The sequence below is a fragment of the Salinivibrio proteolyticus genome (assembly GCF_027286365.1).
Lineage (GTDB): Bacteria > Pseudomonadota > Gammaproteobacteria > Enterobacterales > Vibrionaceae > Salinivibrio > Salinivibrio proteolyticus.
Genome location: NZ_CP114585.1, coordinates 230,686 through 288,174, shown reverse-complemented (window position 1 = coordinate 288,174; position 57,489 = coordinate 230,686). Strand labels below are relative to the sequence as shown.

Here is a 57,489-nt window from a genome sequence, read left to right as displayed (position 1 = left end):
CTTTGATATTAACCGTGCGGGTATGCGTGTTCGCCTACTCGAAAATGGCGCACCGGCGTTTATTCCATCGTCGCTGATCATCGATAACAAAACCCGCATTGCCTGTGATAAAGAAACAGGCACAGTGACGATTGATGGCAACGTTGAGTTTAAGCTTGGCGACAATCTGGAAGTGGTGATTGCGGATATCAAAGAGTCTACGCGCTCTATTGTGGCAAAACCAACCCAAGTGTTTGCGCTGCCTGAGCAAGCGAGAGAAGAATAATCTCGCCCTCTTTCTTGTGGCTCTCTACGGCGAGTCCACTCCCCTTCAAAGCCAAGCCTTACCGCTTGGCTTTTTTATTGGGCGTCTTGCGCCGAAAGTGATAAGTTAGTCATTAGTTTCGCGCTATCTAACGGCAAGACGCCAAGGTCATCGAGCCACCATCCCATCGATAACAAGCTTTGACGGCGCATCGGCAGGAAAAAGCACAAGGCTGGTCACAGTCTGTTTGTTTAAGGCACTGAATTTGGCACCCTTTCACCATGCGCAAACTATGATAGCTAAAACACAAGCATTGATTTTTCACACTTGCCACGCAGCATATAAGGTGTCATGGGGCTGTTACATTCACCGTTAGCACGTTTGGGCGTGCCGCTACTTATCTTCCTTGTTTTTGCTGCCGGTTATCACCCGTTGCTGGCCTCGCTTTCGCCATACCTAAACTTACTCTATGCCGCGCCCTTCTATTTATTATTTACTGCCCTGCTATTAAGTCACTTGTTCAAGAGTGCGCGTGTTGGCATGACTGTGGTGATATTGCTTATTAGCTACACCGTCATTTTAACCCGGCTGCAATCACCACTGACTGACGGCACAACCTATTTGGAATATGTCCTTCTGGTCGTATTGTTGCCGATTAATTTGCTCTATATTCGCATCACCCGCGATAGAAAGCTGACCTCGCTGTATGGCTTGTTATTTTTTGCCGCTATGGCACTCGAGATTGGCTGGGGCGCGCTGTTAGTGATGCAATATGGTGAATTGGCGACCTGGCTGTACCAACATCCAGTGTTTGTGCGCATCCCCGCCTTTAGCCCATTGCCCCTGCTTTTGATTGTAATGCTACTGATTGCGCTGTGTATGGCCGCGATACGTGTTTTACATAAAAACAGTATCGATGATCATGCCACCTTTATCGCGCTCACCTGTACATCAGTCACGGTGATCTTTTTTGATATGGCCTATGTGTCATCATTTAGTTTTGCCATTGCCGGCTTACTCCTTATTGCCAACCAAGTCGCGTTTAGTCATCAATTGGCCTTCTTAGATGGTTTAACCGCCATTCCAAGTCGTCGGGCATTGCAAGATGAGTTAAAGCACCTCGGTCGCCGTTATACCATCGCCATGCTCGATGTGGATCACTTCAAGCGCTTTAATGACACCTATGGCCATGAAACCGGTGACGATGTGTTAAAACTGGTGGCGAGTTTGCTGTCACAATGCGAAGGTGGCGCAAGCGCTTTCCGCTACGGCGGGGAAGAATTTACCCTTTTATTCAAAGGAAAAACCACCGATCAATGCCTGCCTTTTCTTGACGCATTGCGAGAGGATATTGCCCAGTACCCGTTGGTACTTCGTGAAGAAAACCGTCCCACCAACCCGAGTGAAGGCAAGCAAAAACGAGGACAGAAAAAAGATAGCGCAACCGTTCATGTGACTGTCAGTATCGGCTTCGCCGATGCCTCGCAAGCCAGCCAACCGGATGAAGTGTTGCAACTGGCCGATCAAGCGCTGTATAAAGCTAAACAGGCGGGAAGAAACTGTATTCGAGGAAGCGAATGATAAAGCTAGGGTTAGTGTTTACCTTCATCCTGTTGCTAAGCGCATGTAGCAGCTCACCATCGGATCCGGACTCAAGCACAACGCCCGTCTCCTCGGCTCACTCACATTCCGCAAGCAGCCAAGCGTTGCACTACGCACTGACCCAGCACTACCAGCAATGGCAAGGCACGCCTTATCGTTGGGGAGGCACCTCACGCCAAGGCATCGACTGCTCAGCTTATACCCAGCGCGTTTATCGTGATGCGCTATCCACGCCCTTACCGCGCACAACTCATGGCCAAGCAAAGGGCGGCTATCCGGTTGATTATCAGGATGCTCAATTGGGCGATTTGGTTTTCTTCCACATTCGCCCCGGCTTGCGCCATGTTGGTATCTATCTCGGCAACCAGCAATTTATGCATGCGTCCACGTCACAGGGAGTGACAGTGTCACGCCTCGATAACCCTTATTGGCAAGCGCGCTTCTGGCAATTCCGTCGTTATTTCTGAGGAGAGGCTTTTGACTAAGTGGCAAGATGGCCTTTTAACCTCTCTTATATCCCGAATTCGTTTTGAATCGACATATATGTTCACAAACCGATCTTTTCTGTAGAAAGCTATTCAATTTCTCAATCCATGCGATCCATTTAACGAAATGTGCAGGCTAAAGTGTGACTTATGTCTCATTCCTATTTATTTTGATCATGGTTTAATATTTGAAAACCAAATAACACCAAAAATAATAATTTTGTTCAGAGAAGAGTACCTAGAAAACAAAAGAAACCAGTTAAGTGCTCTGTATGGAAGTCCATTAACGGTTGGCAATAAGAATATCAGATTCGGTATTTTTATAAGCTTAGTTATCTTTATTATTCTCGCGATCTCGTTATTTATTATTGAATTACCCAGAGTAATCAACGCTGACGGTGAACTTACCTATAGCAATGGCATTATCACTATTACCAGCAATGAGAGTGGCAGTATTAGTGGCTTTAATTTTGACAATGGTGATCTGGTAGATAAAGGGCAGTCGTTACTGTTTATAACCAATGATGAGTACGACCAATATGGCAACTCGAAATACACTAAGCTGTTGTCATTACTCAATGACACAAAAGAAAAAATACAAATGGATAAAGTGGCACTGAAAGAGAAATACGCTCTGTCTAACGACAATATTCGCCAAGAATTAGCCTTAATTGAACAAAGCCGTCATAAAACCGCGCGGGTCTTAGCCGACTTGTCGCAAGTCGAACGTAACTATCAGCAAGAGCAAGCGGTGCTCAAGACACAAAAGGAGCAAGGTCTTGTGACGCGCAGCGAACTAAGAAGCTTCAACTACGAGTATGCGTCGTTGCTCAAAGACATCGCCTATGAACGTTCAAAGTCGGTTGAGTTGGACACAAGGTGGCAGAACTTAAATAACCAGAATGCGATGCTGGATCTCAACCACTCGCTGCAGGTCAACGAGCTGACTCGTCAGTTCAACGAGATCCAGCAACGTATTGATGAGCTGAGCAGCGCGTTTAAGACCCAAGTGGTTTCGCCGATCTCGGGCACGATTTATAACATTCACTATAAGAACAATCAGGCCATTAATAAGGGAGAACCCCTGTTTGATATTTTGCCTAATAATGGTGAGTTAGTGGTCAAGCTGAGCCTACCGTCAAAAGACATAGGATTTATCGAAGTGGGTCAGCGCGTTGAAATAAACTATGACTCTTATCCGTCAATTAATTACGGAAAACATTACGGAACCATCAAAGCTATTTCTGGGGTATCGAGTGAAAGCGACTTAAATACAGGCTCAACGCTGAACAAACAGTTTTCGGTCAGTGTTGCATTACACTCGAATACTATTTATGCCGATCAAAAAATAAGAGAGTTAAAAGTCGGCATGAAAGTCGCCGGCAGGATCATATTAGGAAAACGCAGTTTGATTGACTGGGTGTTGAGCCCGCTAAAAATCACCGCGCGTGACCTCAACAACAGCTCGGATTAATCGATTAACGCTCTCAAGCATCTATATACATCATGGCTAAGGATAGTGATGATCAATTTACGTTAAGGATATCAATCAAAATAGGAAAATGACTATGAAACCAATCAACACGAAAGATCTTAAAAAAGTCGCCGGTGGCAGACGGCCTCATAGCAATAACTGGGGAGGTGGTTCACACCGAACTTAATCCCATCGCATAACGTTAAGAGAGTGCTCCGCACTCTCTTTTTCTGAGGAACCCTCACAGTGAATATTCCCAGCCATCTCTTAATCCCCTTCACGGCTCAAAGAGTCGTCGATGCACACGTTTTCTGGTGCGCGGACCATGACGAACAAGCCCTGCTTGACTCGTACGCGTATGTGATCCCAAATGGAGAAACCTTTACCGACCTGATCCTCGATCCGAGTCAACCCAAAACCTTCCATGCCGAACGCTACGGTGGGATCGGTACCGCTCTGAATGGTGGAGGAGCACGTGTCGGATTGAGTGGCGCCTACCAAGTCAAAGGCATTGGTCGTACTCCCGTTGCAGGTGCCACGGCCGAACAGTGGTACTCCTATGGGGCACTGACACTGACAGACGCCATCCATGAAACCATTAATTATCATCTCGTCAATGCCCTACTACCGCATGGTGCGGTGCCCATCGCCGGCATCATAGCGACTGGGCAAGACAGTGCGCTAGCCGAAACTGACACTCCGGATGATCTCAGCACACGATTTGGTCAGGGGGCATTGTTGATACGACGCAGTTCGATTCGCCCTGCGCACTTTCTGCCTTGTGAAGATTACCAGCCACTCAGCGCGCTGCCCTACAGTGAGCTGTCACGTGTCAAAAGTCTCGTGCGACATTGGTGTGCTCAATTCCAAAACGAGGAAGATGTGATTGCCTGGATGTCTAAATGTGTACTCCGGTTTGCGCGTCAGATGACGAAAGCACGCGTGTGCCGTCTCTATCACGGCGCGCCGTCTTCGTCGAATTTTACGATTGACGGCACTTGGCTGGATTTGACTAACACCTCCTTCAGTCTGAGCGGGCACAATCAAGGGTACCCGTATAAGTGGCTCGATGATGTGAATCTCGAATCGCTCACCTTTGAGCCTTGGTTCTACTTTGTGTGCAAATATCACCATCTGGCGCTCAACGTCAGGACATTTACTCAGTACTATCGCGACGCCATCACTCACTATGAGCCCATCTATGCCCTATCGGTGATCGGGATCGATATTGCCGAATGGCCAAACGAAGTCATTCAGTCTCTTGCTATGCCCTTGGCGCAGCGCATCACAGACACCTTATATACCCCGATCCACTCTGCTGCCAACGGCGTATGGGATCGTCGACTAGCCGAGTTCATTCTGACGCTGTTTAACCAAACGTCATACCCGGGACACCACGCGCTGATACTGCTGCTCCAAGAGCTCAACTTGGACACGCACGCCTGCCTGTACACCGCGTTACGCCGTTGCCTGATGAGCAGCGTGTTTGAGAAGCAACAGGTTAAGCGTACACTGGCGCGCCACAGCGTAAACCTGACGGACCATCAGCAGACGGTCCAAGACTACATCGACTGCAGCGCTTGGGCTTTCGAGCACAGCGACGTGGTTTTACGCCACGGTGATCTTGAGATCACCGTGTCCGCCGAGAGCCAAGGATACTGTGTCAATCAATCCGGCCATACCAAATCTGGGCTCTCACTGGAGCGCCTATTGGCCATCACTGAGTTGCCAAGTTTTCTTGCTCCCTATCTCACCGAGTTTCATTATTACAGAGAACGTTTTTCATGCTGATCGACAACGTCACCCATAAACTGGAGAGTGCTCTGCTACTCCGAGTGCAATTACAGTTAGGCCTTGAAGCGCATGCACTGTCGCTGCTTTATGCCGCCAACAAGGCCGCCACGTTAGAACTGCTCGCCAACGAAAAAGGAGAAATGGTTGGTTACGTGGTCATGCACCCCATTGATGTGCACGCCTTTCATGCGCTAGTTCGTTGGAACGAATGGCCACTGACGCTGAGTGAGTACCAATCCGGCCCGGTTCATCTCGTGACTGAGGTGTGTGCCCTACCGAACTCCGGTTTCCAGAAACCGTTGCGTCGGCTAATCAAACAATACCGCTACCTGGCTTTTGCCCGCAAAGGCGCTTGGCAGTTACTCGCACCCCATAAACGCCAGCACTGGCAGTGGGCCCAGCAATGACCGCCTTACTGGAACACCTTCAGTTCAACCCGGCGTTCTCTGTCACCCCGGTGTTGCAAAACGAGCTCGCTGAGTGTGGGCTCGCTTGCCTCACCATGTTGCTCAATGCTCACGGGAAAGAAACGCAACTGACCACACTGCGCACCCGCTATGCATTGTCTGCCTATGGCATGGATTTATCGGAATTGATGGACATAGCCGCGCATGAAGGGCTGATCACTCGCGCCATGCAGTTGGAGCTGGATGAAATCGATCAACTCTCTCTCCCCTGCATTCTGCACTGGGACATGGCGCATTTTGTCGTGCTAACGAAAGTCGGGCCAAACAGCGTCACCATTTGCGACCCCGCCAAAGGGATGGAAAAGCTGTCCTTCGAGCAACTGAACACCCATTTCACCGGGATCGCCTTGGAAGCTGAACCTTGTTCTGAGTTTCGTAAAGAGCCAAACACGGTCTCCTTTCGGCTGCGAGACTTGTTACTCGGTTGCCGCGGCATCACCAAGAACCTCACCATCATCAGCCTGTTGAGCCTATTGTTGCAGTTTTTGCTGATGACCACGCCGATCTTCACCCAGATCATGCTTGATAACCTGGCACTCAGTCTCGATGAAACCTTGTTGTTTGTCTTTACTGGCGTGTTTGCCCTCACGCTCGTGTTGCGCCTCGCACTCAATTATCTCCGCGATCAGGTGGTCGTCCATTTCACCAGTAAGCTCAACATCATTTTTGCTGCCAAGCTGATCCATCATTTGCTTGGCCTGCCGCTGACCTATTTTCACAACCGCCATATTGGCGACATTATCTCGCGCTTTACTTCGATCGAGAAAGTAAAGGAAGCTTTTGGTCATACCATGGTGGCCTCATTAGTCGATGTCTCACTGTTGCTGATGTCACTGGTGATCATGTCGCTCTACAATCTGGCCATGTCACTGATGGTCTTGGCCATATTTGCCCTCTATTTGGTGTACCGTTTCGTCACTTATGACCGATATAAACAAGCGACCAATAGCTTGATTGGCGCATGCGCCGCTCAGGAGTCCAGCTTTATCGAAACCGTGCGTGGAATGGGCACAGTAAAGGCGATGGGGTTTACCCCTGCTCGCACCGAAGCCTGGCTCAACAAGTACGTGAATTTCATCAATCAGGACATTGTCATCACGCAAGCGGAAATTCGGTTTCGCCTAGCACGCCAGTTGGCCACCGGCTTAGCCATGTTAGTGGTCATCGTCCTGTCGGCGCTTGAACTTAATCAAGGTCACATCACGGTTGGGATGTTTGTCGCCTACCTGTCCTACCTCGCCCTGTTTACAGAACGCGCGGAGTCGGTGGTCGAGTCCATCATTGAACTGAAAATGATCCGATTACACCTCGAACTACTGGCGGATATTTTTTCGGTCGAGGCAGAGCCAATCCGACCGATCAGCGCCACGATACGGGCACAACTCACCTTCGATACCCTGTCGGTCAAAGGCTTGTCTTATCAGCCCGATCCGCGCAGTCCGATGATTTTTCACGACGTCTCCTTTGATGTCAAACGCGGAGAATCGCTCGTGATTGTTGGCGCCAGTGGGCAAGGAAAAACAAGTCTACTGCGGTGTCTCCTCGGTTTGCTCAACGCTTCTGAGGGCGAAGTCTTGATTGATAACAAAAGCGTCAACTTACGTCAGTTGAAAGGTGAAGTAGCCTGTGTGATGCAGGACGACCAATTATTTTCAGGCACCGTGGCAGATAACATCTGCTCTTTCCAATCGATCAGAGATCATGCTCTGATGGTGGAAGCAGCACAGCGCGCCGATCTCGATATCGAGATCGACAACTTACCCCTTGGATATGATACCTTGATCGGCGATATGGGTTCCTTACTCAGTGGGGGGCAGAGGCAACGCTTACTGCTCGCGCGTGCTCTGTATCGTCAGCCAAAAATTCTGCTGTTAGATGAAGCGACCAGCCATCTTGACACACTTAGCGAACAAAAGATCAACGCCAATATCGCTGAGCTGAACATCATAAAAGTCATGATCGCCCATCGACAAGAAACCATTGCTTCTGCGGATAAGGTTTATCCATTATGATTCTACGTTATTTGTACCACGTCATCCTCGTGCTATTCGCTCTTGTGAGTACAGTCACTGACGCGAAAACGCAACTTTCTTACCCGACTCAAGATGACTGGATGCACCACACGCAAGTGATTAGTCAATATTGGATGCAGCCCGATGCCTATGGCACACCACGAGGACGATTCCCAACCTTTCGCTGTGACAACGGCCGCCTGCCCTCACCAGAGGCTCTGTGTCAGGAGTTGGTGGATGTGAGAGCTAAAGACAAGTTAGGCCGGCGTTACACTCGAATGCAGTCTCGTCAGATCTACACCTATCTGGCTTTGTTCCATATTACTGGGGAGCCCGACGCCCTCTCTATCGCTTCGGCGGGTGTTCAAGAACTGTTAAAGATGAGACTACCACAAGGAGGATTTGCGCTTTACGTAGACATTAATAATAAGGTCAGCGAAGAACCTGCCTCAGCGCAAGATGCGGCTTATGCTCTATTAGGCCTAGCCATGTATGATTACCTCACTCGCGATGCGGCCGTGCACCACATCCTACTTCAAGAAATCGATACCCTGTTTAAGCGCTACTATGATCCAGAGAACAAGGCTTTGAACTGGTGGCCACGCTCGACGTCTAGCACTCCACAACGCGAGCTGGTCGCACAACTCGATCAACTCACGGCCTATTTGAACCTAGTCAGCTTGGTTAGTACGCCACAAGAGAACATCCAGTTAAGCCAGTACCGCCAATGGGTGGTTGATGCGCTCATCGATCAGTATGTAGATCTCGAGCAATGTCGCGTCTTCGGCGCATTACATGACAATGGCACGATGTTATCCGAACATGAGCATAGTGACTTTGGCCATGCTGTCAAAACTTGGTGGAACCTGCTCCTCAATCGTGACTTACTGACTCACGAGCATCAACAAAAGGTACAAAACTGCCTAGCACAAACTCTTAACCAAGCGGCTCGTGAGCTGCCCGTCACCGAGCTGATGTCATACCTCCCCAACACCAAGCGCGACAAATGGGCTAGCGCAGGTACCCAAATCACTTGGAAAGGCTATCACGATGAAAACTACATCAACTCTTGGCAATGGGTCGAGCTGGATCAGGGGCTCATCATCGCCAAATTAGTCGGGGAAGATTCATTGCAGGCAAGCTTGGCCAGTACCACTTGGCAGTTTCTTGATGCGTGGGTGGATATGGTCCACGGTGGCGTAGGCCTAAACCCACACACTAATAAGCAGTTCGACTGGCTAAATGGCTATCATCACACCGAACATGCACTGTTTGGGCTACTCGCCACTCAACGTATCTACGCTCACCCAGTCACACTGTATTTCGCCTTTACTTCTGAGCAATCGGACGCGTTTTTTCCCTACCTGCTCGGCGGTCGGGTAGTCAACACCACCCCACTCACCCTGCCCAACCGTCGCGGTAGTAACGTAGTATTTGATCGTATCCACGTCCCAAAAAAATTAGCCCATGATTAAGTATGAGAAAAAAGACAATCGCTCCCAAGAGAGCGCATACCTAGTCGGTTCAGATAATTGGTTTACTGTCCGAGCCGCGCAGGAGATTGCCAAGTCGCCCCGCCGCATTATTGTTCTCGTGGTCTTGGCCGTGCTCTGTTTATTCGCGCCAGCGATCGGCGCTATCAGCCAGTTCATTCAGGCATGGCTGAATTAACTCGAGCATCTCCGCTTGGTATTTTCTCCACGCAAATTGGCAAGGGCGCTTCTGGCAATTCCGTCGTTATTTCTGAGGCGAGGCTTTTACCGAGTCAGCCAGTTCGCAACAGGGTTGATAGCGCGGACACGTGACGACATGATCATTGACCATGCCAAGCGCTTGCATCAGCGAATAACAAATGGTCTCGCCCACAAACTTAAAGCCACGTTTTTTCAAAAAGCGACTCATGGAGCGGGACTCGTCGGTCGCGGTGGCGACATCGGCATCCGATCGGTGGTGGTTAACAATCGGTACACCGTCAGTAAACTGCCAAAGTGCTTTCGCCAAGGATCCATACTCTTCCACCAGCGTCACTGCCGCTTTCGCATTGGTAAACACAGACGCCACTTTCAAGCGATTGCGGACAATCTCGTGATTGGCCATGATCTCAGCAATATTCGGCTCAGCCACGTTTGCCAGTTGATAGAAATCGAAATCAGAAAAAGCGGCGCGATACGCGGAACGCTTTTCTAAAATCAGCCGCCAACTTAATCCTGCTTGCGCACCCTCTAAGCAAATGAACTCAAAGATCGCTTGATCATCAAATGTCGGCACGCCCCACTCGGTATCGTGATAATGCCGCTCCGACTCACTCTGCTGTGCCCATTGGCAAGGTTCCATGACAATTTCCCTTAAAGTTGGTTGCATGATGGTAATGCATTTGTTCCGATTGTCCGCGATTTTGTTGTTCATGCCACGAAATCAGCGAGTTAACTCCGTATAAATCTGTCGATTTCGTTAACATGTCGCTATCTTTGATCGCTACAAGTCTATGAAACGTAACATACTCGTTGTTGTCAGAGTGCATTCACTCTCAGTGGTAACCATAAAGGAAAACACGTGACAAAAAAGCATATTCTTATCACAGGGGCAGGACAACGGATCGGCTACGCGCTTGCTTGTCACTTTCTTGCCCAAGGGCATCAAGTCACTGTGTCGTATCGGACACCGCGCCCCCAAGTGAGTGAGCTTATCGAGCGAGGCGCCCACTGTATTCAGGCGGACTTTTCTACCGATGCCGGCATCCACGCATTTATCCAAGCCATTGACGCGCACAATCCGGTGTTTGATTGCTTAATCCATAATGCCTCATCGTGGAACAGTGAAAAGCAAAGCCAAGATTTCGCGGCTTTGTTTGACAGCATGATGCAAATCCACGCCAAAACGCCTTATCTGATCAACATGGCGGCAACCCGATGGATGAATAGCGGCGACATTATTCACCTGACCGATTATGTGGCACATAAAGGTAGCGCAAAACACCTTGCCTATGCCGCGAGTAAAGCCGCGCTTGAAAACCTCACGCTATCGTTTGCCCAACAACTCGCCCCCGACATCAAGGTAAACAGTATTTCCCCCGCGCTTATCATGTTCAACGACGGCGATGACGATGCCTACCGTGAAAAAGCGCGCAAAAAATCGATTTTGGGCACCGTGCCCGGCGAGCAGGAAGTGATCAACGCCTGCGACTTTATTCTTGCCAGTCAGCATATGACGGGCCAATCCCTTAAACTCGATGGCGGACGCCATTTAGCGTAATTGCCTAACTGGAAAGCACAATGATGAATGACGCTGTGATCAAAATTACCAACCTACGTTTGCGTACTTATATCGGCTTTAACCCCGAAGAGCAGGAGAAAAAGCAAGACGTGGTGATTAACGTAGAAATTCACTATCCCGGCCACAAAGCCAGCCAAGAGGATAATGTTGACGACGCACTGAACTATAAAGTGATCACCAAAGCGATTATCGACTATGTTGAGAATGGCCGCTTTTTGTTGTTGGAAAAACTGGTCGCCGGCGTGCTCGACATTGCACGCGATCACCACTGGGTGCGCTATGCACAAGTGACTATTGATAAGCCGCATGCACTCAGATTTGCCGACTCTGTCTCATTAAGCCTAAGTTATACCGCTAACGAGTCGTAAGACCACACAGAGTTCGTTAGAATTATTCGAACATCTTGTTCAAGGTGAACGGCTTCTCTATTACCTTTCACCTTATATACTGTGTTGGATAAGTAATTGGGAGCGGGAACAAATGACACCGAAAAATAGCTACGATCGCGTTATGCGTACGCTACATTGGCTATCGAGTCTCGTTATCGTTGGCCTTTTCGCTGTCGGATTATGGATGGTCGATTTGAGCTATTACAGTAGTTGGTATCAAACTGCGCCACACTGGCACAAATCGATAGGCATATTACTGGCGATAACGACAGTCGGTCGACTTGTGTGGAAAGCAACACACACTATGCCCACCGTTGAAGGTAAGGCTTGGGAACGCAAAGCAGCGACCGCGGCACATCACACGATTTACTTGCTCCTCGCAGTACTGTTTGTGTCTGGGTACTTAATTTCTACCTCAGATGGCCGAGGTATCGACGTGTTTACTTGGTTTACCGTGCCGAGTGCTGGGGAGCTTTTCCCTAATCAGTCGGATATCGCAGGTGACGTACACTATTATGTTGCCATTACCCTGATTGCCTTAGCCGCTGTTCACGCATTGGCTGCGTTAAAGCACCATTTTATCGACAAAGACAATACGTTACGGAAGATGATCGGAGGAAACCCGAAATGAAAAAACTCATGTTAGCCATGGGAATTAGCGCCGCGACACTCTTATCTGGGCCTGCATTGGCAGACACTTATATGATTGACACCAAAGGCGCACATGCCTCTGTCAACTTCAAAGTGCCTCACTTAGGCTACAGCTTTATCAAGGGTCGCTTTAACAAATTTGATGGTCAGTTTGAATTTGATCCCAACAACATTGGCGCGTCTAGCGTGACAGTGACCGTTGATACCACCAGCTTGGACTCCAACCAAGCCGAGCGTGACAAGCATATTCGTAGTGCGGATTTTCTTAACGCGAGCAAGTTTGGCCAAGCCACTTTCAAGAGCACCAAGGTCACAGATAACGGCGATGGCTCAATGACTATTGCAGGCGATCTCACCTTGCATGGGCAAACCAAGCCGATTGAAATTGACGCTGAACTCGTCGGTCATGGTGAAGATCCTTGGGGCAACTACCGCGCTGGCTTTATGGGCAACACTCGCCTCGAGCTTGCTGATTTCGGCATTGCCACTATGGGTCCAGCCACGTATGTCGATATGGAGCTGCACGTAGAGGGTATCCGCCAATAGTAGAGGGCATCCGTCAATAAGGGATAACGCTTTCCCTCCCAACTAATCCACACGCCCCGGCACCTGCTGGGGCGTTTATTATCGATCCCTAAAACATTCACTATACTCATCAAAGCGGCGCCTTGGTCTGGCGATGATATCCATTGTTCGATAAGGATACCTATTTATGAGACTCACCTCTTTTAAGCGTCTTTCCTTCGTTTTGGCTTTCTGTCTCGCCACAATTCCAGCACAAGGGGCGATGAAAATTGTTACCGCAGTCAACGACGCTTGGCCTCCTTACGTCACTCGAGATACAGCTAAACCGGGCTTTTCTGTTGAAGTAGTGACCGCTGCCCTTTCTACCCAAGGCTATGACACCAAGTTCTTACTTTTCCCTTGGGCGCGCGGCTTGTACGAAGTCAGAAATGGGCGAATCGATTTAATCACCACCACTTGGTACACAGACGCACGCAGTGAATTCCTGCTCTACAGCGAACCCTATTTCGCAACCAATATCGATATCATGATGCGAAAAGACACCTTTTTTGACTTTACTGGACCAGAAAGCCTTGCTGATAAGCGGGTCGCTAGCGTGCGTGACTATGGTTATGATTCGTGGTTTTTAGACGCGGATTATTTTCAACGGGTGGAAACCACCTCGTTAAGATCAAGCTTACAAATGCTCGCTGCCAAACGGGTCGATCTGGTCGTGGGCAATCGCTTTGTGATGCAACACGAGCTCGAACCCTTAAACCTAGATGCTGATGATTTTCACTTTTCCCCCACTCCGATGATCAAACAACATATCCATGTCACCGCCGGCAAAGCCAACCCTAAGGCGCAAGAATATATTCAAGCCTTTAACCGCGGGTTAGAAATAATCAAACGGAATGGCACCTTTGACGATTTGAAGCAAAAATACGGGCTGCTCTTACCAGATGATACCACTGCAGAGTAAAACCCAATGCAGAGTGAAACCCTATCGTCATAGTTGCGGGTTAGTATAGCCATATACGTCTCATTACATCAGTTTGGCTATGACTTCTCCGATTAACATTGCATTCTTCGACTTAGACGAAACACTGATTGCCACCGACACCAAGCAAGCGTGGCTGGAATACCTTTGCCAGTGCGATCTCGCCCCGCAAAACGTGGTCGACCAAGAAAAACAAGCGTATCTGGATTTTAAAAAAGGCCGCATCAACCTTGAGCAATATATGCAAGTGCAGTTGAGCCCAATTAAAGGAAAATCCACTCAAACTGTGGCTGCATGGGCGACCGACTTTATCGATCAGCGCGTCGCTCCCGTGGTAGTGCCACAAGCGTTAGAGCGCATCGAGTGGCACCGAACACGAGGCGATCACTGTGTGCTGGTATCGAATACCGCCGCACACTTGGCAAGGCCGATTGCCGAACTACTCAAACTCGATACCGTGATTGCGATTGAGCTTGAAACATTAAATGGCGTGTATACAGGCAGCATATCCCATTGCGTGCGTGATTTTCGTGGCAAGCATGACTACATGCAGGCATGGCTATCTGACCGTCATGACACGGTCGGCCACACATACGGTTACAGTGATTCGCACTGGGATGTCCCCTTGCTTGAGCAAGTTGACAGCGCTTTTGCGGTTAACCCGGACCCGCACTTAAGCCTGCATGCCCAAGAAAAAGATTGGACCATTATGGAATGGGCTCGCTACGACACCATTCGTGATTAGTAAAAGATCACAGGAAACGTGACGACAGGGCGCCTCGTGTGCCCTTTTTAATAACACCTACTTGAGAATGATTATCATAACCGTTATCTTTAACGTATGATCGGCTGGCGACCTCACGCCGTAGTCACACGCATAATGAACGAGATTAACGCTTATGAGAAAACACCTGCTAATTATTGCGGCGCTCTTGCTCTCTCCGATGGCGCACGCCGACCAATTAAAACACGCGGACAAGCTAAAAGTGGTAACCAGCTTTACCATTTTGGCTGATATGGCCGCCAACGTAGCGGGCGAGCATGCCGAGGTAGTGTCCCTTACGAAACCCGGCGCGGAGATCCACAATTACCAACCCACTCCGGGAGATATTCTGCGTGCGCAAGGTGCGGATGTGGTGATGTGGAACGGATTAGGCTTAGAGCGCTGGTTCGAACGTTTTTTCCAGCACATTGATAAGGTGCCGAATGTGATCTTATCTGACGGGGTGGAGCCGATTGTGATTGCCTCGGGCCCGTATCGTGGTAAGCCCAACCCACACGCGTGGATGTCGCCCTCTGATGCGATGCGATACGTTGATAACATCGAGCAAGCCCTGATTAAGTACGATCCCGCCAACCAAACGCACTACCAAGCCAATGCCAAAGCCTACAAGGCACAAATTCAAGCCGTGTTCGCGCGTGCGCAAGATGCCTTATCCGCTGTCCCCGATGCCCAGCGTTGGTTGGTAAGCAGTGAGGGTGCGTTTTCTTATCTCGCGCGTGATATAAACCTCAACGAAGCCTATTTATGGCCGATTAACGCTGAGCGTCAGGGCACCCCCCAACAAGTGCGCGCGCTGATTGATACCGTGCGAGAACACCAAGTGCGTGCTGTCTTCTCCGAAAGTACCGTGTCTGATGCGCCCGCCAAACAAGTCGCCGCGGAAACCGACGCACACTATGGCGGCATTTTATATGTCGATTCGCTCAGCACCGCTGACGGACCCGTGCCTGACTATCTATCCTTACTGACAGTTACCACAGAAACCGTGTTAGCGGGGTTACGCCATGACGCACTATGATTTAACCGACGGCACGCCCAGTGTGTTAGATGTCAACGAGGTGCGTGTCGTCTATCGAAACGGCCTGTGTGCCCTTGAACACGCCAGCTTCTCGCTGCCCGCGCAAACTATCACTGCCCTTGTCGGTGCCAATGGCAGCGGCAAATCCACCTTGTTTAAAGCGATCATGGGGTTTGTGAACCCCGGCAGTGGCAGCATTGCGGTGAACGGCACCCCCATTAAGCAAGCGCAAAAAGCAGGCTTGGTCGCTTATGTGCCTCAATCGGAAGAAATCGATTGGTCGTTCCCGGTGTTAGTGGAAGACGTGGTGATGATGGGCCGCTACGGCAAGATGTCATTTATGCGTCGCCCCAAAGCGGCGGATCATCAAGCGGTGGATGAGGCCTTAGCCCGCGTTGGTATGACAGCCTTTCGCCAGCGGCAAATTGGCGAACTGTCCGGCGGACAGAAAAAGCGCGTTTTTCTTGCCCGCGCTCTGGCTCAGCACAGCCCGCTGATTTTACTGGATGAGCCTTTTACTGGCGTAGATGTCACCAGTGAAGAGTCGATTATGCGTTTGCTGCTCGAGCTCAAAGACGAAGGCAAAACCATTTTAATTGCCACCCATAACCTTGGCACCGTGCCCGACTTTTGCGATCGCACCGTGCTGGTCAATCGCGCGGTGGTGGCAGGCGGGCATACCGAACATGTGTTTACCACCGAGAACCTGAGTGCCATTTTTGGTGGCAAACTGCGCCAGTATGTGATGCCCAGTGAGAAACTCCACCAAGACGCCGATCCGCGCGAGCTGTCGGTCATTTCCGACGATGAACGACCCCTGGTGGTGTATGGCAAGCGCGAACAAAGCGCGCAGGAGCGGCGCGAATGAGCTTACTCGATCCTCTCGCCTATCAATACATGCAAAAAGCATTGCTGGTCACTACCTTGATTGGCGGCGTGTGCGGCTTGCTCTCGGCCTTTTTGATGCTCAAAGGCTGGTCGCTGATGGGCGATGCCCTCTCTCATGCGATTGTACCGGGCGTTGCCGGCGCTTATATGCTGGGCTTGCCCTTTTCACTCGGCGCTTTTGTTGCTGGCGGCATGGCCGCGAGCGTGATGCTGTTTTTGCACCAACGCAGTCACATCAAACAAGATGCGATCATCGGTTTGATCTTCTCAAGCTTTTTCGCCTTCGGGCTCTTTTTAGTCTCCATTTCGCCCGTCGCGGTCGATATTCAACAAATTATGCTGGGCAACTTGCTCGCCATTGCCCCGCTCGATGCGGTGCAAATGCTGATCATTGCCTTGGTGAGTCTCACCGTACTGGCGCTGAAATGGCGTGATTTTATGCTGACCTTTTTTGATGAAAGTCACGCCCGCTGTATTGGTTTACCGGTGGTGGGGCTCAAAGTGCTATTTTTTGCGCTGCTCAGCGCTTGCACCATGGCGGCACTTAAAAGTGTCGGTGCCTTTTTGGTGATTTGCTTAGTGATTGCCCCCGGCGCCACCGCCTATTTATTGAGTGATCGCTTTGGGCCCGTGTTGGTGCTAAGCGGTGTCATCGGCACAGTCACCTCACTGTTTGGGGTGTATATCAGCTATTTCGCCAACCTTAACGCCGGCGCACTGATTGTGCTGGCCCAAGTGGGACTCTTCTTAGCCGCCTTTGTGTTTGGCCCCAAACACGGTTTGCTCGCGCGGCGCGCCAAACGTCAGGAGGCACTGCAATGAATCCGTATCAACTGACTTTTATGCAAGATGCCTTGCTGATGGCCGTCTTAGTGGCGCTGCCCTGTGCGCTGCTTTCTTGCTATTTGGTGTTAAAAGGCTGGTCATTAATTGGCGATGCAGTGGCACACGCGGTGCTGTCGGGGTTGGTGCTGGCAAACTTGTTTGGCCTGCCGCTGATTGTCGGCGCCTTTGCCGCCGGCTCCGCATGCGCCACCAGTGTGCATTGGCTCAAACAAAATAGCCGTGTGAAAGAAGACACCTTACTGGGGATTGTGTTTTCCGGCTTTTTCGCCCTGGGGCTGATTTTGCAAGGCCAGTTCCCGTCTGATTTGCACCTTGATCATATTCTATTTGGCAACCTGTTGGGGATTAACCACCAACAGTTGCTCACCGCCGCCATCACTGGCTTAGTCGTGCTGGCGCTAGTGCTGCTTAAAGGGCGAGATTTAATGCTGCTATCGTTCGACCCCGCACAAGCCAGCGTGCTCGGGCTCCCCGTACAAAAGCTTCACTGGCTCCTGCTCTCGGTGATGATTGCCACCATTGTGGCGGGCTTACATGCCGTGGGGATCATCTTAGTGGTGGCGATGTTGATTGCACCGGGTGTCACCGCCTTTATGCTCAGCAAACAATTTAGCCGCATGTTATGGATTGCCTGTGCAATTGCCTTAGTCACCGCCGTTGGCGGCGTGACCTTATCGTTTTACCTCGACAGCGCCCCCGGCCCGACTATTGTATTGCTGCTCACCGGCTGTTTTGTGGTGACCTTTGCATGGCAGCAATATCAAATCCACCGCAACCAACAGCGCCCAAAGCCGACGCACCAAACCACAAAAGCAACGCGCTCTACCACCACCCATTCAGCGCAATCGCACTAATCGGCTTCGCGACGGATACAGCAACACCCCATCCTCAGCAGTGCGCGAGAAGAGCTCGCGCACATTGCTCGTCGCATAGGTTTTATCGCCCATGGCCGTCATCTTGCCTTCACGCACGCCAAATACCATAATCAGGTATATATTGGTATCAACGAGCTTTAACCATGGCAAAGAATACAAGTATTACCCTAGGTGAACACTTCGATGGCTTTATCGCTAGCCAAATCGAAACGGGGCGTTACAGCTCGACAAGTGAAGTCGTTCGCGCCGCACTGCGTTTACTCGAAAACCAAGAGACAAAACTGGATACACTGCGTCAACTTCTCGTAGAAGGCGAACAGAGTGGCGATGCTGAGTACGACCTCGATAACTTTATCCAAGAAATCGATGCCGAAGATACACAATGAAGCCATTTACGCTGACTATCGCCGCCAAAACGGACATACTAAAGTCGTTCTAATCGCGCACTTCACCCCACCAACCCAATTCGCTCCTTGTGTTCTAACCAACTTCTTGCACCCACCTCACAAAACATGGTTTATCTAACACTTTGGACAATAGCGCACGAAAACCAAAACAGCCCTTGATAAACTAATTTCAAATCTACCAACTCAATGGCGTGTTAGGTGCCGACAACTAGCTGGCGGTAGCATGGCAAAACACAGGATGGTTAACCTGTTTATCGGCTAGATAAACGCAAAAGCGTGCGCGTTTATCCATGACAGATGCGCACTCTCCCAGAATGGATGATTAAAAGAGCTTATTAGTCATATAGTTAAAGATTTGTGTTTGGGGATAGTGTGAACGCTTGAACAGAGATAGGCGGCTGCACACTGTCGCGGAAGAGCAGTATCCATTAGAAATTCTATTGGTAACAGCCAGTTAGGTATAAGAGAGTGCGGATAACGGTTTTGGGAAATCGTACATGCGCACTAATGCAATGTTATGTGTAAGACATCGGGAAATATTATTTGAATGAGAATTGAATATCAGGTGCTCGTTAAGAGTGATATTAACGCTTCGGTTCGAGACACTTTCGCTAAAGCCCCAGGGAAAACGCATGAAGATCCGCGGCATGCCTGGGCTAGCGATTTAATGACTTAATTGTCAATTAAGGATGAAAATCGTGCGTTGAACCATGTTTATTAATTAAAATGAGTGAAAATAAAGGATCAATTTGTTGATCATTTTCAGTGCGATTTAATGGTCTCCTAACGTTTAGGAGATTAAAAATGACAGAAGATAAAAGTCCATTTATGCATTTCGTTTCCATTAGAGACATTCGTCAAGAAGGTAAAGTTGAACATACGTTATCAGATATTATTTTGATAACGATTTGTGCGGTGTTGTCTGGTCATGATACCTGGAAAGGTATGAGTGATTATGGACGTAAGCAGCGTGATTTTTTATTACGCTTTGGCTTCTCAGGTAAAACATCACCCTCGGCAGATACGATTGCAAGAGTGATGGGAACCATCAGTACAAAAGCATTACAAAAAGCCTTCATAGAATGGATGAAATCGTGTCATGAATTAACGGATGGTGAAGTGGTTGCCATTGATGGAAAAACACTGAGGGGTTCATATAACCGAGCAACAGACCAAGCTGCGATTCATATGGTTAATGCGTTCGCAACCGCAAATGGTGTATGCCTCGGACAGTCAAAAGTAAATAGTAAAACCAATGAGATCACTGAAATACCTAAGCTGCTGGAATTACTCGACATTTATGGGTGTTTAATTACTATAGATGCCATGGGTTGTCAGCGAAAAATCGCACAAAAAATCATTAATAAAAATGCCGACTATTTGCTTGCTGTTAAAGGAAACCAAGGCAAGTTAGACAAAGCGTTTGATAATTATTACCGTCCTTCAATGCTTCAAAACTTTGATGGTGATAGCTACGCATCACAAGAGAAATCGCATGGACGTTTAGAAACACGATGTGCACTGATTAATACGGATTTAAGTGTATTAGGTGATTTGGCTTACGATTGGCCTGAATTAAAAACGATGGGCATCATGGTGAGTGTTCGACAAGAGGGAAAACACGCCGAAGAGTCAGATATTTCAGTGCGCTATTATATAAGCTCAAAAGCACTGACAGCGAAAGAGCTTCATGATGCCACGCGCTCACACTGGTTAATTGAATCAATGCACTGGCAACTTGATGTTGGATTAAAAGAAGATGCTTGCCGAATAAGAGTCGATGACCGAGCGGAAGTTTTTGCACGAATAAGGCAAATGGTTCTGAATTTATTAAAGCAAGAGAAGAGTTTCAAAGCCGGTATTCAACGCAAGCGAATGATGTGCGCGATGGACCAAGAGTACCTGGCGACCGTGCTGGGAAGCCTTTCGTGACGCGGATGTTCATGCGTTTTCCGTGGCTAAAGCCCTGAAACGGCAGGGTAAGGTCCAAGGCGACGTGAGCGAAAAGGCCGATAGGTGCAAACTCCTTTGCATCGCTAGAATCGATGACGAAGTAGTTGGCATAGGGGCAATAAAGGTCAGAACAAAATCGGATTTTTCTGAACAAAAAGCTGATCTCTCAAAGTTGAGTGATGATTTTGATTGGGAACTGGGTTATCTGTTTACTGACCCTGCGCATACCGGAAAAGGTATCGGTAGGAATATTGCGCGGCTGCTGGTTGATGCGTACGGCCAAGAAAACCTAATGGCTTCAACGGAAGTTTCTGCTAATCCTAGAATGGTGAAGATCTTAGAAGCATTGGGCTTTAGACATTATGGCAAGCCTTGGAAGAGCGCGATCCATGATAATTATCTCGGTTTGTTTTTGAGGTTTCAGTGATCAAACTCACGACGAATAATCACATAACAATGGGCTCCAAGGGACGCTGCGCGCCCCTGAGCCCCTGCGTTATGGATAAATGATAATGGATTGGAAGACTTTCATAGCACAAGTAATCGACTCTCTGGCTTGGCCAGGGGTGGTGATTATTCTTGTCATTTTACTGCGTGAAAAGGTCGCTGAACTAATTCCGCGACTCAAACGATTCAAGCATAAAGACACCGAAATCGAATTTACGGAAGGTATTACTGAATTAGTCCAGGAGCGGGAAGCTGCCGGGATCGAAGATCAAGAAATACCGAGATCAGACGAATACCAAGACCAGTTCAGTTTCCTGGTGAGGCTGGCAGATATATCGCCTCGTTCAGCCGTCCTTGAGTCCTTCCGTGCTGTCGAGTCTGCCGCAGCGAAGAAGGCAGCTCGAATATACCCAGAGATTGAGAGCCGCCACGCGCGAAGCCCTTTGCAGCTACAAAAAATGCTCAAGGGCGAAGTCTTGAGCAAGCAGGAATACTATCAGTTTAACCAGCTACGAAAGTTGCGAAACGAAGCGGCGCATGCTGAGGAATTCGACATTCGAGGAATGCCAATTGAAGCGTATATTGACGTTGCTCTGTCCTTGGCGGCTCGCTTGGAGGCAGAGTATCCATAACAATCGCAGGCACAGCGGCGGCTTTTCCATTGCGGCTTCGCCTCCATTCCAAAGCCGCGCGTGCTGCCGGCGTTATATTTTTATTCGATTTTGGAGATCGTATGAGCAATAATGGTAGAGATTATGAAGAGTTTGTTGCCTCACTACAACAAGCACTTTTTGAGTCGGAAAAATGGACAGAGTTGCACAATATAACGATAGAGCGTAATAAGAAAATCACAGATAATTGTGGAATAGATAGAGAGTTTGATCTCTATTGGGAATATGAATTAGCAGGAATTACTTATAAAACTATTATTGAGTGTAAAGACTACGCATCAAAAGTAACAATTGAAAAAATAGATGCTTTATTAGGTAAGTTGCGAGATATACCAGATATAAAACCTATATTTGCAACAAAAACAGGTTATCAATCTGGTGCGAAAACGAAGGCTGAACGTAATAAAGTTGAGTTGTTAATCGTTCGAGAAGAAAATGATACAGACTGGAACGCTGAAGATGGTACGCCTTTAATAAAATATGTGAATGTTAATATTCATATTATGTCCGAAGCGACAATTACATTTTTTAGACCTTATATTGATGCCGAATGGGCAAAAGCAAATACTAATATTGATTTAGATAAATTGAAAATAGAAGTTCGTAGTGATTTAGCTTTTGTTGAAGATATAGATAGATCAGACAAGTACACATTGAAAGAATTGCAAGAAAGGTTTACAAAAGAAAATGAAGATGATTTTGGTGAGCATCATGTTACTTATAAATATAAAGATGCTTACTTGTGTTTTGATGGAATTAAATTAAAAATCATGGCTATCGAATTAAAATATGTAATTCCAAAGCCAATCATTAGCCCTGTTCGTATTGATTTTTCTAAGGAATTAGTCGGAGTTGTCGAGTATTTAGGAAGAAAATCAAAAACAATGATATTCAAAGATCATGTTGTAAAAAATTGGGGACAAAAAATATAACAAGTCGCTTCAATTGACAAAATAATTGTCACGCATTTTGCAGAGAAAAATGACGCGCCAATCATTTTGCAACTGAGCTCAGCGTTAAGCTACTAATAAGAGTCATCAAGTAAATGTTAGAAATTATACAAAAATTAAATTTAGGTGAATGGACGACATTTGTCGTTATTGTCTTTATTTTGTGGAAACTTATTGTTAAGTCTTTAGTTGATGGCTGGTTTAAAAATCGATTAGATCTTCAAAAACAAGAAGTCGGTAATGCATTGCAAATTCAGAAAGAACTTGTATTAAAACAAGCTGAGTTTGAAAAGATAAAAATGGAACGTGTATTGCCTCTTTTTGAAGAAATTAATGCAGCCGTCTCTGAGCATAAAATGGTCTTTAACACATATATACATTATGTCGTTAATAAATGTGGAAGTGCTGATAAATTAGAGAAAGAACGTTTAAAATGTGATGAAAGAATAATCAAGGCAAATTCATCCTTAACTATCTATTTACCCGATGAGTTTCGAAAAGTTATTGATCGATTAAGGAAAGTGGTTAGTTGTTCTATTAAAGAACCAGAGATCACCTCAAGAGTACTGAGAAACTTTGGTGCAGGGACAAGAGTGCCGCCCAAAGCTGTAGATTTATATGAAGATCTGATTAATTGCTTTTATTCTATGAGTGCTAAATATCTAGGTATATCCAATCAGGATAAATCATATAATGACTTACTTGCGGAGAATAGCCTAGATAGTAATGCTCTAACAACACGTTGTGACGAAGAAAGCATCCTTGCTTATAAATTTTTGCTGTTACATGAATACTTTGGTTCCAATGAAAAAGTGGAAGCTCAATATGACGTTGAACAATTGTATAAAAATGCAGAGCAAGCGTAGCTTAACAAGGCTACATGGATTCCCCCGTTCGTCAAGCATCCGCGAAGCGTATTGAGTTTGGTTTGGACTGCTGCTCTACATTCGGCCTTTTACTGACTCACGTCATGGCCCTGATGACATTGCGCGGTTGCAGTGCCTAATTCGTTAGAAGGCATCAAGGTGTCCGCCGCATTAACAGGCTCTCTGCAAATGGTCTTCACCGATATTTATGAGCTCATCAACTATACGCAGAAGCGTACGCGTTTATCCGTGATAGATGCACACTCCCCCAGCCATAACGGATGATTTAAAGCGTCGATTAGGCATATAGCTTGCGTGGGGATAGTGTTAATGCTGAAAAAGAGATAAGCGGCGTGAACACATTCGCGGACAATCAGCATTTATTATGAGTAATAAATAGAATTTTAAACAGCCAGTTAGGCAGAGAATCGCGCATATAAGGACTTTGGAAAACCGGATATGTGCACTAATTTAATATTACGTTCTAGGAGGATAAATTGAGTAAGTTGGAAATAGTTGATCCTGAGACTGGTGTGACTAAAGAGATTCCAGTTTCTGAGTTTATTATGCAAAGTTATAAAGAAGCGCTTATTCAAGGTCGTGAAAGAGAGATTAACGTTACATCCATTATTCGCGAGATTCACTTAAAAAGTAGATTGAAGAAGACGGCATTTGTGAAGTTACGAGTTGATGGAAAAGAGGCTGGCATTGAAATACCAGCTTTAGCTCTTTCAACTTTGTCTATGTACTCTCAGGATGAAATTAATGATTTAGTTACAGATTCATTTTTGTCTAGTGACTTCGAAAAAGCCTACAGTAGTGCTATACCAGATGATTTACAACCATCAACTTCAAAACAACGAACTCTAGCGTTAAGAATTTCTGAGTTACTAGGTATCGATTTAGGTTATGAGATTCTTGCTTCTAAAAGGAAACTGGGTGCTTTTATCAGTGATAGTCAAAAAGAGCTTGAACGTTATGAGCGGGATATCGAAGGTGTAGATTTTATATCAGAAAGGCTTGAAGATGCTCTAATAAAATACTTTTCAAATGATAACTGTTGGCGTGAGTTATTCAATAGTGCCTATGAGCTTTATTTACAAGTCCCGCAACGAGCTCGTGAAGTTATTCACAAAAATGTACGTGATGGTATTTCTGATAGCTACTGGAATGAAGCTCGCGATGTACCTGAGGGTAATGTTGTTTCAGAAATTATATCTGAAATATCATTTAAACTGGCAGAGATGGGGACACATGCAGAGAAGTTTGAGAACCTCCACACAGACCAACAGTAGTCGCACTTAATAAGTGTCGCGAGGCCTACATTTTATTTGAATGTTGCACAATTCCATTTTTCAGCACTAGCTTAGCTAAGGGGGACGGTTATTTCTCCATCACCTCTGTCGACTGACACAACTGCATCCAAGCCTCGGCGGTGCGTGAGACATAACGCTCGCCGTGCCAGACTAACCCAAGTTGCCATTCAATCGCTGGGCTTATCGGTTTCACCAGCAATAACTCACTGTCTTCCAAGCTGGCACTAAGGCGCTGGCATAAGGGCGCGGGTAAAAATGCCACGCCTGCACCACTTTTCACCAAGGCGGCTAAAAAATCCCACTGACTGCTACGCGCGGCAATGGTGGGCTGATAACCATGCTCTTCACAGCGGGCAATAATCCGATCGCTTTTTTTCGTTCCCACGCTCCCGCGTGGGAATGCATATCTAGTTATCATTCAGACACTGAATGTTCCATAACCTGAGTAAAATCACGCCGCCTAGAGTATTGAACCGGCTTGTTCGCTAAAGATATTGACGCTGTCCGCGAGTGTTAGAACAGAGATCAAGTGCAGTTCGGTGATCTTTTGGCGAATCCTGCCCATGATTCAAAATCCATATACATTCCCACGCAGGAGCGTGGGAGCGAGTTAAAAGCGTCGATGAATCATGCAGTTACAGTTTAAGACTTGGGGATAGTGTGAATACACGATTAGGGATGGGTGTAATGAACATTTTCGCGGAAGAGCAGTATCCATTAGAGGTGATAAGTTCTATTGGTAACATATAGTTAGGTAAAAAAACAGTGCGTATAACGGTTTTGGGAAATCGCGCATGCGCACTAATACAATGTCAATGGGGAGGAGCAAGTAAGTGGCTGCAGAAGATAAAGAAAGCTTCATTCGGTGGCAAAGTGTTACGCGAGACTACTTTTCGTCCGCATCAAACCTTGTGCTTGGGTTATCTACAGGTCTTCTTGGATTTTTAGTTTCTGGTTTGATTGGCGCACAGCCTGCTAGTCGTTGCTTGCTAATTATCGCAACATGCGCAATGAACTTATTGGCTGTTTCAATTGGTCTGGCTGTTTGGTGTGCCATCAATCGCCTCCGGGATTTTCGTGATACCACGCAAATTGCACGTTGCCGCTACAAAAATGAGCCAGTAAGTTCCTGTGACCGTCAAGAAACCAAAGCGCTGGGAAACTTATCGTGGCGTTTGTTTTGGTGGCAGCTGTTTTTATTTGGTATTGGTGCAGGTGGGGTAGCCATTACGATTATCGTACAAATGTGGTCATAGCCAATGCCCATTAACACAGAATCAACCCCAACTCCTTGCTCAAAACGGTTAATTGAACTATAGTTCGTACGTTACTTTGTACAACTTGAGGTTCAATATGAGTCGTATTCATTTCGATCAAGATATTCAGCCGTTATCTGAATTTCGTGCAGGTGTGGCTTCTTACATCAAACAAATCAATGAGACTCGCCGTCCATTGGTCATCACACAGCATGGCAAAGGCGTAGCTGTTGTTCTCGATGTTGCAGAGTATGAAGCAATGCAAGAGAAGATCGAGTTACTGGAAGAAATGCGTACAGCTGAAGCTCAATTAGCTTCAGGCCTTGGTGTTTCAAATGATGATGCTCGTGCTCAAGTACTGGGGCGCATTAAGAAATGAAAGTAGTTTGGTCTCCATTAGCGCTTCAGAAATTAGGCGATGCAGCGGAATTTATTTCTTTAGATAATCCACCTGCGGCGGAAAAGTGGGTAAACGAAGTTTTTGACAAAACTGAACTACTTGGAAGTATGCCTGAAATGGGGCGCTTTGTTCCTGAAATGCCCAATACTAACTATCGTGAAATAATTTTTGGTCACTATCGTATTATCTATAGCTTAAGCCATGAGATCCGCGTACTAACAGTTCGTAATTGTCGTCAAATGTTGTCGGAAGATGACGTGTAAAACTGTGTTATAACGAGTATGTCGTCAATCACTAAATTTTAGCGAGTTTCTTCGTCCCACATCACGCTGTCTCTATGCATCGAATTTAAGATCCCCACCATATTGCGTACTAAAAGGCGTTGTAGATCAAAGCACTGAGTCTATCGATTCACCTCCGTCGACTGACACAACTGCATCCAGGCCTCGGCGGTGCGTGAGACATAGCGCTCGCCGTGCCAAACTAACCCCAGTTGCCATTCAATCGCCGGGCTTATCGGTTTCACTAGTAATAACTCACTGTCTTCCAAGCTGGCGCTGAGGCGCTGGCATAAAGGCGCGGGTAAAAACGCTACCCCAGCACCACTTTTTACCAAGGCGGCTAAAAAATCCCACTGACTGCTACGCGCGGCAATGGTGGGCTGATAACCATGCTCTTCACAGCGGGCAATAATCCGATCGCTTAAGGTAAATTCAGCGCTATACAGATAAAACGGCTCGTCTTTGACGGCCTGCCATGTCAGGCTTTTTTGCGCACGCCACGCGGCTTGGTTAGGTAGCACTGCATAAATGGGGTGAGTTTGTAAGGGTAAGCTTTGCAAGCACTCAGGCTGGGTGTCAGTGAGCATGGTGATTGCCACATCAATCTCACCATTGATCAGCGCTTGTTCGGTGCGCCGCCCCCCGTATTCAACAATACTGAGCGCGACATTTGGGTAGCGTTGTCGGTACTCACGCAACACGTTGGCATACAGCGGCCCTATCATCGGCGGCATCCCCAACCTAAGTTGCCCGCGCGCCAGTTGATTGAGATCGTCGAGCTCAGTATTTAGCTGCTCGAACTCAGCAATAATGCTCTGCGCACGCTGATACACCACCTCTCCAGCATCGGTTAACCAAAACCGCCTTCCCTCTCGGTGCAACAACGGCTGACCCACATCTTGCTCAAGGTTACGCACCATTTTACTGATTGTCGGTTGCGTCACATGCAACGACGCCGAGGCGGCAGTAAAGCTCTGCTGTTCCACTAAGGCAATAAAATAGCGCAACGCACGAATATCCATAAACGGCCCTTAAAAGCTAATCGTTAATCATGCCATTTTGGCATAGTTTAAATAAAAAAAAGTCACTTTATTCACTCTATGCCAAGACGTAAACTATGAGCCATCTCACAGATTCTTGGCACGCCTTCGATGCAATTGATTAAAAACGCCTTACTTACCTTACTGCAAGTCTTTGTCTTAGCAGGCATTTGGTTTTTGTCTGATTGGTTGGTCACAACCTTTGCTATTCCACTACCGGCCAACCTCACCGGTATGTTGCTGTTGTTAGGCGCATTGATGTTGAAAATTGTCCGTGCCGATTGGTTGCGCCGCGGGGCGGCGTGGCTGTTAGCCGAGATGTTGCTGTTTTTTGTGCCGGCGGTGGTGGCGGTGGTCAACTACCAAGATTTATTGCTGCAAGAAGGCGCTAAGATCATGGTTGTTCTAATTCTCAGTACCGCGATGGTGATTGCGTCAACCGCTTGGGTGGTCGATAAAGTGTATCGTTTTGAGGTTAAAATGGCGCGCCGCCGCAGTAACCATCACCACACGCATCATCCTGATCTAAAACCGGAGTGCTAAGCCATGATGTCTGCTTTACCTACTTGGCTTCACGCCTCGTTATTAAGCGTGACCTGCTTTTTAATGACTCTTGGCTTTTATTACATGAGTAAATGGCTGTATCGCCGTCATCCCTCCATTCTGGTGATGCCATTGTTGCTCGCGCCCTTGCTGATTGTCGCGGTGGTAGTCGGGTTTAATATTCCGTATCAAGACTACATGGCGCAATCATACTGGCTGCTGTGGCTGCTGGGTCCGGCGACTGTAGCGTTTGCGATCCCTGTGTATGATAACCGCGCGCTCATCCGCCGCCATTGGTTATCCCTGTCAATCGGTGTCACTGTGTCGGTGCTGGTCGCGATTACCAGTACTGTGGTGCTAGCGCGGGTGTTTGAGCTGTCTGAACTGCTGCAACGCAGTTTGGCGATGCGCTCAATCACCACCCCTTTTGCCGTAGAAGCCACCAAAGCGATTGGCGGGCAAAGCGATCTCACCGCGCTGTTTGTGGTTCTCACTGGGGTGATTGGCATGGCAATTGGTGAAAGTATTCTGACCGTGATTGCAATTCGCTCACGCTTAGGACGCGGCGCAAGTTTGGGCGCATCAGCGCACGGAGCAGGCACCGCTAAAGCTTATCAAATAGGCCATGCCGAAGGGGTGGTGTCGAGTGTGGTGATGATGATTGCTGGCATGGTCACTGTGTTGCTTGCCCCTGTGTTGGGTCAGCTGCTTTGGTAGGTGATCGCTAAGGGCTTTTCTGCGCTACGTTATCTGTAACAACAGAAAAGTGGGAGAGGATGAAAGTTTCTGCTTAGCGCGCAGGTCTTTATCCTCACCAACCCCAATAACGAGGCGATCATGAAACAGCACAAATCAATGTGGCGCGTTATCGCGTTTACAGCGTTCAGTTTGCTATCGATAGCAAGTTATGCGGCGGTGAAAGATACCGCCACCACAGACCAAGGTTACCAAAAAGCGACCCTTGCGGGCGGCTGCTTTTGGTGTACAGAATCTGATCTTGAAAAGCTCAACGGTGTGATTGATGTGGTGTCTGGCTACTCAGGCGGTGAGCTTGAAAATCCCACCTATAGAGAGGTTTCGTCCGGCACCAGTGGGCATATTGAGGTGATTGATGTCACCTATGACCCTAACGTCGTGAATTATGAACAGGTGCTGGATCAGTTTTTCCGTCATATCGACCCCACCGATGACCAAGGCTCGTTCGTTGACCGTGGCCCACAATATCGTCCCGCGATCTTTTATCGCTCTGAAACACAAAAGCAAATTGCCGCGGATTTTATGGCGGAAATTGAAGCGTTAGGCGTGTTTAAAAAGCCGCTGAAAACCGAGTTAATCCCGTTTGAGAAATTCTGGCCAGCAGAAAGTTATCATCAGGATTACTACAAAAACCACAGCATTCGCTATAGCTACTATCGCTATGCATCAGGGCGTGACCAGTATCTGGACGAGATTTTTGGTGATGATCGCAAAGACAGCCCGGTCACCTTGCGAGAAATGATTGATGCGCAAAAAGCGGAAGAGATGACAGCAACTAACACCCGCTACTCGCGCCCCTCGGACGAAAAAATTCGCGCGATGTTGTCAGACATTGAGTACGAAGTCACTCAAGAAGACGGCACTGAACCCGCATTCCGCAATCGATATTGGGACAACAAGCAAGCGGGGATTTATGTGGATATCGTTTCGGGCGAGCCGCTGTTCTCATCCACTCATAAATACAAATCCGGTACCGGCTGGCCGAGCTTCACACAGCCCATTAATGAGCAGTATGTGGTTACCAAGCCGGATAACTCCCTGTTCTACACGCGCACCGAGGTCCGCAGCAAAGTCGCCGATTCGCACCTTGGCCATGTGTTTGAGGATGGTCCCGCACCCACCGGCTTGCGTTATTGCATGAACTCAGCCGCAATGCGCTTTGTGTCCGTCGATAAAATGGCCGAGGCAGGTTATGAGAATTACCTCTACCTGTTTGAATAAATCTTCCTTTGCGTGATTGGCTTGTAAACCTGCGGTAGAGTATAGCTCTACCGCTTTTTTACGCGAGGCATTGGATGCACACGATATTGATAACCGGATTTGAACCGTTCGGCGGCGAGAGTGACAACCCGTCTTGGCAAGTGGCAAAAGCATTAGAAGGCTGGCAGCCTAATGAGGAGTGCATTGTTAAAGCCGTGCGCCTGCCCTGCACCTTTGCAGACAGCTTACCGACGTTACACAGTGCGCTAGAATCGCTCAGTCCGGTAATGGTGATCGCCCTTGGCCAAGCCGGTGGTCGCGCAGAGATAAGCTTAGAGAAGGTCGCGATCAATTATCAGGACGCACCCATTCCCGACAACGCCGGTAAGCAGCCGCATGGTACGCCGGTGGTGCCATCTGGGCCCACTGCGTATTTCTCTACCTTGCCCCTCAACCGTTTAGTGAACGCATTAAACGAAGCGCATCATCCTGCCAGTGTTTCTTACACCGCGGGCACCTTTGTGTGTAACCACGTGTTTTATGGCTTGATGCATGCGCTGGCTCATCACACCGAGGTACGCGCCGGCTTTATTCACATTCCCTACAGCCCAGCACAAGCGTGCAAACACCGCGCCCCGAGCATGCCGGTAAGTGATGTGGTGGCAGCGATGAAGATAGCCATCGAGTTGAGTTTATTGGATGATGATGTCACCGCCGTGTGTGAAGGCATGTTGCACTAAGACGCGGTAGATGGCGCTCAGACGATGACGCTCAAACAATGGCGCTTAGTAGGTGGAGCACAGTGGCGGTTACCGTGCTCCTAACCTAGTCGCTTAAAACAACCACTCAGTGACGAGATCGTTGTCAGTCAGCACGCTATCGAGAAAGGCAAATAAGTGCGCATTCATCGGTGCCGTGTCAAAGGCGCGAATGGAGGCAGGGTCTTGAATAAAGCGCTTGTTAGCGGCCTCGCCCTCTGGATAGGCGGCGTGCAATAATCCTTCAACGGCCAGAGGCGTCAACTCAAGGTGGCATTGAAAGCCATATACCCGTGGTCCGTACTTCACGATCTGGCGCGGACAGCCTTCGCTGCTAGCCAGTACACGACTATTGGGTGTCAGCCCCGGCATATCATGGTGCCAATGGCCCACAATTTCTTGCGGCGCGAAGTGCGGAATGTGCTCGTCGATATGGCCATCTTCGCTTAACTGGATGGGGAAGTAGCCAATCTCGGGTTCAGGACTTGCCTGATACGGTGCGCCCAAGGCTTCACCAATCAGTTGCGCACCGAGGCAAATCCCCAATACCGCACTACCTTGTTCTATACACTGCCTAATCAGCGCTTGCTCGCGTTGGCTATCGAAATGCGGACACTCTGACTGTGGCGTATCTGGACTTTGCGGCCCGCCGAGTACCACCAGCAGATCAATGCCTTCACTGCTTTCTAGCAACGGCTCGCCCCGATACAAATGGCTGGTGGTCACATGATAGGCACGCTCGTCACACCAATCTAAAATGGCTCCTGGGCCTTCAAACGCCTCGTGAATAACAAGATGGACGCGCATTCCTCTCTCCTTGGGATTTGTTTTAGGCACGATTGTGCTAAAGCATACTATATTGAGCCGCGGCCTCAAGCCTTGCCCACCACCAGTGGCGGACGCGCCACAAACGCTTGAGTCAGCAACTGAAATAGCTGTTCAATTGCCATCATGCTCTCGCTGTCGTCACGTTCACTGATTGCGCGATTAACCGAATAAACGCTGCCAAATGCTTGGGTTGCGTTTGTCGTGATACTCTTCACGCAAGGCATCGATTTGGCGCATGCCTTGTTTTGCTTGGTCGAGGTCGCCTTGGCTCAGCGCGGCATCAATTTCCTCTACTGTCACCGCCAGTTTATCGAACCCTTCCATGAAGATCTCTGCTTTTTCCGGTGGATAGCTACCCGCTTTAGCTTGCGCGATCAGGGTTTCTAATTTCGCAACCGGGGCTTGCATGGCTTCGATACTTTGTGCGCTCGCCGCCTCTTTAAAGGTCATTTTCATTTCTTTCATGATCGGCTTGAGCTCAGAGGCCGAGACGTTCAACGACAGCAGCACCGCCATCGCGCCCGTGAGTATGACTTTCTTCATTTTTGCTCCATGTGATTGTTTTTTAGTAATAATAATGCGTCTGTATCTTACTCACTTCTCAGGGTATTGCCTAGTAGAGAAGCGTAAAACAATGTAAAGCACTTACACATCCCGCATCCGAATGGTATGATTAATTGTAAATGATAATGATTTTAAGTTAGATAATATGAAACAGCCGAACTATCACCTCACTCACGTTATTGATACCCAAACCGTCACACCCAATATGCAACGCTTGACCTTACAAAGCGACGCTTTCGCGGCGTTCCCTGCAGAGTGTGAAGGCGGCTATATCAAGTTACTGTTTGATAAAGCGGGAAGCACCGATCTGAGCGGATTAGCAGAAGGCGAGCGCCCCGTAATGCGTACCTACACCATTCGCCGCTTTATGCCTAGCCAGCAGCAAATTGAAGTGGATATGGTTCGCCACCAAATCGAGCAAGCCGACTGTGGTTTTGCCGCGCGCTGGGCTCTGAATGCCCAAGTGGGCGATACCATTAATATTGCCGGCCCTGGGACGATTGCGCCGATTAATCGCGATGCGGATTGGTTCTTTATGGCGGCCGATATGACCGCGTTGCCGGCACTATCGGCCAAGATCAAGATCTTACCTCGCGATGCCAAAGGTTATGCAGTGATCCAGCTCGATACTGCAGAGGATGCTCAACCACTCGACGCCCCCGCGGGGATGGAGATTATTTGGCTGACCACCCCGACGTTGGCCGAGACGGTAAAAGCACAGCCTTGGTTAGCCGGGCAAGTGTCCGTGTGGTGTGCCTGTGAGTTTGAAAGCATGCGCGCAATGCGCCAATATTTCCGTAACGATCGTGATGTTGAGCGCGAGTTTATCTACATCAGCAGCTATTGGAAAAATGGCGTGACCGAAGAAGGCCACAAAGTGATCAAGCGTGAAGATGCGGAGAACAATCAGTAAGCCTGAGCACCTCGTTTTTATCGACATTGAGCGTGCTTATCGCGTCTCTACCCGCATAAAAAAGCGCCGATAGCGGCGCTTTTTTCGATCTTCAACGTTTAGTCGTCGACTTAGTTACCCTGCTTGTCGAGCAAATCAAAGAAGAAGGCATATTCCAATGCATCTTCTTTAATGCGCTTAAAGCGTCCCGACGCGCCGCCGTGGCCGGCTTCCATATCGGTTTTAAACACCAATGTATGGTTATCGGTTTTGAGTTCACGCAGTTTTGCGACCCATTTCATTGGCTCAAAGTACTGCACTTGTGAGTCATGCAAGCCTGTGGTGACCAGCAAGTTGGGGTAATCTTGCGCACTGACATTGTCGTACGGTGAATAGCTAAGCATGTACTCGTAGTAAGTTTTGTCATTCGGGTTGCCCCACTCGTCATACTCGTTGGTGGTCAGTGGAATCGACTCATCCAACATGGTGGTGACAGTATCCACAAACGGCACATGCGCCGCCACGCCTAAATACAACTCTGGCGCTTGGTTGATGATCGCTCCCATTAACAAGCCACCGGCTGAACCACCAACGGCAAACACCTTGTCTTTATCACCATAGCCCTGCGCGGTCAGCGCTTTAGTCACATCAATAAAGTCGTTAAAGGTATTCTTTTTGTTGAGTTTTTTGCCATCGTCATACCAAGGGCGTCCCAGCATTTCAGAGCCGCGAATATGAGCAATAGCAAAGACAAAGCCACGATCTAACAGGCTTAAACGCGTGGTAGAGAACATGGGATCCATGGTCGCGCCGTAGGAGCCATAGCCGTATTGATAGAGCGGGTTGGTGCCATCTTTTTTGAAGCGATCTTTACGGTACACTAAAGACACAGGCACTTGCGCGCCATCACGTGCGGTGATCATCACCCGCTCGGATTGGTAGTTGTCCGGGTTGAAATCACCCAGCACTTGGTTTTGTTTGAGCATTTCACGCTCGCCCGATGCCAAGTCAAACTCGTAATAGGTTCCCGGTGTGGTCAAGCTGGTGTAATACACGCGCACCGCGGTGTTATCCATTTCAGCATTGCCGGTCAGGTAGGACGCATAAGCCGAGTCGTTAAACGTGAGCTGATATTCCTCCCCAGTGGTGAGGTTACGCACTGTGGTACGCGGCAAGCCATTCTCGCGCTGATCGTACACCAAGTGGTTATCAAATAGCGTAAAATCAACCAACTGCACCTTATCGTTTGGCGCGATCACATCTTGCCATTGGCTGCGATCGTCACGCTCACTTTGGTGTACCTTCATCAAGCGGAAGTTGACTGCTTGATAGTTGGTATAGATGTAATACCACTCGCCACGTTTCGCCACTTCATATTCAATGCCAGTTTCTCGCGGATAAAACACTTGGGCGGTGGCATTCGGATCATTGGCATCCACGAGCGATACGCCGCTGGTTTCAGTGCTGGAGTGCCAAATAAAGATCTGCTCACCGTCTTTGCTTTTACTCAAGCCGGTGTAGTAGCTGGTATCCGTTTCTTCGTAAATTAACGTATCAGCGGATTGTGGGGTGCCCAAACGGTGGCGATATACCTGATATCCCAGCAAGGTTTGCGGATCTTTTTTGATGTAGTAGAAGGCTTGGTTGTCGTTCTGCCACACAATACTGCTCGAGGCGCCTTCAATTTTATCATCGAGATACTCACCGGTGGTGAGGTCTTTAACTTGAATGGTATAAACGCGGCGGCTAAGGGTATCTTCCCCATAGGCTAATAGGTTTTCGTTTGGGCTGACACTGAGTTGGCCAATGCTGTAAAACTCATGCCCTTTCGCGAGCGCGTTGACATCCAAAATTACCGTTTTGTCGGTGCCGGCAAAGTCTTTCGCACGCACGTAAGTGCGATATTCATTATCGCCTTCCACCTCACTGGAATAGAAATAACTGCCTTTTTTGACGGGAACCGAGGCGTCGTCTTTGACGATACGCCCTTTGATTTCATCGAATAGTTTGGCCTGCATTGGCTCAGTGTGCGCGAGCACCTGATCGGCATAGGCGTTTTCTTGATTAAGATGGGCGATCACATCGGGATCTTGGCGTGCATCGTCACGCATCCAATAGTAGTTATCCACGCGCGTGTCGCCGTGAATGGTCATTTCATGAGGGATTTTTTTCGCGACAGGCGCACTCAGTTCGCCTGGGCTGGAAGCTTTCACGTGTGACTCTCCTTGAAAACTGCACCCTGAGAGCAAAGACACCGCCAGTGCTCCGGTGAGTAAAATGTGTCGGGACATACTTTTCCTTCAGGTTTATTTAGCCATAACAGTAATTTAACAAGCAAGCATCCTTTTACTGACCTGAGGGCATCAAGCAAGTTCCAATAAATAGTGTCCTTTTTATCGTTCGCCAAACGACTGACTGACGCATCGTTTCTTAATACCAGTCCGTCATTTAAGCTTAAAACGGCTAATTCTTACTTTTTAGCCATAAAAGGGTAATTAAAGCAAAGTAAGGCTTTGCGTGATCACAACGCCCACTAATGTCGTGATCACTACCGACAATAACGAACCAATTAAAACGTATTCGGTCAGGCTGCGATCCGCAGACCGCGTCAGCTCACCAAAACGAAAAATCGACTTAGCTGCCAGCACAAAACCGACAGCGGTATAGCTGCCAAGTAAGGTAAAGGTCAGGATCAAGATACGCTCTAAATAGCCAATCAACGCCCCCGCAGCTACGAGGCCATGATAATCATGTTGATGATCAGAGGGTGAGTCTAACGTGACCGTAAAGCGCTGTAAAACATGACCAATCAATACTGATGTCGGCTTTAAGATCAATAAATAGCCCGTGCCAATCACGACGATCTCGCTAAACAGAGGCATCTCGGTCAGCCCAACCCAAGGTGGCTGCGCCACAAAACTCAGGGCAATGAGCCCTAGTACCAAAAGGTGTATGCCTTGGCTCACCGTAAAACGGGCCAGTGATGACTGAGCGACAAGTTGACCATCAAGCACAGCCACTACGCGCTTGGTGATTATGCCAACCGCCAATACGCCCAATAGCGGCGAGACGGTTTGAGTCCAAAACACCGCAGGTACCAGTAAACATAAACCGTAGAGGAGCGGTCCCACCGCCCAATCCACTATTCGCGCGCGTGGTGTCGATTTCGTCCACCAATTCGTAGGCTGTAGATAGAAATCATAAATAAGATGAGTCAGTAACAAGGGAACCAGCAAAGAAAGGAAGGCCATCATACGTGTGCCCCCACGGCTTGCTGAAACTCGGCCAACAATGCCTCGATAAGCCCCCAGCCCGCCGCTTTAAGGGACTTACTCACGGTTGCATTCGCGACCCCAAGTGCGGCCGCTAACTCGCCATACGGGAGTGGTTGATCGCGCTGTAATAAAGGCAACATCATTTCGCATTGACGAGACGTCGCATCGCTGAGTTGCCGGTCAAGATAACGGATCAGCAACGCAAATCTGTCTTCAATATCGGTATTGGCGCAGAAAAAAGCCAGCCGCTGGTTTTTCATTGCTTTTAAGCCACGACCAGATAGCACAAACGCCTGTCCCATTGACTCTGACACCGCCTCACGCAAATCAGCTTGCTCGGCAATCGCAAAGCTGATGCGACAATCAAACGGTTTTCCCAGTGCTTTGATAGCAACACGATACATCACGACATAGTGAAGCGCGTTCGCCACATCATGGATCACAGATTGAAACTCATCACCGCGTATAATGCTGTGCTGATTAGCGCGATGTGCTTGTGAAATATGGGCTTGTATGGTTTTGATTTCCGCCAGTACTCGCTCATACTCATCTCGATTTAAGGCGGTCGAATCCACCAGGTCGCCACTGATCACCGCAATGGGTGCCTTGCTTTCTGTCGCCATCATTCATCCTTGTTAACCAACTCCGTCAAATTTAGCCTTTTTTAGCAAAAAATACAAATTTACCCATAAAAAGCAAAAAATAAGCGAGGCCGCATCACGCGACCTCGCCGTTACTGACGTGGCTATTACTAACGCGTTAGCGACTAAAGCTGGGTCATATCGATCACCTTATCCGGCCAGTGCTCGATAAATTGTGGCTCATGAGAAACCACAATTACGGTGCCTGCATACGCTTTAAGGGCGTGCTGCAACGCCATTTTTGCATCGACATCAAGATGTGTGGTGGGCTCATCTAACACCAGTACATTGGTTGCCATCACGGCTAAACAACAAAGCTTTACTTTGGTTTGCTCACCCCCGCTCAGTGTACGCAATGGCCGCACCGCCTTTTTACCACTGAGACCAAATTCAGCCAGTTTCTGGCGCGCGGTTTTATCTGTGAGCTGGCCCACCCCACACACGGCCTGAACCGGAGAGCTTTCCGGATAGCGCCATTGTAAGCCTTGCTCAAAATACCCCCACTTTATGCCGTTTGCCGTGTCAATGTGGCCCCGTAGTGCGGGGATTTCTCCCAATAAGGTTTTCAATAATGTCGATTTTCCCAAGCCATTGAAGCCAATAATCGCGACTTTTTCGCCCCGTTGAATCTGAAGTGACAACGGCGGCAAAAGCGGCGTTCGATAGCCAATCTGCAACCCCTTGGCGGCCAATACATGTTGCGACCGTAATGGTTTGTATTGGAAAGCAAAGCTTACCGACTCACGCATCTGTTTTTTTTCAATCGGCACCATTTTCGCAAGCTGTTTCTTACGCCCCTTGGCAATACGCGCATTCACACCTGCGCCGTTCTTGCGAATATACGTGGCCAACTTATCCATTTTTTTCTGCTGTGTGAGGTATTGCTTGTGCTGTGTTTCACTTTGCTGCGCCTTTTGTGCCATCGCTTGCTGATACGATCCTTTGTATTTGCGTATCTTGCTCTGGTCGATATCAACAATCGCTGTCGTGATCGACTCAAGGAACGCCTCATCATGCGACACCACCATAAAGGTACCCGTATAGTGATTAAGAAACTCCGCCAACCAAGCAACGTGCTCAGCATCGAGGAAGTTCGTCGGCTCGTCGAGTAACATCACTTCGGCTTGTTCAAGCAGTAACTTTGCCAACATCACTTTATGCCGTTGACCGCCACTCAACTGGCCCATTGCGGTTTGCATGCCCAATGGTGCGATACCCAGCCCAGCCGCTACCTGTTCAATACGATGAGAGATACGGTAAAAATCTTGTGCCTCTAATTGGCTTTGCAGTCGTGCCGCTTTGGCAAGCACCGCGTCTGACGTGTCCGCCGACATCGATGCGTAGATAGCATTTAACGCTCGCTCAACCTCAACAAGATCGCGATATGCCAACGCCATAAAGTCATAGATAGACAGTGTTGGGTCGATCGTTAAATGCTGGTCTAAATAACCGACTTGGATATTCGGTTGCCAAACAATCTCGCCACTATCCGGCAGCAGCTCCCCTTGCAGCATTTTCAACAGGGTACTTTTCCCCACACCGTTCGCACCCGTCACGCCAACATGTTCACCATGATGTAGCACCACGCTCGCACCTTGGTACAACACTTTTTCCTCAATTTGAAAACAGATGTTTTCAATCACTAATAAACTCATGTTTCTTATCCATAAAAAAAGGCCGGTAACAAGTACCGGCCTTTCGTCATCATTAAAATGGATGCATTCTGCTGTGTTCAGAATGCAAAAAGGCCGGTGATGGAGCATCACCGGCCTCACTCTCTATCGCGTCTTTACATCAGATACTGGTAACCCTGCGAAGAGTACGCATGGCAATACCTGATGAAGATGTGATGTTAAGCTCCGAGCAACACTTCATCGTGTATTTGCGCGGAGCCAAGCCTTCTTACGAAGTTCTTAAATAGAATATAAATCATCATAGAGAGTCGACATATCAACATGAGCGTTGGAGAATAATGAACCTCATCGGTGAATTCAATTTTGTGCATGGAATCTAGATATGCATACATCAAGCGATATTAGGTATATGCTCTGCGTCATGAGAGACACTTTCCAGTACCGAGACGTACACTTTAAAGGTATTTTTTCCATCATGCTTCGCCTGATAAAGCGCATCATCGGCTTGGGCTAACAAACCGTCGATATCCATCGCCTCGGAGGTCGTCGTTACTCCTATGCTGGCAGACAAGCTTATTTCAAGTTCAGCGCGACTGTTTTGAACGGCGCGGAGCAAGCCAGCCGATATTTGCTGTGCACGAGCACCGTCGCAGTAAGGGAGCACGACCGCAAACTCTTCTCCTCCTAAGCGTCCGACAATGCCATCGTCATCAACCACTTGTTCGAAAACGTCAGCACAATGAATCAATACTTTATCACCAACAGAATGGCCAAATGAGTCATTAATACTTTTAAAGTCATCCAAGTCGATCATCAGTACACTGAGAGGGAAAGCGGCAGTCTCAACGCGCCGTTTCGCTTTGGCCAAAAAGGCACGACGATTTAATAGCCCCGTTAAACTGTCTCGGGTCGCTTCACGATGAAGTTTCTCGTGAACGCGCTCTAATTTATATAAAAAGATAATCAGGGTGTTAATCACGCTATAGACGATGCCCGATAAAATCAGCCCGGCTTGTAATAGCGACGTGCCAAGCAGCTGCGTAAACAGATCAGGATAAAAATGTGCGAACGTCGCCCTGCCTATGTAAGCCACACTAAATCCACCCATCACCATCATTAGCCAACGCTTTAAACGCTGACCGCCGGTGTTTGTGCTCCTCACAATGGTTCGCGTCATCAACGCAAGCTGCATACTGACAATCAAACTGACGTAAACTACGCGGCTCCCGATATCATCGAGGTGTGATGCCATCAATACTACCGAGAGCACGACGGGCAGCGCCAACTGCCAGCGCGGTATATCGCGGGCAAAGACTTGCCCCAGTGCCCAATGGCTAAAAGAAAATGCTACCATCACACACGCATTGTAAAAGACGATCCCGAGATAAGGATGAAGGTACGGACGGGCAAATAAGAAAAGATTGCTAAACCCATGGATAAACAAAGACACCGCCCATCCATTAATCCCGGGCTCTTTACGGTTTTGCACCAACAAAAATGCGGCAAGCAACCATTGGGTTGCCGTAAGCGTGATCAGTAATGTAGGCGCATCAAGTTCAAACATAAGGCGGACATTATTCAAGGCATGATTTTACTGTACCACTTTCTTAGTGGCGGCTTGGGGCAATCGATGTGCGCAATATCAATTTCTATGCGTTAACTTTCTATGACAGTTTCAGTCACCTAGCGCTTATCGCAAGGGTTAGTTGCGATATAACACTTTAATAATATGCCAACCAAATTTGGTTTTTATTGGCCCAAGAGGACGCAATAATTCGCCATTGAATACCGCTTTGTCGAAAGAGGGAGCCATATCGCCGCGACGAAATTCGCCCAGATCCCCACCGCGTTTTCCCGATGGGCATTGCGAGTATTTTTTCGCCAACGCCTGAAAATTCGCACCTTGTTTGAGCTGAGCGAGAATTGTTGTCGCTTGCGTTTTATCTTTCACCAGTATGTGCAACGCCGCTGCTTTCTTGGCCATGATGCCACCCTACTTGCCACAAAAGCCCGCGATTATAACGAATCCAGTCATTAAAGGGGACTGAATTTTATCTCGCTGAGCCGTCCGTATAATTACCGTGCATTCGCCACCTTCGTTGCCACTCCGCTAACTGCTGGACACGTTTCTTACCACCCAATGGGTTGATAAATCGCGTCATGAGTCGCCAATAAAAACGTAAGCTGTCTCCTTTGCGTCGCGGGATCAGGTGAATATGAACATGGGGAATATGTTGCCCAGCATCATGACCATTGTTAACGACCAAGGTGTAATCGCTCACATCATCCATCACGTCAAACATCCGCTTGCCGATTTGATGCGCAAATTGAAACAACTCGGTATGTTCTTGCGCACAGAGTTGCTCAAGGTGCGAGGCGTGACTGCGACTCAGAATAAGGACATGACCTTCGGTGATGGGATAGATATCGAGGATTGCCTTCAATCCATGACGCTCTGCCACACTGAAATGTTCAAGTTGATTGCTGTGGATCTCGCATATGATGCACGACTTGTTGCTTAGCAAACATGGCTCCTGTTACGTCGTAACATGGCTTAATATCCCTTACCCAAAACAGGCTAAAAAACCAGCACACATTATTTAGTGTTAAAATCAATACTGTTCGATAAATCGTCTTATCGTCGATTTTTCTTTTCGCGTTATATCTATATTTTTCTTTTAAAAGCCACTTCACCAATATCCGCTTTATCGTCAAACCACTACAAAACGCTGAATAAATCTAGTCTTATTCAGTATCTTGCCGTTATTTTACGCTGAGATTTTCTCTTTTGATGCAAAAACAAGATCTCAGTCACAGTGCAAACACGCCAAAATTCATCTGGCTTTAATAATTACAGCTCTGATGTTTAAGCTGTTGGGATAGTCTGTCTGGTGGCCAAAAACATCGGCAGATGCTTCCACGGGTATAGGAGAGACAGGCACAAAGTGCCAACTCGTCAAGTGAGAAAAAGATCTTAATCACACTCTCGTTAACCACGAGTGAAAGCTAAACCACATATCGGAGGGACACGATGTCCATTTATAGCCATCTTAAGCAATTGACTGCGGTTTCATGCGTTGCTGCTGCGCTTGGCTTTTCAGCCCTAGCCAGCGCCGATACTTGGCGCTATGCGCACGAAGAGTATGAAGGTGACGTACAAGACGTGTATGCACACAAGTTTAAGGAATACATCGAAGATAACTCTGAACACTCTTTGCAAATCTATCGCTTCGGCGAGCTGGGTGAGTCTGATGACATCATGGAGCAAACCCAAGCCGGTATTCTTCAATTTGTTAACCAATCGCCGGGCTTTACTGGCTCATTGATCCCAGAGGCACAAATTTTCTTCATCCCTTATCTGATGCCAACCAACATGGAAACCGTGATCGAGTTCTTCCGTCAGAGCAAGGCAGTGAATGAAGATTTCCCAAAACTGTATGAAGAACAAGGCCTTGAGCTTCTCAAGATGTACCCTGAGGGCGAAATGGTCATGACTGCCGACGAGCCTGTGACTGAGCCGGCCGACCTGAAAGGCAAGAAGATCCGCGTCATGACTAACCCACTGCTTTCATCAACCTATGAAGCTTTTGGTGCAACGCCAACGCCATTGCCATGGGGTGAAGTATATGGCGCACTCCAAACTAATATGCTCCAAGGCCAAGAAAACCCGATTTTCTGGATTGAATCAGGTGGTTTGTACGAAGTATCGCCGAACCTGATCTTCACGCACCACGGTTGGTTTACCACTGCCTCCATGGCAAACAAAGACTTCTTTGACGGGTTGTCGAAAGACGATCAAGCAATGATCCGTGACGCGGCTGATTATGCCTTCAACGAAACGGTGAAGCATATCCGTGGCCTGGCTGAGAAGTCATTGGAGAAAATTCAAGCTTCGAGCGACGACGTGACTGTCACACGCCTGACGGATGAGCAAATCGCTAAGTTCAAAGCACGTGCACCTCAGGTTGAAGAAACCTTCTATGAAATGACCGGCGAAAGCGGCAAAGCCCTTCTTAATCAATTTAAGAAAGATCTCGAAGCCGTTACTAACTAGTTGTCAGTTGTTCAGGCACCGCGCCTTGCGGTGCCTGTTTATTTTGAGGAATACGTAATGACCGATTCCGACTCTCTCACTTATCACTCAGAGCTTCCCGGCCTTCTTGGCAAATTGGACACCCTGATCTGCAAAATCGAGTCTTTTATGCTCGCCGCAGGCGTGCTATTAATGGCGCTCAATACCTGCGTGAACGTCGTGGCGCGTTTTGGCTTTGGTCAAGGGCTGTTCTTTTCCGGTGAGATAAACCGCATTCTCATCATTCTGATCACGTTCGCGGGGATTGGCTATGCCGCTCGCCATGGCCGACATATTCGTATGTCCGCCCTTTACGACACCCTGCCGTTTAAGGGACGTAAGATCCTAATGATCACTATCGCGTTGGTGACTGGCTTAATTATGCTGGTTCTCGCATATTTTTCTTATCAATACATCGTTTCGGTATACGACCGAGGCCGTATTTTGCCCGCCCTCGGCTTTGAAATCTGGTGGATCTATATTTGGGTTCCCCTTGGGTTTGTCATCACAGGGATCCAATACGGACTAACTGTATACAAAAACCTAACCGCTCCCGATGTTTATCTCTCCGCCGGCGTGCTTGACGGTTACGCTGAGACTGAAAGTGAAGTTTAAATAGGCACTCTTATGGCCCTGACTTTAATGTTCATCATGATTGTCTTGCTCGTGCTTGGCTTTCCGATGATGATTCCCCTTACGGCTGCCGCCTTAACCGGTTTTTACATGATGTTTGGTGGCGTCGGTCAAATGGATACCTTTATCCAACAAGTGTTAGGCGGCATCCGCCCAGCGTCCTTGATTGCTGTGCCCATGTTTATCCTTGCTGCAGATATTATGACCCGTGGTCAATCGGCCTCTCGCTTGATAGATATGGTCATGACGTTTATCGGCCATATTCGTGGCGGCTTAGCCATCAGTACTGCAACATCTTGCACGCTGTTCGGCGCCGTTTCGGGTTCAACCCAAGCGACAGTGGTCGCAGTGGGTTCTGCTTTACGTCCTAAATTATTGCGCGCCGGATACAGCGATTCGTTCTCACTCGCGCTGATTATCAACTCGAGTGATATCGCCTTTTTGATCCCACCTAGTATCGGGATGATCATTTACGGGGTGATCTCCGAAACCTCGATTGCCGAGCTATTTATCGCTGGGATCGGCCCTGGTTTGATGATTCTGTGCTTTTTCTCTTTGTACTGTCTCTATTACGCGACGGTCAATAAAGTGCCGACTGAGCCAAAGGCCACATGGAAAGAGCGTATGCAGGCCACGCGGAAAGCACTCTGGCCACTGATGTTCCCATTAATTATTGTGGGAGGGATTTATGGCGGTGTGTTCAGTCCCACCGAAGCGGCTGCCGTGTGTGTACTTTATGCGATGATTTTGGAGTTTGGGGTATTCCGATCATTAAGCAGTCGAGATGTCTTTACCATCGCGCGCTCAACCGGTCTTATCACTGCGGTGGTTTTCATTTTGGTGGGGGTCGGTAATGGATTCTCTTGGATTATCTCATTCGCACAAATCCCACAAACCATTCTAGAAGCCGTCGGGATTAGCCAAATGGGCCCTATGGGTGTCCTTGCCTCAATTTCTATCGCCTTCTTCGTCGCCTGTATGTTTGTAGACCCCATTGTGGTTATCTTGGTGTTAACGCCTATATTTGCACCTGCGATAGAAGCCACTAGTCTTGATCCTGTACATGTGGGGATAGTGATCACCTTGCAAGTCGCGATTGGTTCAGCAACACCACCCTTTGGCTGCGATATTTTTACCGCGATTGCGATTTTCAAAAAACCCTATTGGGAAGTTATCCGTGGGACAGGCCCTTTTATTGCGATGCTGCTCCTCTCTGCCGCATTGCTGGTGATGTTCCCTCAGATTGCGTTATTCCTGCGTGATATCGCGTTTGGATAACCTAACAACAGGAGTAACTGGATGTTTAAACGAATACTCGTTGCGGTTGATGGCTCTTTTTCAGCCTTGAACGCATTGGATAAAGCGATAGAAATTCAACAACTCACCGGTGCAGAGTTGTATCTTTTGTGTGTGTTTAAGCATCACAGTTTGTTTGAAGCATCGCTATCAATGGTGCGTCCTGATCGATTACAAATCCCAGATCAAACCTTAAGCGAATACGCGCGTAACATCGTCGAGCAAGCCAAACAACATGCGCTTGAAAATGGTGGCGAAAATGTACGTGGTTTTGTAAAAGGCGGTCGCCCCTCTAAAACCATCATTAAGTTTGCCAAAAGCAAAGAGGTAGATTTGATTGTGATGGGGGCACATGGGACGCATTCAGATAAAGACGGCATGTTCCTTGGCAGTGTGTCTCATCGCGTGGCTGGACGCGCCCACTGCCCTACGATGGTCGTCTAACGCCATGATGGCTTTGCTTCACTGCACAACACAATCCCTTACGCTAAACAGCAAAACGCCGCTATTGAATAGTGGCGTTTTTCTTTGATGCCAACTTATCAGCTATTGAATATGAAAGTAGTGGCTATTAAGCACTAAATGCACAGCGATAGAGGCGATATACCCCAGCATAATGACAGGTGCCCACTTTAAATGACCAAAGAAGGTGTATTTGCCGTGCGCTTGTCCCATCAATGCTACCCCTGCGGCTGACCCCAAAGAGAGCAAGCTGCCGCCAACACCGGCCGTTAATGTCACCAACAACCAGTTTCCGTGCGACATTTCTGGGCTCATCGTTAATACGGCGAACATCACAGGAATATTATCGACCACCGCGGATAGCACCCCAACTAAGCTATTCGCCCAGATAGGATCCCACTGAAGATACATAACGTTTGAGACCATGGTGAGGTAACCAATCAAGCTAAGTCCCCCGACACACATCACGACCCCATAGAAGAAAAGCAAGGTGTCCCACTCCGCATGGGAGATGCGACGAAACACATCAAAAGGCACCACTGAGCCCAAGCGACGCAATGCCGCTTCGTCATTCTTCGCCTCCGCAATCGCACGTTTACGTGCCAATGAGCGCGGTAGGGTGCGACGCAAATAAAAGCCAAAGAACTGTAGATACGCGAGGCCCATCATCATACCCATCACCGGTGGGAAGTGAATAAAGCCATGGAACGCAACCGCGGTGGCAATGGTGAGTAAAAACAACACCATAATACGACGCGCGCCACGCTTAAGCTCGACGTGCTCTTGCATTACATCCGGCTGAGTCCGTGGGATAAACAGTGACATAATAAAAGCGGGGATCACATAGTTGACCACAGATGGAATGAACAAAGCTCCGAACTCAGCAAAGGTCACTTTGCCCGCCTGCCAAACCATCAGTGTGGTGATATCACCAAAGGGACTGAAGGCGCCCCCTGCGTTTGCGGCAACCACAATATTGATACACGCGAGGTTCACAAAGCGAGGGTTGTCACCGCCGATTTTTAGCACAATCGTACACATCAATAGTGCCGTTGTGAGGTTATCCGCAATGGGAGAAATAAAGAAGGAAAGTACCCCAGTGATCCAAAACAAGGTACGTAAGTCATAACCTTTGCTTAGAATCCACGCTTTTAAGCCATCAAATAGACGCCTTTCTTCCATCGCAGAAATATAGGTCATCGCCACCAGCAAAAATAGCAGTAGCTCTGCATACTCAAGGAGGTTGTGCTCAAGCGCCGCATGCGCGGGGGCCATGTCTCCCCATTGAGAATACGCATATCCAATTAGCAACCAGATTAACCCCGCCGCCAGTAACACGGGCTTTGACTTACGCAGATGAAGCTTTTCTTCTAGCATCACCAAGCTGTAAGCCACGGCAAAAATGGCTAAAGAGGCATAGCCTACCCAGTTCTGGGTTAAATCCAGTCCTTGTCCTGTCGTAGCGGCAAATGCACTCGGCGAAACTACCGCCAGTGCCGCAACCAAACGCTTCATCCTTGAGCCTCCAAGTATTGATTACCTAACTTTTCTACATTGCATAAAAAACCGGCCTAGTCGGCCGTGTCGTCTAAAACCCTATATCGATAGGGGATAAATACCTGCCAGCGCCCTGTCGTGACACGATTCGCAGCCTCGAAAAAGACCTCAAACAGCGCACGCTTTTGCACTCAACGGGTTTTCATAATCGTTTATTTTGCTCATTTGCCGCGTAGCAGCACAAAAGCAAACATAATATTAACAAATGTGGCGTGAACGTCTATCTTTAAGCGAGGTGAATCGGCAAAAAAGAGATGACATTGCTTACTGTCAAGCTTAATAATATCAACTTACTAGTCGACATACGCTGTCATCGTCAGCAAAAAACGACTAAGTTTGAATAAAAAGCAAATAAATTCAATTGCTATAAAAACAAAACCCATATTTTAACTAACACACAACATCGCAATCTAACATCCTTGCTTGATCACCACCCATGGCATGCATGATGAGAAGAAGGGAGTCACTATGAAAGCACCTAAACTCGCCACATTGGCCTGCGCTGCCGCGCTGTCTGTTGGCGTCTCTGTGACGGCACTGGCAGAAACCGCGACGGTTGCGGTTTCCCAAATTGTCGAGCACCCTGCGCTTGATGCCGCGCGAAACGGTCTACTCGATGGGTTAAAAGCCAAAGGATATACGCCGGGTGAAAATCTAGATTTTAAATATCAAACAGCGCAAGGTAACCCGGCTATTGCCGTTCAAATCGCTCGTCAATATGTTGGCGAACAACCTGATGTGTTGGTTGGCATTGCGACGCCTTCCGCGCAAGCACTGGCTGCCGCTACCAAAGATATCCCAATTATTTTTACCGCCGTTACCGATCCTGTGGGGGCGAAACTGGTCAAGAATATGGACGCACCGAGTGGCAACGTAACGGGTCTGTCTGACCTCTCTCCTGTCGCTCAACACGTTGCATTGGCCAAAGAGTTACTCCCCGAACTCACCACTATTGGGGTGGTTTACAATCCAGGGGAAGCTAATGCCGTCACCTTAGTCGAATTACTCCGTGAAGCCGCAAATGCTCAAGGCATTAAGGTAGTGGAAGGAACAGCGCTAAAAAGTGCCGATGTTCAATCTGCTGCGCAAGTTGTGGCCACCCAAGCGGATGTGATTTATGCGCCAACCGATAATACCGTTGCCAGCGCCATCGATGGTCTTATCGCAGCGGCTAATTCTGCTGATACCCCAGTGATTGGCGGATCGACATCGTATATCCCTAACGGCGCCGTGGTGGCGCTCGGCTTTGATTACTACTCCGTTGGTGTGCAAACGTCCGATTATGTTGCTGCGGTACTGGAAGGGAAACCCGTGTCTTCACTGCCGGCCAAAGTCGCGCTCGGCTCTGACTTAGCCGTTAATCGTGCAGCAGCCAATCGACTTGGCATCACGGTTCCCGACACAATTTTGGATCGTGCCGCGCGTATTCAAGACTAGTCAGTATCAGTCTTAGGAGTAGTGAATGACTGCCATTGCTTTTTTTGGCACCTTGGAAGTAGGCCTTATCTATGGCTTGGTCGCCTTAGGGGTTTATCTGACGTTCCGGGTGCTAGATTTTCCCGACCTTACCGTTGATGGCAGCTTCCCGATGGGCGCTGCGGTGGCGGCCACCCTTATCGTCGCAGGCTACAACCCTTGGTTTGCTACCGCAGTCGCTATTCTGGCCGGTGGGATCACCGGCTTGGTGACGGCGTTTTTGACGGTGAAGTGCGGCATCCTCAATCTGCTCTCGAGCATTTTGACAATGATTGCCGCCTTTTCGATCAATATTCGTATTATGGGCCGGCCGAATATCGCCTTGTTGGGTGAGGAAACAATTCTTACCCCATTCGAACAACTGGGTATTGCACCTGTCTATCTGCGTCCCCTCGTGGTCGGTGTTTTGGTGATTATCAGCGGTTTGTTGGTGATCCGCTTACTCGCCAGTGATTTTGGTCTCGGCCTACGCGCCACTGGGGTCAATCCTCGTATGGTTAAGGCACAGGGCGGCAGTACCGCCATGTACACGTATTTTGGCTTAGCCCTATCCAACGCCTTTGTCGGCTTTGCTGGGGCGCTATTTGCACAAACCAATAGTTTTGCCGATGTTACTTCGGGGGTCGGCACCATTGTAGTTGGTCTTGCTGCTGTGATTTTAGGCCAAACACTGATACCGGGCCGCAAAGTGTGGGTGGCAGTGGTTGCTGTTATTGTTGGTTCGATTCTCTACCGTCTCGCCGTCGCCTTTGCGCTATCTAGTGGTATGTTTGGCTTGCAAGCCTCGGACCTCAATCTGGTTACTGCAGTACTGGTCGCCGTCGCGCTTATCGCGCCTAAAATGCGTCAGCAGTATCAAAAATCAAAACGCGCCAAGCAGGCAGAGGTGTCGGAATGATTTCATTAGCCAATATTCAAGTGACCTTTAACCCCGGTACTGTGCTTGAAAACCGCGCCTTACGTGGCGTAAGCCTGACGATTCCAGAAAAAGAGTTTGTCACCATTATCGGCTCTAATGGCGCAGGCAAATCAACACTGCTCGGAGCGGTGACCGGCGAGACGCCAATGATCGGGGGAAGCGTCAATATTGATGGCGTCGACGTGACTAAGAAAGCCGTTCATGAACGCGCCACCCTTGCTGCCCGTGTGTTTCAAGATCCGCTGGCAGGCACCTGTGCCTCGCTGACCATTGAAGAAAACCTTGCACTGGCTTATCGTCGCGGTAAAGGACGTGGCTGGACACGTGCGCTCGGTGACAAGCGCCGCAAGCTCTTTCAAGAAAGGATCGCGATTTTAGGTTTAGGCCTTGAAGACAGGTTGAGCGACAGTATTGGTTTGCTCTCCGGTGGACAACGCCAAGCGGTCAGTTTGGTCATGGCGACCTTGTCGGAAAGCAAACTCTTGTTACTGGATGAGCACACTGCCGCGCTCGACCCTCGCATGGCTGCATTCGTGATTGATTTAACGAAAAAAATCGTCAACGAATTTAATCTGACTGCCATGATGGTCACCCACTCCATGAAAGATGCCCTTGCCTGCGGCGACCGTACCGTGATGCTACACCAAGGTAACATAGTGCTTGATGTGCATGGCGATGAGCGCAAAAACATGGATGTGCCACATCTGCTTGAGATGTTCAATAAAGTGCGCGGCGAGACACTAGCAGACGACAGTTTGCTCCTCAGCTAACCCACACCTACTAAACCATAAGGCGCCCTATCGGCGCCTTTTTTCGTGATGGCCCCATCAACAGATCTAATTTATTGGCATAGCTGTCTAACAATTAGGGGTTATGACATTTACATGCTAGCCTAACGCCAGTATTGCCAAGGAATTAGGTATGAACGCAAAAAGTATCGCACTCGCCCTTACCGTGGTCGTTATTTGGGGCGTGAATTTCTCTGTCATCAAGGTAGGCTTACACACACTGCCGCCAATTCTTTTCTCTGGGTTGCGCTTTTTAATTGTTGCTATCCCGGCGATATTATTTGTCCCACGTCCTCGCGTCCCACTATGGCAGTTATTGACCGTCGGGCTCAGCCTTGGCGTGATTAAATTCAGCCTACTCTTTGTCGCGATGGACGCCGACGCATCGGCAGGGATTGCGTCTTTGCTGTTGCAAGCGCAGGTGATCTTTACCATCTTACTGAGTGCGGTGTTACTGCGCGAAGTCGTTACTCGCGCGCAAGGACTGGGGCTGTTCATTGCCCTTTCTGGGTTTGCACTTTTCTTTCTTACCACCACAGGTAGCGCCACCCTCACAGGTGTGACGATGATCGTCGCCGCGGCGTTTTTCTGGGCCATTGCCAATCTGGTGATGAAACAGATGCCAGGCGTGAATCTAATGCATTTTATGGTATGGGTGAGCTTGATCCCTCCCCTGCCACTCTTCGCCCTATCCTATTTACTGGAGAGCCAACATCCGCTCCAATTGCTGCAAGCTACACCGCTATCTGGCTGGTTATCCATCGCTTACGTCGGCTACATTTCTACCTTGGTGGCCTTTGCTTTGTGGGGCTGGCTATTAAATCAACATACCTCAGCGTCGGTCACACCGTTCGCGTTGTTAATCCCTATTGTGGGAATGAGTGCCGCCTCGATAGGTCTGGGTGAGCGATTATCACCCATCGAATGGGTGGGGGCAGGATTGATCGTGGTTGGGCTAACCATTTCCGTACTTGGCGCGAAACTGTGGCGTTATCTTAAGCAGGCAAGAAAAGCATCGACGAAAAAAGCACCGTCTGCGTCCGCTCAGTGATCTCGCTTGCCCGGCCACCATTGATTAACTAAGCGCCCGGCTAAGGATGGCTGATAGCGCCAACAGTGATCAAACATCGCCATCAGCTCTGGATTACCGTATTTAGACAGGCTCACGGCGTGAAATCGATTTTGCTGCGCTTTCAGTGCGTTCACTTTTTCGATCATCGCATCCGATTGTTTGGGCGCGATAAAATCAGACACCACCACCAGATCAGCATTTTGGTAACGGTCACCTGCCATTAAGTCGAGCGCTTTATCAATCACTGGCGCCATATCGGTACCACCATGAAAACGGTATGAAAGAAAGCTCATCGCTTCTTGTAGCCCCTGTTCGCCAGTCAGCTCATAGCTAATATGGTCAGTGGAAAACAGCATCACGTAGCAGTCACGATGCTCGGTGGCGGCGATACGCATTAATACATACGCCAAGGCTTTTGCACATTGTTCCGGAAAGCCACTCATGGAGCCAGAGGCATCGACCGCAATAATAAATGGGCCTTTTATCTGCTCAGGCTTAGACTGACTCGGTGCATTGGTTTCTACCTTTTGGCGACGATGTGCCTTCCCCGACAATTGATAGTTCAGTAGCTGTTTATCCACCAATTGCTTATAAAACACCACTTCGAGGGCAGGATCTGAAAGCAGCACCGCTTCATTAGGAAGTAAGCGATCAACACGGTCGCTTTGACAAATACCCGTAATATCATCAGGAACGTCAACTTGTCGCTCTGGCACTGTTTTTAAGGTTTCAGTCGGTTGCTGGCTGGGGCCACTGGCACTGACTTGATTCGCCATCCGCCCTAATTGCTCCGCAATCGCTTGAAGATCAGGATTTTTCTCTAGGAAAGTGACAAAACGTTTCAGTAAGGTCACGTCATGTTGAGACAAATGGCTCGCGGCCATATCCCACAACCGGCCCACTTTACTGATATCACCGGATTGATCGACGCCATCCATCGTTTGATAGGTTGCAATACGACGGTAAAGATCGTCTAAAAGCTTCTCTTTTTGCGCTTCCAAATTTTCCGACTGTAACGCGTGGATTTCTGCCTTTAAATGCGCATGCCATTTATTGCAAAAATACGATTGAAACATTGGGTCAGGATGTTCAGCCTGTTGTGCCGCCAATGATGACGCTTGCGCATGAAACGAAGAGACCGGCTCCAAGTCAGCGAGGAGTGTTTGAATGTCGGACTCAAAGGCGCGTGCCGACTTCTCTGTCGCTTGCTCATACAACTGAATTTCTTGCTTCAGGGCCGGTGACAACCCTTGCTGCATGAGTTTGCGCTTCGTGTGACCTCGCCATTTATCGAGCTGTTTTTGTACCGCACGTTTGATCGCCGGGCTGCGCTCAGTGAGAAGCAGTAACTGAGGGTGCGACATCAACTCGGTCATTGCCGCATCAAGCAAGCCGGATTCCGCCAACATCAAGCCCATGTTTAAGCTTTCCGCGCTAAGCATCGTCCGCTCCAGTAAAAAACGTATCGAGACGACGTAAACGGCGCGCTTGCTGTTCTAGCGTGGCCATGTGCGCTTTTACATCCCGCTCGGCATCCACCAAGCTCGCAGATGCGACTTCCAGTAACTCTGGCTGGGCAAAAAGATGCGGTAGGCCTGCATTTAGCTGACTACGGGCGCGACGAATAAGAAACTGCGCCTGATTTAATTGTTCAAGCGCTTGGTCGGTTTGCGCGTGCCAGGTGTCAAGCTGTTCGGCGTCTGGGTTATTCACCCCCGCCAGTGCAACCGGCACAGCACGATTGGCGATGTCTTTGACCACCAGCATGCCCTGTGCGTCCCACTCTAACGTGAGGCGACACAAATGGGTGTTTTTGTTGACGTAGCCATAAAGATCCGTGCTGCCGGGCTTGAGCTTCTTCTCCACATCAGCCGCATCGAGGTATATCCAGCGACTATCACCCTTTTCTTGCTCCGAGACCGACGGGTTGGCAGTGAGCAGCACAAAGCGGACAAGGTCGCGACTTTGATTGACGCTAAAACGCGGGGCTTTGCTGATATCGATGGTGGGTTTTCTCAAACTCGAACTTGCGCTGTCTTGCTGGTAAGCGAGCGCTTCTACCGTGCTTTGCTCTATGTCACGCAAGGCCACTTTCACATCATCCATTAACGCTAAGGCTTCTTGCTGATCGAACAAAATCTCAGCCGCAAACTGACGCATCACATCCTGTACCACGTCGCGCGATTCAGGGCTGTGCCAGAGACAGTCTTCGAGTAGCAGTAAGTCGAGCGGTCCGACTTCATCACGTCCGTTAAAGAACGCCGCCGCCTTTAAGAGGCGCACCGCTTTTTTCCAGCGGCGATCCGACACGTATAATTCAGCTGGATTGAAGTTTGGACTGTCTTCGCCCGCCTGCTCGAGCCGCTGCTTTAAGGTATAGAGCTTGTCAAAAATCGCATCGGGCAAAGAAAGGCTAGGAATAATGCTCTGCCATTGCTGATACTCCTCATGACCAATTTTAATTTTATCCGGCACCGAGGTTTCATCTTGGCTCGGTTCAGTGAGCATCAGTTTAAAATTCTTTTTCTCTTGAATACGGTTAACAAATACCCGCAGAAGCATTCGGTCATACAAAGCATCTAGCCCACTATCAGGCTCAGGAAGTTCGTTCGAGGCCGTGACGAGAAGCCGCATGGGAACCGGATAAACATGCTCGCCATTACGAAACGTACGCTCATTGACCACAGTTAATAGCGTGTTGAGGATCGCCGGACCAGCTTTCCAAATCTCATCGAGGAACACCACATCGGCGTTGGGCAGATAGCCCTCGGTGAGACGAACATATTTACCTTCATCCTTTAGCGCTTGAATGGATAACGGCCCAAAAACTTCTTCAGGGGTGGAGAAGCGGGTCATTAGATACTCAAAGAACTGGCTGTTTTCAAACGCATCGATTAGACGTTTGGCAATAAAACTCTTGGCGATGCCCGGTGGACCCAACAAGAACACACTTTCGCCAGCAAGCGCGGCGAGCAAACACATTTTGATCGTATGTTCACGTTCATAGACGCCACTGGACAGGGCATCAATAAGTTGAGAAATGCGCTCAGGCAATAGCGCACGGCGGCTGACGGTGGCGAGGTTTTGAGACAAGTGACACTCCCGCATTCTGATTCGGTTTCAGTCTGAGCGGCCTCTCGCGGTGATAAGGCGGCTTCCTGCTTCTACATAAAGCATGGCAAGCCCATCCAAGGCTGCCATCAACACGCTGAACAAGCGAACAATAAATAAACTAATGTGTAAGTAAATTTTAAGTAATGTATGGATATATCATTGATGCAGATATCAAATAGTGACACAGATCACCTTAAAGTCAATATTGTGTAGTCGCTCGAAGAAGCTGATGGTTAAAGCATCAGGAACGCATTGATCTTGTTAACTCAGCATGGGTTTGGCTCACGTTGTCACTGGAATGACACATCATTGTCATAGAATCCGTTGCCTCTTTATCGCAACAGGACGTTAACCCATGTTTAAACACACACTTTTTTCTTTCCTCTTCCTTTGCATCAACCAACTCGCGATCGCCGCGCCATCAGTCACTATCACGGGTTCAACGTCTGTGAGCCATGTGATGGAAGTGATTGCCGAGCGCTATCAGCGCGACCATGATGTGGTCATTCAGGTACAAGGAACGGGCTCGGCCGCGGGCATTGCTGCAGTCAAACAAGGGATTGCACCCATGGGCATGAGTTCGCGGTACTTAAAGCAAGAAGAAATAGCTCCCGATCTCACCACCGATATTCTGGCCTATGATGGCATTGCCTTGGTGGTTCATCCCAGCAATCCCGTCACGGCCCTGACCCAAGCGCAAATTCGGAAGATCTATTTGGGAGAGATTAAAAACTGGCAAGCACTCGGGGGAGCAGATCGTGAAATCGCCGCGGTGTCCCGTGAGTCAGCCTCGGGATCACGCTTTTCGTTTGAAACCTTACTCGACCTGACCAAGGTCGTGAAAGGTGAGACAGTGTCGGGAGTGAGTCCACGCTTAATGGTGGTGAATAGCAATAGCATGGTGAAAACCCTAGTGGCCAAGAACCCTCATGCTATCGGCTATGTCTCGCTGGGCTCGGTCGATGCAGGCATCAAACCGCTATCGGTGGACGGTCAAGCACCAACCTTGGCCGCCATCGCTGATGGGCGCTATAAGTTGGCGCGTCCTTTTGTGATCTTGCGCAAAACCGCACCACTGTCATCCGCCGCTAACGGCTTTTATGATTACTTGCTTTCTGAGCAAGGCCAGCAAGCGTTTGCCAATGCCGGCTACGTCGCGAGTCAGTCGCCACACATGGCACTGACAACGCCCTGAGCGGGCAATTAGGCCGTACTGGCTTCCTTAGTCACCGGCCATGTTTCATGGCTACCCCACTCTGTCCATGACCCATCATAGACAGCAATCGGGTAGCCAAAGTAATGCTCGGCCACTGCGGCGAGAATGCAAGCCGTCACGCCAGACCCACAGCTTGCAACATTAAGACGTGTATCACTGAGTAACGGAAGCACGAGGCGTCTGGCTTCTGTTTGATCAATCACAAAGCCTTGTTGGTCAGTAAGGCTAGCAAACGGCAAGTTCTTTGCGCCCGGCATATGCCCTGCACGCACACCGTCTCTTGGCTCTGGCACCGTCCCGTTAAACCGTGCCGCTGGACGGACATCAATCACATTCACAGCCGCCAGTTTTGCCGCCAGTGTTTCTCCATCTATGTAGCGATAAGGTTTGAAGCTCGACACATATGTTGCTTCGACACGGGGTTTCGCGGCCGACTCTTCCAAAGGTCCATTTTGTGCCAACCAAGCCGGCAGTCCACCATCCAAAATAAAGACATTTTCATGACCCATGACTTTACACATCCACCACACGCGAGCGGCAGAAAACAGGCCTTGGGTATCGTAGATCACCAAAGTATCTTGTGGCGCGATGCCGAGTTTGCCCATGTGTCTCGCAAATTCCTCAGCACTGGGTAACATATGAGGTAACGTCGATTGGGTATCTTTAATAGCGCCATCAAAGTCAAAGAATATGGCACCGGGCAAACGGCGCTGCTGCCACTCCTGATAGCTATCGCGCGCCACGTCGGGCATAAACCAACTGGCGTCTACGGGGACAACCGATTCTAATCGCGACGTTAACCACTGCGCACTGACAAACACTGACATCTTGACGATCCCTTTTCATTATTGATGGAGGCCTTACTCATATTTCACTCGATACTGACGAGCGTGACATAGAGTAACACTCAGTTTTTCTTCATACTGATTCTGTCGCCATTAAGATGCAAGCCAATGAGGACGTTAATGACATCGCTGCCCCTAATTCGTCGAACCGCTATAGCCCTGCTCGTACTTCCCACACTCGGCCATGCAGCAGGGTTTGGCGTGACGATCGAAAATGACAGCCCGCTCGGCGAAGATAATCAATATACCAGTGGTGTATATGCCCATTGGCACAGTGATTGGTCTGACGATGTCACCACCACATCGGTTGCGCCAATACGTTGGTTTGCAGAGCAACTGCCTTTAAACCCAGAGGCCCGTCAAGCTTGGAGTCTAGACATCGGCCAGATGATGTGGACACCGAATGACATCACCTTCACCACACCGCAACCTAACGAGCGTCCCTACGCGGGGCTGATTTTTATCGAGCCAGGTGTGTATCAGCAAACGCCTGAACGCGTCGATAAATGGTCAGTATTGTTTGGCATCGTGGGGCCTGCCTCTTTGACCGAACAGGGGCAATCTTACGTGCACAAGCTTATCGACTCACCGGACCCCAAAGGGTGGGACTATCAGGTGCGAAATACGCCGGTGGCACAGTTTGCCTATGAACGCCACCAACTTCTTCATCGGAGCGAATATCAAGAGTGGGGCGTATCTGGTCGCGCAGATATTGGTAACTTTCGCAGTGAAGTATCCGCCGGGCTCAGCTATCGCATCGGGCTAGACTTAGCGAATTCCTATGGTGGGATCAGTTTTGAGCCCGGTCGCCACCTTGACAGCCGAATGTTTGATGCCAGTACCCAAGGCGCGTTTTTTTACACCGCTGTGCAAGGTCGATACCGCGCCAATGACATCACCATTAATGGCGATAAGCCCCCTGAAAACGCAGATATTGATATGACCCATTGGCAAGCCAGTGCCGCGGCCGGTTTCGCTTATTACCAACCGCGCTGGGGCACTGACGTGAGCGTTGCGCTGCACAGTAAAGACTATCAACAAGCGACTGACGACAC

The 57,489-nt window shown here is 48.7% G+C and carries 60 protein-coding genes and 1 pseudogene (2 of these 61 cut by a window edge); 44 read left to right on the top strand and 17 right to left on the bottom strand.

Annotated elements, in window-relative coordinates; genetic code table 11:
* From N7E60_RS15280 to N7E60_RS15240, 9 genes are all read left to right on the top strand, one after another.
* Positions 1-265, top strand: the 3' portion of a protein-coding gene (locus N7E60_RS15280; protein ID WP_269598969.1) for an exoribonuclease II. It extends 1,718 nt beyond the left edge of the window; the window shows 265 of its 1,983 coding nt (coding positions 1,719-1,983); the start codon falls outside the window, past its left edge; its stop codon occupies positions 263-265.
* Positions 266-595: 330 nt separating this feature from the next.
* Entirely contained in the window at positions 596-1,825 is a 1,230-nt protein-coding gene (locus N7E60_RS15275; protein ID WP_269598968.1) for a GGDEF domain-containing protein, read from the top strand.
* On the top strand, positions 1,822-2,313 hold the full coding sequence (locus N7E60_RS15270) for a C40 family peptidase (RefSeq protein ID WP_269598967.1): 492 nt from the start codon (positions 1,822-1,824) through the stop codon (positions 2,311-2,313). Before N7E60_RS15275 ends, N7E60_RS15270 begins: the two co-directional genes overlap by 4 nt.
* A gap of 145 nt (positions 2,314-2,458) precedes the next feature.
* A complete protein-coding gene (locus N7E60_RS15265) occupies positions 2,459-3,805 on the top strand; it encodes an HlyD family secretion protein (RefSeq protein WP_269598966.1) in 1,347 nt (448 codons plus the stop codon).
* Positions 3,806-4,051: 246 nt separating this feature from the next.
* Positions 4,052-5,596 (top strand): hypothetical protein, encoded by a 1,545-nt coding sequence (locus N7E60_RS15260; protein ID WP_269598965.1) that lies wholly within the window; start codon positions 4,052-4,054, stop codon positions 5,594-5,596.
* A complete protein-coding gene (locus N7E60_RS15255; RefSeq protein WP_077662488.1) occupies positions 5,590-6,006 on the top strand; it encodes a hypothetical protein in 417 nt (138 codons plus the stop codon). Before N7E60_RS15260 ends, N7E60_RS15255 begins: the two co-directional genes overlap by 7 nt.
* The gene (locus N7E60_RS15250; protein ID WP_269598964.1) at positions 6,003-8,078 is read left to right on the top strand and encodes a peptidase domain-containing ABC transporter; all 2,076 of its coding nucleotides are present in this window, start codon (positions 6,003-6,005) and stop codon (positions 8,076-8,078) included. Before N7E60_RS15255 ends, N7E60_RS15250 begins: the two co-directional genes overlap by 4 nt.
* Positions 8,075-9,553, top strand: coding sequence for an AGE family epimerase/isomerase (locus tag N7E60_RS15245; protein WP_269598963.1), 1,479 nt, complete (start codon positions 8,075-8,077; stop codon positions 9,551-9,553). Before N7E60_RS15250 ends, N7E60_RS15245 begins: the two co-directional genes overlap by 4 nt.
* Positions 9,546-9,749: a hypothetical protein gene (locus tag N7E60_RS15240; protein ID WP_077640001.1), complete on the top strand. Its 204-nt coding sequence runs from the start codon at positions 9,546-9,548 to the stop codon at positions 9,747-9,749. The genes N7E60_RS15245 and N7E60_RS15240 overlap by 8 nt, the downstream gene beginning before the upstream one ends.
* Positions 9,750-9,815: 66 nt before the next feature.
* Here the strand turns inward: N7E60_RS15240 and N7E60_RS15235 are convergent, their stop codons facing one another.
* Positions 9,816-10,412, bottom strand: coding sequence for a DNA-3-methyladenine glycosylase I (locus N7E60_RS15235; RefSeq protein WP_269598962.1), 597 nt, complete (start codon positions 10,410-10,412; stop codon positions 9,816-9,818).
* Positions 10,413-10,631: 219 nt separating this feature from the next.
* On the opposite strand from N7E60_RS15235, the gene folM reads away from it, so the two are divergent.
* From folM to N7E60_RS15185, 10 genes are all read left to right on the top strand, one after another.
* Complete coding sequence (folM, locus tag N7E60_RS15230) at positions 10,632-11,330, top strand: dihydromonapterin reductase (RefSeq protein WP_269598961.1); 699 nt, start codon at positions 10,632-10,634, stop codon at positions 11,328-11,330.
* A gap of 23 nt (positions 11,331-11,353) precedes the next feature.
* On the top strand, positions 11,354-11,719 hold the full coding sequence (folX, locus tag N7E60_RS15225) for a dihydroneopterin triphosphate 2'-epimerase (RefSeq protein WP_077457218.1): 366 nt from the start codon (positions 11,354-11,356) through the stop codon (positions 11,717-11,719).
* 112 nt (positions 11,720-11,831) lie between these two features.
* On the top strand, positions 11,832-12,371 hold the full coding sequence (locus tag N7E60_RS15220) for a cytochrome b (protein ID WP_269598960.1): 540 nt from the start codon (positions 11,832-11,834) through the stop codon (positions 12,369-12,371).
* Positions 12,368-12,937 (top strand): YceI family protein, encoded by a 570-nt coding sequence (locus N7E60_RS15215; protein WP_269598959.1) that lies wholly within the window; start codon positions 12,368-12,370, stop codon positions 12,935-12,937. The genes N7E60_RS15220 and N7E60_RS15215 overlap by 4 nt, the downstream gene beginning before the upstream one ends.
* A gap of 166 nt (positions 12,938-13,103) precedes the next feature.
* Positions 13,104-13,877 (top strand): substrate-binding periplasmic protein, encoded by a 774-nt coding sequence (locus N7E60_RS15210; protein ID WP_269598958.1) that lies wholly within the window; start codon positions 13,104-13,106, stop codon positions 13,875-13,877.
* A 79-nt stretch (positions 13,878-13,956) separates the two neighbouring features.
* The gene (locus N7E60_RS15205) at positions 13,957-14,640 is read left to right on the top strand and encodes an HAD family hydrolase (RefSeq protein WP_269598957.1); all 684 of its coding nucleotides are present in this window, start codon (positions 13,957-13,959) and stop codon (positions 14,638-14,640) included.
* Between the two features lie 154 nt (positions 14,641-14,794).
* Positions 14,795-15,697 (top strand): metal ABC transporter substrate-binding protein, encoded by a 903-nt coding sequence (locus N7E60_RS15200; protein ID WP_269598956.1) that lies wholly within the window; start codon positions 14,795-14,797, stop codon positions 15,695-15,697.
* Positions 15,684-16,565 carry an ATP-binding cassette domain-containing protein gene (locus tag N7E60_RS15195; RefSeq protein WP_077669854.1) on the top strand — a complete coding sequence of 294 codons (882 nt, stop codon included), beginning with the start codon at positions 15,684-15,686 and terminating at the stop codon, positions 16,563-16,565. The genes N7E60_RS15200 and N7E60_RS15195 overlap by 14 nt, the downstream gene beginning before the upstream one ends.
* Entirely contained in the window at positions 16,562-17,407 is an 846-nt protein-coding gene (locus tag N7E60_RS15190) for a metal ABC transporter permease (protein WP_269598955.1), read from the top strand. Before N7E60_RS15195 ends, N7E60_RS15190 begins: the two co-directional genes overlap by 4 nt.
* Positions 17,404-18,285: a metal ABC transporter permease gene (locus N7E60_RS15185; protein WP_269598954.1), complete on the top strand. Its 882-nt coding sequence runs from the start codon at positions 17,404-17,406 to the stop codon at positions 18,283-18,285. Before N7E60_RS15190 ends, N7E60_RS15185 begins: the two co-directional genes overlap by 4 nt.
* Here N7E60_RS15185 and N7E60_RS15180 read toward each other — a convergent pair.
* Positions 18,268-18,402 carry a hypothetical protein gene (locus N7E60_RS15180; protein ID WP_269598953.1) on the bottom strand — a complete coding sequence of 45 codons (135 nt, stop codon included), beginning with the start codon at positions 18,400-18,402 and terminating at the stop codon, positions 18,268-18,270. The genes N7E60_RS15185 and N7E60_RS15180 overlap by 18 nt on opposite strands.
* Positions 18,403-18,449: 47 nt before the next feature.
* Here N7E60_RS15180 and N7E60_RS15175 point away from each other — a divergent pair, with 47 nt between their 5' ends.
* From N7E60_RS15175 to N7E60_RS15145, 7 genes are all read left to right on the top strand, one after another.
* Positions 18,450-18,692 (top strand): type II toxin-antitoxin system ParD family antitoxin, encoded by a 243-nt coding sequence (locus tag N7E60_RS15175; protein ID WP_269598952.1) that lies wholly within the window; start codon positions 18,450-18,452, stop codon positions 18,690-18,692.
* Between the two features lie 825 nt (positions 18,693-19,517).
* Positions 19,518-20,645, top strand: a complete 1,128-nt coding sequence (locus N7E60_RS15170; protein ID WP_269598732.1) for an ISAs1 family transposase — start codon at positions 19,518-19,520, stop codon at positions 20,643-20,645.
* 22 nt (positions 20,646-20,667) lie between these two features.
* Entirely contained in the window at positions 20,668-21,093 is a 426-nt protein-coding gene (locus N7E60_RS15165; protein WP_269598951.1) for a GNAT family N-acetyltransferase, read from the top strand.
* Positions 21,094-21,178: 85 nt separating this feature from the next.
* On the top strand, positions 21,179-21,745 hold the full coding sequence (locus tag N7E60_RS15160; RefSeq protein ID WP_096631745.1) for a hypothetical protein: 567 nt from the start codon (positions 21,179-21,181) through the stop codon (positions 21,743-21,745).
* A gap of 101 nt (positions 21,746-21,846) precedes the next feature.
* The gene (locus N7E60_RS15155) at positions 21,847-22,716 is read left to right on the top strand and encodes a restriction endonuclease (RefSeq protein WP_269598950.1); all 870 of its coding nucleotides are present in this window, start codon (positions 21,847-21,849) and stop codon (positions 22,714-22,716) included.
* 113 nt (positions 22,717-22,829) lie between these two features.
* Positions 22,830-23,600 (top strand): hypothetical protein, encoded by a 771-nt coding sequence (locus tag N7E60_RS15150; protein ID WP_096631753.1) that lies wholly within the window; start codon positions 22,830-22,832, stop codon positions 23,598-23,600.
* Between the two features lie 497 nt (positions 23,601-24,097).
* A complete protein-coding gene (locus N7E60_RS15145; protein ID WP_046075942.1) occupies positions 24,098-24,895 on the top strand; it encodes a hypothetical protein in 798 nt (265 codons plus the stop codon).
* Between the two features lie 88 nt (positions 24,896-24,983).
* Here the strand turns inward: N7E60_RS15145 and N7E60_RS15140 are convergent.
* A pseudogene (locus tag N7E60_RS15140) lies at positions 24,984-25,286 on the bottom strand (LysR substrate-binding domain-containing protein); the annotation flags it as partial.
* A 463-nt stretch (positions 25,287-25,749) separates the two neighbouring features.
* Here N7E60_RS15140 and N7E60_RS15135 point away from each other — a divergent pair.
* The 3 genes from N7E60_RS15135 (at position 25,750) to N7E60_RS15125 (ending at position 26,835) form a co-directional block, all read left to right on the top strand.
* Positions 25,750-26,172, top strand: a complete 423-nt coding sequence (locus tag N7E60_RS15135; protein WP_269598949.1) for a hypothetical protein — start codon at positions 25,750-25,752, stop codon at positions 26,170-26,172.
* Positions 26,173-26,269: 97 nt separating this feature from the next.
* A complete protein-coding gene (locus N7E60_RS15130; protein WP_021024253.1) occupies positions 26,270-26,551 on the top strand; it encodes a type II toxin-antitoxin system Phd/YefM family antitoxin in 282 nt (93 codons plus the stop codon).
* Positions 26,548-26,835 (top strand): type II toxin-antitoxin system RelE/ParE family toxin, encoded by a 288-nt coding sequence (locus tag N7E60_RS15125; protein WP_010377835.1) that lies wholly within the window; start codon positions 26,548-26,550, stop codon positions 26,833-26,835. Before N7E60_RS15130 ends, N7E60_RS15125 begins: the two co-directional genes overlap by 4 nt.
* Positions 26,836-26,975: 140 nt before the next feature.
* Here the strand turns inward: N7E60_RS15125 and N7E60_RS15120 are convergent, their stop codons facing one another.
* Positions 26,976-27,875: a LysR family transcriptional regulator gene (locus tag N7E60_RS15120; RefSeq protein ID WP_077669852.1), complete on the bottom strand. Its 900-nt coding sequence runs from the start codon at positions 27,873-27,875 to the stop codon at positions 26,976-26,978.
* 129 nt (positions 27,876-28,004) lie between these two features.
* On the opposite strand from N7E60_RS15120, the gene N7E60_RS15115 reads away from it, so the two are divergent.
* The 4 genes from N7E60_RS15115 (at position 28,005) to pcp (ending at position 31,132) form a co-directional block, all read left to right on the top strand.
* Positions 28,005-28,436, top strand: a complete 432-nt coding sequence (locus tag N7E60_RS15115; protein WP_167315444.1) for a CidA/LrgA family protein — start codon at positions 28,005-28,007, stop codon at positions 28,434-28,436.
* A 6-nt stretch (positions 28,437-28,442) separates the two neighbouring features.
* Entirely contained in the window at positions 28,443-29,153 is a 711-nt protein-coding gene (locus tag N7E60_RS15110; RefSeq protein ID WP_077608514.1) for an LrgB family protein, read from the top strand.
* A 120-nt stretch (positions 29,154-29,273) separates the two neighbouring features.
* Positions 29,274-30,413: a peptide-methionine (R)-S-oxide reductase MsrB gene (msrB, locus tag N7E60_RS15105; RefSeq protein WP_269598948.1), complete on the top strand. Its 1,140-nt coding sequence runs from the start codon at positions 29,274-29,276 to the stop codon at positions 30,411-30,413.
* Positions 30,414-30,487: 74 nt separating this feature from the next.
* Positions 30,488-31,132, top strand: coding sequence for a pyroglutamyl-peptidase I (gene pcp / locus N7E60_RS15100; RefSeq protein WP_077639985.1), 645 nt, complete (start codon positions 30,488-30,490; stop codon positions 31,130-31,132).
* A gap of 93 nt (positions 31,133-31,225) precedes the next feature.
* Here the strand turns inward: pcp and N7E60_RS15095 are convergent, their stop codons facing one another.
* Both N7E60_RS15095 and N7E60_RS15090 read right to left on the bottom strand, forming a co-directional pair.
* Positions 31,226-31,957 carry a glutamine amidotransferase-related protein gene (locus N7E60_RS15095; RefSeq protein WP_269598947.1) on the bottom strand — a complete coding sequence of 244 codons (732 nt, stop codon included), beginning with the start codon at positions 31,955-31,957 and terminating at the stop codon, positions 31,226-31,228.
* A 180-nt stretch (positions 31,958-32,137) separates the two neighbouring features.
* Positions 32,138-32,521: a cytochrome b562 gene (locus N7E60_RS15090; RefSeq protein ID WP_269598946.1), complete on the bottom strand. Its 384-nt coding sequence runs from the start codon at positions 32,519-32,521 to the stop codon at positions 32,138-32,140.
* A 166-nt stretch (positions 32,522-32,687) separates the two neighbouring features.
* On the opposite strand from N7E60_RS15090, the gene N7E60_RS15085 reads away from it, so the two are divergent.
* Positions 32,688-33,455 carry a siderophore-interacting protein gene (locus N7E60_RS15085; protein WP_269598945.1) on the top strand — a complete coding sequence of 256 codons (768 nt, stop codon included), beginning with the start codon at positions 32,688-32,690 and terminating at the stop codon, positions 33,453-33,455.
* A 110-nt stretch (positions 33,456-33,565) separates the two neighbouring features.
* Here N7E60_RS15085 and N7E60_RS15080 read toward each other — a convergent pair whose 3' ends face one another.
* The 7 genes from N7E60_RS15080 to N7E60_RS15050 all read right to left on the bottom strand — a co-directional run bounded on the left by N7E60_RS15080 (position 33,566) and on the right by N7E60_RS15050 (position 41,446).
* Entirely contained in the window at positions 33,566-35,725 is a 2,160-nt protein-coding gene (locus tag N7E60_RS15080) for a S9 family peptidase (protein ID WP_269598944.1), read from the bottom strand.
* A 204-nt stretch (positions 35,726-35,929) separates the two neighbouring features.
* On the bottom strand, positions 35,930-36,688 hold the full coding sequence (locus N7E60_RS15075) for a DUF3307 domain-containing protein (RefSeq protein WP_269598943.1): 759 nt from the start codon (positions 36,686-36,688) through the stop codon (positions 35,930-35,932).
* Positions 36,685-37,335 carry a hypothetical protein gene (locus tag N7E60_RS15070; protein WP_269598942.1) on the bottom strand — a complete coding sequence of 217 codons (651 nt, stop codon included), beginning with the start codon at positions 37,333-37,335 and terminating at the stop codon, positions 36,685-36,687. Before N7E60_RS15070 ends, N7E60_RS15075 begins: the two co-directional genes overlap by 4 nt.
* 140 nt (positions 37,336-37,475) lie before the next feature.
* Complete coding sequence (locus N7E60_RS15065; RefSeq protein WP_269598941.1) at positions 37,476-39,005, bottom strand: ABC-F family ATP-binding cassette domain-containing protein; 1,530 nt, start codon at positions 39,003-39,005, stop codon at positions 37,476-37,478.
* A 370-nt stretch (positions 39,006-39,375) separates the two neighbouring features.
* On the bottom strand, positions 39,376-40,548 hold the full coding sequence (locus N7E60_RS15060; protein WP_269598940.1) for a GGDEF domain-containing protein: 1,173 nt from the start codon (positions 40,546-40,548) through the stop codon (positions 39,376-39,378).
* 138 nt (positions 40,549-40,686) lie between these two features.
* A complete protein-coding gene (ppiC, locus tag N7E60_RS15055) occupies positions 40,687-40,968 on the bottom strand; it encodes a peptidylprolyl isomerase PpiC (RefSeq protein ID WP_069588393.1) in 282 nt (93 codons plus the stop codon).
* A 67-nt stretch (positions 40,969-41,035) separates the two neighbouring features.
* Positions 41,036-41,446, bottom strand: a complete 411-nt coding sequence (locus N7E60_RS15050) for an HIT family protein (RefSeq protein WP_269598939.1) — start codon at positions 41,444-41,446, stop codon at positions 41,036-41,038.
* 569 nt (positions 41,447-42,015) lie between these two features.
* Between N7E60_RS15050 and N7E60_RS15045 the strand changes: the two genes are divergently transcribed.
* From N7E60_RS15045 to N7E60_RS15030, 4 genes are read left to right on the top strand one after another with little or no spacing between them, the layout of a single operon-like run.
* Positions 42,016-43,038 (top strand): TRAP transporter substrate-binding protein, encoded by a 1,023-nt coding sequence (locus tag N7E60_RS15045; protein ID WP_269598938.1) that lies wholly within the window; start codon positions 42,016-42,018, stop codon positions 43,036-43,038.
* 57 nt (positions 43,039-43,095) lie between these two features.
* Positions 43,096-43,671 carry a TRAP transporter small permease gene (locus N7E60_RS15040; protein ID WP_069588399.1) on the top strand — a complete coding sequence of 192 codons (576 nt, stop codon included), beginning with the start codon at positions 43,096-43,098 and terminating at the stop codon, positions 43,669-43,671.
* 12 nt (positions 43,672-43,683) lie between these two features.
* On the top strand, positions 43,684-44,967 hold the full coding sequence (locus tag N7E60_RS15035; protein WP_069588401.1) for a TRAP transporter large permease: 1,284 nt from the start codon (positions 43,684-43,686) through the stop codon (positions 44,965-44,967).
* A gap of 21 nt (positions 44,968-44,988) precedes the next feature.
* The gene (locus tag N7E60_RS15030; protein WP_069588403.1) at positions 44,989-45,429 is read left to right on the top strand and encodes a universal stress protein; all 441 of its coding nucleotides are present in this window, start codon (positions 44,989-44,991) and stop codon (positions 45,427-45,429) included.
* A gap of 102 nt (positions 45,430-45,531) precedes the next feature.
* Here N7E60_RS15030 and nhaD read toward each other — a convergent pair whose 3' ends face one another.
* Positions 45,532-46,962 carry a sodium:proton antiporter NhaD gene (gene nhaD / locus N7E60_RS15025; protein ID WP_069588405.1) on the bottom strand — a complete coding sequence of 477 codons (1,431 nt, stop codon included), beginning with the start codon at positions 46,960-46,962 and terminating at the stop codon, positions 45,532-45,534.
* A gap of 510 nt (positions 46,963-47,472) precedes the next feature.
* Here nhaD and N7E60_RS15020 point away from each other — a divergent pair.
* The 4 genes from N7E60_RS15020 (at position 47,473) to N7E60_RS15005 (ending at position 51,238) form a co-directional block, all read left to right on the top strand.
* Positions 47,473-48,441, top strand: a complete 969-nt coding sequence (locus N7E60_RS15020) for an ABC transporter substrate binding protein (RefSeq protein ID WP_269598937.1) — start codon at positions 47,473-47,475, stop codon at positions 48,439-48,441.
* A gap of 25 nt (positions 48,442-48,466) precedes the next feature.
* Positions 48,467-49,378, top strand: coding sequence for an ABC transporter permease (locus tag N7E60_RS15015; RefSeq protein ID WP_077765065.1), 912 nt, complete (start codon positions 48,467-48,469; stop codon positions 49,376-49,378).
* A complete protein-coding gene (locus N7E60_RS15010) occupies positions 49,375-50,169 on the top strand; it encodes an ABC transporter ATP-binding protein (RefSeq protein ID WP_077457656.1) in 795 nt (264 codons plus the stop codon). Before N7E60_RS15015 ends, N7E60_RS15010 begins: the two co-directional genes overlap by 4 nt.
* 151 nt (positions 50,170-50,320) lie before the next feature.
* Positions 50,321-51,238 (top strand): EamA family transporter, encoded by a 918-nt coding sequence (locus tag N7E60_RS15005; protein WP_269598936.1) that lies wholly within the window; start codon positions 50,321-50,323, stop codon positions 51,236-51,238.
* On the opposite strand, the gene viaA is transcribed toward N7E60_RS15005, so the two are convergent.
* Positions 51,232-52,701, bottom strand: a complete 1,470-nt coding sequence (gene viaA / locus N7E60_RS15000; protein WP_269598935.1) for an ATPase RavA stimulator ViaA — start codon at positions 52,699-52,701, stop codon at positions 51,232-51,234. The genes N7E60_RS15005 and viaA overlap by 7 nt on opposite strands.
* Entirely contained in the window at positions 52,694-54,367 is a 1,674-nt protein-coding gene (locus N7E60_RS14995; protein WP_408642355.1) for an AAA family ATPase, read from the bottom strand. Before N7E60_RS14995 ends, viaA begins: the two co-directional genes overlap by 8 nt.
* A 361-nt stretch (positions 54,368-54,728) precedes the next feature.
* On the opposite strand from N7E60_RS14995, the gene N7E60_RS14990 reads away from it, so the two are divergent.
* Entirely contained in the window at positions 54,729-55,568 is an 840-nt protein-coding gene (locus N7E60_RS14990) for a phosphate ABC transporter substrate-binding protein (RefSeq protein ID WP_269598933.1), read from the top strand.
* An 8-nt stretch (positions 55,569-55,576) separates the two neighbouring features.
* Here the strand turns inward: N7E60_RS14990 and N7E60_RS14985 are convergent, their stop codons facing one another.
* The gene (locus tag N7E60_RS14985) at positions 55,577-56,416 is read right to left on the bottom strand and encodes a sulfurtransferase (RefSeq protein WP_269598932.1); all 840 of its coding nucleotides are present in this window, start codon (positions 56,414-56,416) and stop codon (positions 55,577-55,579) included.
* Positions 56,417-56,554: 138 nt separating this feature from the next.
* On the opposite strand from N7E60_RS14985, the gene N7E60_RS14980 reads away from it, so the two are divergent.
* On the top strand, positions 56,555-57,489 hold the 5' portion of the coding sequence (locus N7E60_RS14980; protein ID WP_269598931.1) for a lipid A deacylase LpxR family protein. It continues 40 nt past the right edge of the window; only the first 935 of its 975 coding nucleotides appear in the window; the start codon lies at positions 56,555-56,557; the stop codon falls past the right edge of the window.

Bases quoted from the DNA above. Each gene is read 5' to 3' on its own strand.
- N7E60_RS15275 (WP_269598968.1), top strand. From the start codon at position 596: ATGGGGCTGTTACATTCACCGTTAGCACGTTTGGGCGTGCCGCTACTT.
- N7E60_RS15270 (WP_269598967.1), top strand. From the start codon at position 1,822: ATGATAAAGCTAGGGTTAGTGTTTACCTTCATCCTGTTGCTAAGCGCA.
- N7E60_RS15265 (WP_269598966.1), top strand. From the start codon at position 2,459: ATGTGCAGGCTAAAGTGTGACTTATGTCTCATTCCTATTTATTTTGAT.
- N7E60_RS15255 (WP_077662488.1), top strand. From the start codon at position 5,590: ATGCTGATCGACAACGTCACCCATAAACTGGAGAGTGCTCTGCTACTC.
- N7E60_RS15250 (WP_269598964.1), top strand. From the start codon at position 6,003: ATGACCGCCTTACTGGAACACCTTCAGTTCAACCCGGCGTTCTCTGTC.
- N7E60_RS15245 (WP_269598963.1), top strand. From the start codon at position 8,075: ATGATTCTACGTTATTTGTACCACGTCATCCTCGTGCTATTCGCTCTT.
- N7E60_RS15240 (WP_077640001.1), top strand. From the start codon at position 9,546: ATGATTAAGTATGAGAAAAAAGACAATCGCTCCCAAGAGAGCGCATAC.
- N7E60_RS15235 (WP_269598962.1), bottom strand. From the start codon at position 10,412: ATGGAACCTTGCCAATGGGCACAGCAGAGTGAGTCGGAGCGGCATTAT.
- folX (WP_077457218.1), top strand. From the start codon at position 11,354: ATGAATGACGCTGTGATCAAAATTACCAACCTACGTTTGCGTACTTAT.
- N7E60_RS15220 (WP_269598960.1), top strand. From the start codon at position 11,832: ATGACACCGAAAAATAGCTACGATCGCGTTATGCGTACGCTACATTGG.
- N7E60_RS15215 (WP_269598959.1), top strand. From the start codon at position 12,368: ATGAAAAAACTCATGTTAGCCATGGGAATTAGCGCCGCGACACTCTTA.
- N7E60_RS15210 (WP_269598958.1), top strand. From the start codon at position 13,104: ATGAGACTCACCTCTTTTAAGCGTCTTTCCTTCGTTTTGGCTTTCTGT.
- N7E60_RS15205 (WP_269598957.1), top strand. From the start codon at position 13,957: ATGACTTCTCCGATTAACATTGCATTCTTCGACTTAGACGAAACACTG.
- N7E60_RS15200 (WP_269598956.1), top strand. From the start codon at position 14,795: ATGAGAAAACACCTGCTAATTATTGCGGCGCTCTTGCTCTCTCCGATG.
- N7E60_RS15195 (WP_077669854.1), top strand. From the start codon at position 15,684: ATGACGCACTATGATTTAACCGACGGCACGCCCAGTGTGTTAGATGTC.
- N7E60_RS15190 (WP_269598955.1), top strand. From the start codon at position 16,562: ATGAGCTTACTCGATCCTCTCGCCTATCAATACATGCAAAAAGCATTG.
- N7E60_RS15185 (WP_269598954.1), top strand. From the start codon at position 17,404: ATGAATCCGTATCAACTGACTTTTATGCAAGATGCCTTGCTGATGGCC.
- N7E60_RS15175 (WP_269598952.1), top strand. From the start codon at position 18,450: ATGGCAAAGAATACAAGTATTACCCTAGGTGAACACTTCGATGGCTTT.
- N7E60_RS15170 (WP_269598732.1), top strand. From the start codon at position 19,518: ATGACAGAAGATAAAAGTCCATTTATGCATTTCGTTTCCATTAGAGAC.
- N7E60_RS15160 (WP_096631745.1), top strand. From the start codon at position 21,179: ATGGATTGGAAGACTTTCATAGCACAAGTAATCGACTCTCTGGCTTGG.
- N7E60_RS15155 (WP_269598950.1), top strand. From the start codon at position 21,847: ATGAGCAATAATGGTAGAGATTATGAAGAGTTTGTTGCCTCACTACAA.
- N7E60_RS15150 (WP_096631753.1), top strand. From the start codon at position 22,830: ATGTTAGAAATTATACAAAAATTAAATTTAGGTGAATGGACGACATTT.
- N7E60_RS15130 (WP_021024253.1), top strand. From the start codon at position 26,270: ATGAGTCGTATTCATTTCGATCAAGATATTCAGCCGTTATCTGAATTT.
- N7E60_RS15125 (WP_010377835.1), top strand. From the start codon at position 26,548: ATGAAAGTAGTTTGGTCTCCATTAGCGCTTCAGAAATTAGGCGATGCA.
- N7E60_RS15120 (WP_077669852.1), bottom strand. From the start codon at position 27,875: ATGGATATTCGTGCGTTGCGCTATTTTATTGCCTTAGTGGAACAGCAG.
- N7E60_RS15115 (WP_167315444.1), top strand. From the start codon at position 28,005: ATGCAATTGATTAAAAACGCCTTACTTACCTTACTGCAAGTCTTTGTC.
- N7E60_RS15110 (WP_077608514.1), top strand. From the start codon at position 28,443: ATGTCTGCTTTACCTACTTGGCTTCACGCCTCGTTATTAAGCGTGACC.
- msrB (WP_269598948.1), top strand. From the start codon at position 29,274: ATGAAACAGCACAAATCAATGTGGCGCGTTATCGCGTTTACAGCGTTC.
- pcp (WP_077639985.1), top strand. From the start codon at position 30,488: ATGCACACGATATTGATAACCGGATTTGAACCGTTCGGCGGCGAGAGT.
- N7E60_RS15095 (WP_269598947.1), bottom strand. From the start codon at position 31,957: ATGCGCGTCCATCTTGTTATTCACGAGGCGTTTGAAGGCCCAGGAGCC.
- N7E60_RS15090 (WP_269598946.1), bottom strand. From the start codon at position 32,521: ATGAAGAAAGTCATACTCACGGGCGCGATGGCGGTGCTGCTGTCGTTG.
- N7E60_RS15085 (WP_269598945.1), top strand. From the start codon at position 32,688: ATGAAACAGCCGAACTATCACCTCACTCACGTTATTGATACCCAAACC.
- N7E60_RS15080 (WP_269598944.1), bottom strand. From the start codon at position 35,725: ATGTCCCGACACATTTTACTCACCGGAGCACTGGCGGTGTCTTTGCTC.
- N7E60_RS15075 (WP_269598943.1), bottom strand. From the start codon at position 36,688: ATGATGGCCTTCCTTTCTTTGCTGGTTCCCTTGTTACTGACTCATCTT.
- N7E60_RS15070 (WP_269598942.1), bottom strand. From the start codon at position 37,335: ATGATGGCGACAGAAAGCAAGGCACCCATTGCGGTGATCAGTGGCGAC.
- N7E60_RS15065 (WP_269598941.1), bottom strand. From the start codon at position 39,005: ATGAGTTTATTAGTGATTGAAAACATCTGTTTTCAAATTGAGGAAAAA.
- N7E60_RS15060 (WP_269598940.1), bottom strand. From the start codon at position 40,548: ATGTTTGAACTTGATGCGCCTACATTACTGATCACGCTTACGGCAACC.
- ppiC (WP_069588393.1), bottom strand. From the start codon at position 40,968: ATGGCCAAGAAAGCAGCGGCGTTGCACATACTGGTGAAAGATAAAACG.
- N7E60_RS15045 (WP_269598938.1), top strand. From the start codon at position 42,016: ATGTCCATTTATAGCCATCTTAAGCAATTGACTGCGGTTTCATGCGTT.
- N7E60_RS15040 (WP_069588399.1), top strand. From the start codon at position 43,096: ATGACCGATTCCGACTCTCTCACTTATCACTCAGAGCTTCCCGGCCTT.
- N7E60_RS15035 (WP_069588401.1), top strand. From the start codon at position 43,684: ATGGCCCTGACTTTAATGTTCATCATGATTGTCTTGCTCGTGCTTGGC.
- N7E60_RS15030 (WP_069588403.1), top strand. From the start codon at position 44,989: ATGTTTAAACGAATACTCGTTGCGGTTGATGGCTCTTTTTCAGCCTTG.
- nhaD (WP_069588405.1), bottom strand. From the start codon at position 46,962: ATGAAGCGTTTGGTTGCGGCACTGGCGGTAGTTTCGCCGAGTGCATTT.
- N7E60_RS15020 (WP_269598937.1), top strand. From the start codon at position 47,473: ATGAAAGCACCTAAACTCGCCACATTGGCCTGCGCTGCCGCGCTGTCT.
- N7E60_RS15015 (WP_077765065.1), top strand. From the start codon at position 48,467: ATGACTGCCATTGCTTTTTTTGGCACCTTGGAAGTAGGCCTTATCTAT.
- N7E60_RS15010 (WP_077457656.1), top strand. From the start codon at position 49,375: ATGATTTCATTAGCCAATATTCAAGTGACCTTTAACCCCGGTACTGTG.
- N7E60_RS15005 (WP_269598936.1), top strand. From the start codon at position 50,321: ATGAACGCAAAAAGTATCGCACTCGCCCTTACCGTGGTCGTTATTTGG.
- viaA (WP_269598935.1), bottom strand. From the start codon at position 52,701: ATGCTTAGCGCGGAAAGCTTAAACATGGGCTTGATGTTGGCGGAATCC.
- N7E60_RS14995 (WP_408642355.1), bottom strand. From the start codon at position 54,367: ATGCGGGAGTGTCACTTGTCTCAAAACCTCGCCACCGTCAGCCGCCGT.
- N7E60_RS14990 (WP_269598933.1), top strand. From the start codon at position 54,729: ATGTTTAAACACACACTTTTTTCTTTCCTCTTCCTTTGCATCAACCAA.
- N7E60_RS14985 (WP_269598932.1), bottom strand. From the start codon at position 56,416: ATGTCAGTGTTTGTCAGTGCGCAGTGGTTAACGTCGCGATTAGAATCG.